At 41.8% G+C, this 53,402-nt stretch carries 53 protein-coding genes, 4 tRNA genes and 1 riboswitch (1 of these 58 running past the window's edge); of the genes, 5 read left to right on the forward strand and 52 right to left on the reverse strand.

Annotation, left to right across the window (positions count from 1 at the left end):
• Positions 1-32 carry the final stretch of a DUF350 domain-containing protein gene (locus K7887_RS21660; protein WP_223491657.1) on the forward strand. 367 nt of this gene lie to the left of the window's left edge, so only the last 32 of its 399 coding nucleotides appear in the window; its start codon lies off the left edge, out of view; the stop codon is at positions 30-32.
• 49 nt (positions 33-81) lie between these two features.
• Here K7887_RS21660 and K7887_RS21665 read toward each other — a convergent pair whose 3' ends face one another.
• From K7887_RS21665 to K7887_RS21700, 8 genes are all read right to left on the reverse strand, one after another.
• Positions 82-1,107, reverse strand: coding sequence for an ion channel (locus K7887_RS21665; protein WP_223491658.1), 1,026 nt, complete (start codon positions 1,105-1,107; stop codon positions 82-84).
• Between the two features lie 17 nt (positions 1,108-1,124).
• Positions 1,125-2,183, reverse strand: a complete 1,059-nt coding sequence (locus K7887_RS21670) for a GGDEF domain-containing protein (protein ID WP_223491659.1) — start codon at positions 2,181-2,183, stop codon at positions 1,125-1,127.
• A 114-nt stretch (positions 2,184-2,297) separates the two neighbouring features.
• Positions 2,298-3,188, reverse strand: coding sequence for an EamA family transporter (locus K7887_RS21675; protein WP_223491660.1), 891 nt, complete (start codon positions 3,186-3,188; stop codon positions 2,298-2,300).
• A gap of 27 nt (positions 3,189-3,215) precedes the next feature.
• The gene (locus K7887_RS21680; RefSeq protein ID WP_223491661.1) at positions 3,216-3,497 is read right to left on the reverse strand and encodes a YkvA family protein; all 282 of its coding nucleotides are present in this window, start codon (positions 3,495-3,497) and stop codon (positions 3,216-3,218) included.
• Between the two features lie 219 nt (positions 3,498-3,716).
• Positions 3,717-4,283, reverse strand: coding sequence for a dihydrofolate reductase family protein (locus K7887_RS21685; protein WP_223491662.1), 567 nt, complete (start codon positions 4,281-4,283; stop codon positions 3,717-3,719).
• Between the two features lie 83 nt (positions 4,284-4,366).
• Positions 4,367-4,843 (reverse strand): peptide-methionine (S)-S-oxide reductase, encoded by a 477-nt coding sequence (locus K7887_RS21690; RefSeq protein WP_223491663.1) that lies wholly within the window; start codon positions 4,841-4,843, stop codon positions 4,367-4,369.
• 60 nt (positions 4,844-4,903) lie between these two features.
• Positions 4,904-5,626, reverse strand: coding sequence for a sulfite exporter TauE/SafE family protein (locus K7887_RS21695; RefSeq protein ID WP_223491664.1), 723 nt, complete (start codon positions 5,624-5,626; stop codon positions 4,904-4,906).
• 169 nt (positions 5,627-5,795) lie between these two features.
• Positions 5,796-6,989, reverse strand: coding sequence for a M14 family zinc carboxypeptidase (locus K7887_RS21700; protein WP_223491665.1), 1,194 nt, complete (start codon positions 6,987-6,989; stop codon positions 5,796-5,798).
• A 355-nt stretch (positions 6,990-7,344) separates the two neighbouring features.
• On the opposite strand from K7887_RS21700, the gene K7887_RS21705 reads away from it, so the two are divergent.
• Entirely contained in the window at positions 7,345-9,744 is a 2,400-nt protein-coding gene (locus tag K7887_RS21705; RefSeq protein ID WP_223491666.1) for a penicillin acylase family protein, read from the forward strand.
• 117 nt (positions 9,745-9,861) lie between these two features.
• Here the strand turns inward: K7887_RS21705 and K7887_RS21710 are convergent, their stop codons facing one another.
• Positions 9,862-10,308, reverse strand: a complete 447-nt coding sequence (locus K7887_RS21710) for a DUF4385 domain-containing protein (RefSeq protein WP_223491667.1) — start codon at positions 10,306-10,308, stop codon at positions 9,862-9,864.
• 169 nt (positions 10,309-10,477) lie between these two features.
• Between K7887_RS21710 and K7887_RS21715 the strand changes: the two genes are divergently transcribed.
• Entirely contained in the window at positions 10,478-10,831 is a 354-nt protein-coding gene (locus tag K7887_RS21715) for a hypothetical protein (protein WP_223491668.1), read from the forward strand.
• A gap of 143 nt (positions 10,832-10,974) precedes the next feature.
• Here K7887_RS21715 and K7887_RS21720 read toward each other — a convergent pair whose 3' ends face one another.
• From K7887_RS21720 to K7887_RS21745, 6 genes are all read right to left on the reverse strand, one after another.
• Positions 10,975-12,084 (reverse strand): alpha-hydroxy-acid oxidizing protein, encoded by a 1,110-nt coding sequence (locus K7887_RS21720; RefSeq protein WP_223491669.1) that lies wholly within the window; start codon positions 12,082-12,084, stop codon positions 10,975-10,977.
• A gap of 9 nt (positions 12,085-12,093) precedes the next feature.
• A complete protein-coding gene (locus K7887_RS21725) occupies positions 12,094-12,759 on the reverse strand; it encodes a methionine ABC transporter permease (RefSeq protein ID WP_223491670.1) in 666 nt (221 codons plus the stop codon).
• On the reverse strand, positions 12,756-13,769 hold the full coding sequence (locus tag K7887_RS21730; RefSeq protein WP_223491671.1) for a methionine ABC transporter ATP-binding protein: 1,014 nt from the start codon (positions 13,767-13,769) through the stop codon (positions 12,756-12,758). The genes K7887_RS21725 and K7887_RS21730 overlap by 4 nt, the downstream gene beginning before the upstream one ends.
• Positions 13,770-13,824: 55 nt before the next feature.
• Positions 13,825-14,637 (reverse strand): MetQ/NlpA family ABC transporter substrate-binding protein, encoded by an 813-nt coding sequence (locus tag K7887_RS21735; protein WP_223491672.1) that lies wholly within the window; start codon positions 14,635-14,637, stop codon positions 13,825-13,827.
• Complete coding sequence (locus K7887_RS21740; RefSeq protein ID WP_223491673.1) at positions 14,634-15,749, reverse strand: iron-containing alcohol dehydrogenase family protein; 1,116 nt, start codon at positions 15,747-15,749, stop codon at positions 14,634-14,636. Before K7887_RS21740 ends, K7887_RS21735 begins: the two co-directional genes overlap by 4 nt.
• A 59-nt stretch (positions 15,750-15,808) precedes the next feature.
• A riboswitch (SAM riboswitch) is annotated at positions 15,809-15,926 on the reverse strand.
• A gap of 319 nt (positions 15,927-16,245) precedes the next feature.
• A complete protein-coding gene (locus K7887_RS21745) occupies positions 16,246-17,118 on the reverse strand; it encodes an EamA family transporter (RefSeq protein ID WP_223491674.1) in 873 nt (290 codons plus the stop codon).
• Positions 17,119-17,299: 181 nt separating this feature from the next.
• On the opposite strand from K7887_RS21745, the gene K7887_RS21750 reads away from it, so the two are divergent.
• On the forward strand, positions 17,300-17,920 hold the full coding sequence (locus K7887_RS21750) for a DUF2238 domain-containing protein (RefSeq protein WP_223491675.1): 621 nt from the start codon (positions 17,300-17,302) through the stop codon (positions 17,918-17,920).
• Positions 17,921-18,197: 277 nt separating this feature from the next.
• On the opposite strand, the gene K7887_RS21755 is transcribed toward K7887_RS21750, so the two are convergent.
• The 26 genes from K7887_RS21755 to K7887_RS21880 form a co-directional block, all read right to left on the reverse strand.
• Positions 18,198-18,626 (reverse strand): ASCH domain-containing protein, encoded by a 429-nt coding sequence (locus K7887_RS21755; protein WP_223491676.1) that lies wholly within the window; start codon positions 18,624-18,626, stop codon positions 18,198-18,200.
• Positions 18,627-18,812: 186 nt separating this feature from the next.
• Positions 18,813-19,292 (reverse strand): 23S rRNA (pseudouridine(1915)-N(3))-methyltransferase RlmH, encoded by a 480-nt coding sequence (gene rlmH / locus K7887_RS21760; protein ID WP_223491677.1) that lies wholly within the window; start codon positions 19,290-19,292, stop codon positions 18,813-18,815.
• Positions 19,293-19,374: 82 nt separating this feature from the next.
• A complete protein-coding gene (locus K7887_RS21765; protein WP_083800967.1) occupies positions 19,375-19,530 on the reverse strand; it encodes a CxxH/CxxC protein in 156 nt (51 codons plus the stop codon).
• 108 nt (positions 19,531-19,638) lie between these two features.
• Entirely contained in the window at positions 19,639-20,892 is a 1,254-nt protein-coding gene (locus K7887_RS21770; protein ID WP_223491678.1) for a S1C family serine protease, read from the reverse strand.
• Between the two features lie 107 nt (positions 20,893-20,999).
• Positions 21,000-21,794 (reverse strand): MBL fold metallo-hydrolase, encoded by a 795-nt coding sequence (locus K7887_RS21775; protein WP_223491679.1) that lies wholly within the window; start codon positions 21,792-21,794, stop codon positions 21,000-21,002.
• Between the two features lie 6 nt (positions 21,795-21,800).
• Complete coding sequence (locus tag K7887_RS21780) at positions 21,801-22,592, reverse strand: two-component system regulatory protein YycI (protein WP_223491680.1); 792 nt, start codon at positions 22,590-22,592, stop codon at positions 21,801-21,803.
• A gap of 1 nt (position 22,593) precedes the next feature.
• Positions 22,594-23,913, reverse strand: coding sequence for a YycH family regulatory protein (locus K7887_RS21785; protein ID WP_223491681.1), 1,320 nt, complete (start codon positions 23,911-23,913; stop codon positions 22,594-22,596).
• Positions 23,910-25,745, reverse strand: a complete 1,836-nt coding sequence (gene walK, locus K7887_RS21790; RefSeq protein ID WP_223491682.1) for a cell wall metabolism sensor histidine kinase WalK — start codon at positions 25,743-25,745, stop codon at positions 23,910-23,912. The genes K7887_RS21785 and walK overlap by 4 nt, the downstream gene beginning before the upstream one ends.
• A 5-nt stretch (positions 25,746-25,750) precedes the next feature.
• Positions 25,751-26,452: a response regulator YycF gene (yycF, locus tag K7887_RS21795; protein WP_223491683.1), complete on the reverse strand. Its 702-nt coding sequence runs from the start codon at positions 26,450-26,452 to the stop codon at positions 25,751-25,753.
• A 243-nt stretch (positions 26,453-26,695) separates the two neighbouring features.
• Entirely contained in the window at positions 26,696-28,192 is a 1,497-nt protein-coding gene (locus K7887_RS21800; protein ID WP_223491684.1) for a peptidoglycan DD-metalloendopeptidase family protein, read from the reverse strand.
• Positions 28,193-28,976: 784 nt separating this feature from the next.
• Positions 28,977-29,049 (reverse strand) — tRNA-Phe (locus K7887_RS21805).
• Positions 29,050-29,080: 31 nt separating this feature from the next.
• Positions 29,081-29,156: transfer RNA gene (locus tag K7887_RS21810), tRNA-Asp, on the reverse strand.
• A gap of 16 nt (positions 29,157-29,172) precedes the next feature.
• Positions 29,173-29,247, reverse strand: a tRNA-Glu gene (locus K7887_RS21815).
• 18 nt (positions 29,248-29,265) lie between these two features.
• Positions 29,266-29,341 (reverse strand) — tRNA-Lys (locus K7887_RS21820).
• A 437-nt stretch (positions 29,342-29,778) separates the two neighbouring features.
• Positions 29,779-31,068, reverse strand: a complete 1,290-nt coding sequence (locus tag K7887_RS21825) for an adenylosuccinate synthase (RefSeq protein ID WP_223491685.1) — start codon at positions 31,066-31,068, stop codon at positions 29,779-29,781.
• Between the two features lie 205 nt (positions 31,069-31,273).
• The gene (gene dnaB, locus K7887_RS21830) at positions 31,274-32,641 is read right to left on the reverse strand and encodes a replicative DNA helicase (protein ID WP_223491686.1); all 1,368 of its coding nucleotides are present in this window, start codon (positions 32,639-32,641) and stop codon (positions 31,274-31,276) included.
• Between the two features lie 257 nt (positions 32,642-32,898).
• Entirely contained in the window at positions 32,899-33,348 is a 450-nt protein-coding gene (gene rplI / locus K7887_RS21835) for a 50S ribosomal protein L9 (protein WP_223491687.1), read from the reverse strand.
• The gene (locus K7887_RS21840; RefSeq protein ID WP_223491688.1) at positions 33,345-35,315 is read right to left on the reverse strand and encodes a DHH family phosphoesterase; all 1,971 of its coding nucleotides are present in this window, start codon (positions 35,313-35,315) and stop codon (positions 33,345-33,347) included. Before K7887_RS21840 ends, rplI begins: the two co-directional genes overlap by 4 nt.
• Positions 35,316-35,348: 33 nt before the next feature.
• Positions 35,349-36,296, reverse strand: a complete 948-nt coding sequence (locus tag K7887_RS21845) for a YybS family protein (RefSeq protein WP_223491689.1) — start codon at positions 36,294-36,296, stop codon at positions 35,349-35,351.
• 148 nt (positions 36,297-36,444) lie between these two features.
• Positions 36,445-36,684 (reverse strand): 30S ribosomal protein S18, encoded by a 240-nt coding sequence (rpsR, locus tag K7887_RS21850; protein ID WP_047969622.1) that lies wholly within the window; start codon positions 36,682-36,684, stop codon positions 36,445-36,447.
• A gap of 70 nt (positions 36,685-36,754) precedes the next feature.
• Positions 36,755-37,270 (reverse strand): single-stranded DNA-binding protein, encoded by a 516-nt coding sequence (gene ssb / locus K7887_RS21855; protein ID WP_223491690.1) that lies wholly within the window; start codon positions 37,268-37,270, stop codon positions 36,755-36,757.
• A 45-nt stretch (positions 37,271-37,315) separates the two neighbouring features.
• A complete protein-coding gene (gene rpsF / locus K7887_RS21860; protein ID WP_060665643.1) occupies positions 37,316-37,606 on the reverse strand; it encodes a 30S ribosomal protein S6 in 291 nt (96 codons plus the stop codon).
• Positions 37,607-37,926: 320 nt separating this feature from the next.
• Positions 37,927-39,027 (reverse strand): redox-regulated ATPase YchF, encoded by a 1,101-nt coding sequence (ychF, locus tag K7887_RS21865; protein WP_223491691.1) that lies wholly within the window; start codon positions 39,025-39,027, stop codon positions 37,927-37,929.
• A 241-nt stretch (positions 39,028-39,268) separates the two neighbouring features.
• On the reverse strand, positions 39,269-39,466 hold the full coding sequence (locus tag K7887_RS21870; RefSeq protein WP_060665641.1) for a DUF951 domain-containing protein: 198 nt from the start codon (positions 39,464-39,466) through the stop codon (positions 39,269-39,271).
• A 26-nt stretch (positions 39,467-39,492) separates the two neighbouring features.
• Positions 39,493-40,377, reverse strand: a complete 885-nt coding sequence (locus tag K7887_RS21875; protein WP_223491692.1) for a mechanosensitive ion channel family protein — start codon at positions 40,375-40,377, stop codon at positions 39,493-39,495.
• A gap of 84 nt (positions 40,378-40,461) precedes the next feature.
• Positions 40,462-41,478 (reverse strand): YkvI family membrane protein, encoded by a 1,017-nt coding sequence (locus K7887_RS21880; RefSeq protein WP_223491693.1) that lies wholly within the window; start codon positions 41,476-41,478, stop codon positions 40,462-40,464.
• A gap of 99 nt (positions 41,479-41,577) precedes the next feature.
• On the opposite strand from K7887_RS21880, the gene yyaC reads away from it, so the two are divergent.
• Positions 41,578-42,213 (forward strand): spore protease YyaC, encoded by a 636-nt coding sequence (gene yyaC, locus K7887_RS21885; protein ID WP_223491694.1) that lies wholly within the window; start codon positions 41,578-41,580, stop codon positions 42,211-42,213.
• Positions 42,214-42,260: 47 nt separating this feature from the next.
• Here the strand turns inward: yyaC and K7887_RS21890 are convergent, their stop codons facing one another.
• The 11 genes from K7887_RS21890 to rpmH all read right to left on the reverse strand — a co-directional run bounded on the left by K7887_RS21890 (position 42,261) and on the right by rpmH (position 53,190).
• Positions 42,261-42,968 carry a DUF554 domain-containing protein gene (locus K7887_RS21890; RefSeq protein WP_223491695.1) on the reverse strand — a complete coding sequence of 236 codons (708 nt, stop codon included), beginning with the start codon at positions 42,966-42,968 and terminating at the stop codon, positions 42,261-42,263.
• Positions 42,969-43,037: 69 nt separating this feature from the next.
• Entirely contained in the window at positions 43,038-43,889 is an 852-nt protein-coding gene (locus K7887_RS21895) for a ParB/RepB/Spo0J family partition protein (RefSeq protein ID WP_223491696.1), read from the reverse strand.
• Positions 43,882-44,643: a ParA family protein gene (locus K7887_RS21900; RefSeq protein ID WP_223491697.1), complete on the reverse strand. Its 762-nt coding sequence runs from the start codon at positions 44,641-44,643 to the stop codon at positions 43,882-43,884. The genes K7887_RS21895 and K7887_RS21900 overlap by 8 nt, the downstream gene beginning before the upstream one ends.
• Positions 44,644-45,398: 755 nt before the next feature.
• Entirely contained in the window at positions 45,399-46,244 is an 846-nt protein-coding gene (gene noc, locus K7887_RS21905) for a nucleoid occlusion protein (RefSeq protein WP_223491698.1), read from the reverse strand.
• A gap of 119 nt (positions 46,245-46,363) precedes the next feature.
• The gene (gene rsmG / locus K7887_RS21910) at positions 46,364-47,080 is read right to left on the reverse strand and encodes a 16S rRNA (guanine(527)-N(7))-methyltransferase RsmG (protein ID WP_223491699.1); all 717 of its coding nucleotides are present in this window, start codon (positions 47,078-47,080) and stop codon (positions 46,364-46,366) included.
• A 27-nt stretch (positions 47,081-47,107) separates the two neighbouring features.
• On the reverse strand, positions 47,108-48,997 hold the full coding sequence (gene mnmG, locus K7887_RS21915) for a tRNA uridine-5-carboxymethylaminomethyl(34) synthesis enzyme MnmG (protein ID WP_223491700.1): 1,890 nt from the start codon (positions 48,995-48,997) through the stop codon (positions 47,108-47,110).
• A 17-nt stretch (positions 48,998-49,014) separates the two neighbouring features.
• The gene (gene mnmE, locus K7887_RS21920) at positions 49,015-50,403 is read right to left on the reverse strand and encodes a tRNA uridine-5-carboxymethylaminomethyl(34) synthesis GTPase MnmE (protein WP_223493733.1); all 1,389 of its coding nucleotides are present in this window, start codon (positions 50,401-50,403) and stop codon (positions 49,015-49,017) included.
• 478 nt (positions 50,404-50,881) lie between these two features.
• Positions 50,882-51,520 (reverse strand): RNA-binding cell elongation regulator Jag/EloR, encoded by a 639-nt coding sequence (gene jag, locus K7887_RS21925; RefSeq protein ID WP_010197885.1) that lies wholly within the window; start codon positions 51,518-51,520, stop codon positions 50,882-50,884.
• Entirely contained in the window at positions 51,517-52,299 is a 783-nt protein-coding gene (spoIIIJ, locus tag K7887_RS21930; protein WP_010197886.1) for a YidC family membrane integrase SpoIIIJ, read from the reverse strand. The genes jag and spoIIIJ overlap by 4 nt, the downstream gene beginning before the upstream one ends.
• 281 nt (positions 52,300-52,580) lie before the next feature.
• Positions 52,581-52,928, reverse strand: a complete 348-nt coding sequence (gene rnpA, locus K7887_RS21935; protein ID WP_223491701.1) for a ribonuclease P protein component — start codon at positions 52,926-52,928, stop codon at positions 52,581-52,583.
• 127 nt (positions 52,929-53,055) lie between these two features.
• Complete coding sequence (gene rpmH, locus K7887_RS21940) at positions 53,056-53,190, reverse strand: 50S ribosomal protein L34 (RefSeq protein ID WP_010197888.1); 135 nt, start codon at positions 53,188-53,190, stop codon at positions 53,056-53,058.
• Between the last annotated feature and the right edge of the window lie 212 nt (positions 53,191-53,402).

The raw sequence follows: 53,402 nt of genomic DNA on the forward strand, positions 1-53,402 counted from the left end.
GTTGGATTATTGCCAGTTCGTTAACGTATTAAAAAAAGAAGAGCACAAAGCAATCTTTACGACGCTTTGTGCTTTTTCTATTTAACCCGCTTTAAACTTTGATTCGTAGGTATCCTTATCACAAATGATATAGAGCTTTGCGCCGCTTGGAATTTTCTCATCCAACCTTCTATTAATATTCAAGTCTTTTCCGTTTGATAAAAGAGTTGCTCCTTTTTCAAGGATTTCATGAAAAGCTTGTTTATATGTGATCCAAGAAGGGTCTGCAGCAATTTCATAAATATTATCTCCATGCATTCTGCTCGTTAATTGGCTAAAAAGATGCGTGGACCCATTATATAAGGTTGCCTTTGCCATTAAGCGAGATGCGGTTTCACCAGAGATAACAAACTCGTCTACATTAGCATGGGAGAAATTCGGGATGCTTTTTTCTTTTCTGATTTCTACGATTGTATAAATATTTTTGTTATGTAATTTTGAAAGCCGTTCTACAGAGGATGCGACCAGCAATGTTTTCCCATCCGAAAGGGAAGCATCTTCTATCATGTCGTCTGAAAATATAGTCACTGATTTTGCTTCAAGAACGTTCGCCTTTAACAAAACAGCGTCCTCACTCGCATCTCCTTGTACGTAATCAACCTCTAAATCACAAGGATTTGTTTTTTTAGAATCTATTAAGACGATCTGGGCGTTCTGATTATCCTCCAAGATTTCTGTCATTGCTCTTTCTGTCTTCTCTGTCCAGCCAACAAAGATAAAATGATTGGTCTTTTTACTAGTCAATTTACCATGCTCCTTCCACTTGCTATACAAAGATAATAGATTAACAACTTTTCCAATTAGAACACCAATTAGCCCAATGCCAAAGATGAATAAAAACATGGCAAAACTCTTTCCTGCAACTGTTACCGGAGACACATCCCCGTATCCGACCGTAGTAACAGTGGTCATCGTCCACCATAAACCTTCAAATACGGTAGGAAAAGTCGCCGGTTCTAAAAGATGCATGATGAGTGAACTTCCCGCAATAACCAGAATGGAAATTAGAACAATAGCAAAATTATTTGTTTTAATGACACTCTTAAATACTCTCTGTAATATCCACACTTCAAATCACCCCTTTATTACCCTACTTCTGCCAAAACAATCCGGTTTCTCCCGCCATTTTTTGCTGTATAAAGCAGTTTATCTACTTTTTCCACTAATAGGTCGGGGCGTTCTCCGTCTTGCTTGCCAGAGCCAAAGCTCATCGTGACGGAGAATGGCTCCCCATTATCATAGAATAGATGGCTTGCTACTGCTTGTTTAATTTCATCAAGAATTTCTTTTACCTCAAATTCATTTTTGTAATAGAGGATGAGCGCAAATTCCTCTCCCCCATAGCGGAAAGCCTTTCCCTGCTTGTTAGATAGAACAGAGGTTAGAATCTCCCCAATCTGCCTCAGCACTTTGTCTCCTGTAACATGTCCATATTGATCATTAATCAATTTAAATTTATCAATGTCAGTCAAAGCTAGGTAAAACTCTTTTTCTTTTTCCAGGTCATTTCGCAGGCATTCTTGAAAGGAACGGTGATTTGCTAGATTGGTAAGGTAATCGCGATTTGCCGCTTCCACCAGCAAGCTATTCTCCCAATGGTGTTTCCGTTCTCTAGAAACAATGATACCTCCTAATCCACCTATCAGGAGTAAAAAGAACACGGCACTATAATAGTCAATCATGCTATGTAATGAAGTTGGGTCTTGCGCCTGAACGAAAAAAATAATGGAGTAAACAAGCGTAAAGAAACCGGCTGCAATCATACCACCGAGAAAACGCCAGTAAACCGCCACATGTAAAATAATTAGGTAAGCTAACGGAAAAAGCGGACTCTCCAAGCCTCCAGTTAATGGGACCAAGGCTGAAAACGCCACAAAATCAAAAAACGGGCCACACTTTGTCATCATGACGTACATCTTTGATCCTTCAGGTGTCTTATGTAAATAGTAATCTGATATTCCCATATATAGAAAACCAAAAATGACTAATAATACAAATAAAAAAATCTTCCATTCAACAGGGTTTTCCATGTTCTGAACCGCAAAAACCACTATCGACAAAACAAGAAAAAACCAACGCAAAGAAGAAAAAATAATCTCCAGTGCATGATGAGACTGGTAAGCATTCTTTAAAAAAGCATTCATAACGTCCACATCCTGTAAAAAACTTATACCTCTTCATTATAAAGGAAAACCGGGCAGAAGGGACAGGCACAGCGACCCATCAAGGAAAGAAATTTTTTAAAGGGAGGCATTTCTTTATGCTGCTCTATTTTCCCCTTTTCTAGCAGAATTCCTTGATGCCCCTATCAACAATCCAATCCCCAGCATCAAGAGAACCATTCCCATCCAAGAAGTAGCATTCAAGTTTTCCCCCAACAGAAACACCCCGAATAAAGCTGCCGTCAACGGCTCTGCCAAAGCCAGGGTTACCGCCGTGGAAGAGGAAACATAAATAAGGCCCTTCCCAAAAAGAAAATAGGCTACCCCTGTTGTCATCACCCCAAGATAGAGAACAATGCTCCAGCCGCGGACATCCGCTATCCATGACATTTCAAATATAAACAAAAACGGCGCTAAAAAGACGGCGCTTAACGTAAATACAACCGCGACAATGGAAAGGGACGGGAATTTCCCCACAAGGTCCCGACTAACGATGGTATATACGGCAAACGAAAGCCCGGCCCCTAATGCCATTAATACCCCCACAGGATCCACCACGACAGAATCCTTATTCAAAAAGAGCATCAGACAGCCTAAGATGGACAAAAAAGTAGAACTCCACCAAATTCTACTCGGACACCTTTTAAGAAAGAGCCATTCGAGAAAACCCGATAACACCGGAGCACTACCTATCGCAACCACCGTACCAATCGCCACCCCTGTAATCGTCACGGCAGTAAAAAACAGCGGCTGAAACAACGCCATGCTTAACGCAGCAAGAATCGTCACCCGGAGTGGCCAGTTCTTCAAGCTCAACCCGCCAGTCAGAAAAACAAGAATCAATAAAAAAACGCCCCCAACCGCTAAGCGGGCAGCCCCAACCGCCACCGGATGCGCTGCTTCAGGCGCAAAAGTCTGCGCCGTCCCGGTAGTCCCCCATAGGACAGCGGCAAATAAAATAAGAAAAGGAGCTAGTTTTTCGTTCAAAGCCCTCACCTCATACCAATTTATTCTCTATTTCTCCAAAAGCTTATACTTCTCCTTCAACGAAGCAGGTGCCATCTTCACGATCCGCTCCAACACAAACGTTACCACCATCACATCATCTAACACACCAAAAACCAGAAGATAATCCGGAATTAAGTCGAAAGGGAAAATCACATAAGCGAGCAGGAGCACCACACCAACTATCTTTTTCGCCCCCGATACTTCTCCTGATCTAAAATAATCTATTAAAAAAGGAATGAACCTCCAAAAGGTAAAGATGAACTTCAAACGCCTGACAAACTTCCACATGCTAGGGACCTCCTTTGGGTGTGGGTTGAAGAGACAGTTTCATGCTCAGGTAAAATACAAATCAAGAAAAATGAAATCATTATTAGGGGTAGAAATAGCGTTCGGGCAGATATTTCCCGTGTATGATAAATCACCACCGGAATATCCGTTTAAGATTAATGAAGTGATAAGCGTATAAACAGCGGGAATCTACATTCGCCGCTGTTTTATATATTGTCCTTAACTACTCCTATGGTAAGTTAATTGTACTACGCCAGAGGAAAATGTTCTTGTTAGAACCAATTTCAAGTTTAATCTTTCTTTGATACTAACAAAAAGCGGTTTTCCTTGTCCCAGAACAACAGGGTGGACAGACAACCTGAATTCATCGACGAGTCCTAAATTTATGAAAGTGGTAATTAGACTTGCTCCTCCATAGAGCCATATGTCTTTACCGGTCTTTTCCTTTAACTTCAATACCTCTTCTCGAATATTTTCATTGATAAATATCGCTTCATTATCTGTTCCTTTTTGTGTCTTGGAAAACACATACTTCTCTTTACTATGGACCAAGTTCCACATTTCTTTATCTATCTCGGAATCTTCGGTTTTGGGGATATATTGACCCCATAAATCGTAACTTTTTCTTCCATACAGGATCGTATCAATTTCATTTAAAAATTTGGTGAACTCCATATCAGGATCCATAATGCACCAGTCTACTTCACCATTGATTCCTTCAATAAAACCATCTAAAGTAACGGCTAAATCTAAAATAATTCTTCTTTGCGTAATGTTTTGGGCCATTGTTTATCCTCCTGTTTGTGGGATAAAAGGTCATTTCAGTCGACATGTGTTGCTTTAAAGTAAACGTGGACGGAATTATCCTTTTAACCCTTCTTATATTTATTTAATAACTCTTCCGGGATATGACAGTAATCATCTGGACATCTCGTTAGCCTATCTTGATGCTCCTCTGCACTTCTCACATAGTTTGTGAGTGGTAGTACTTCCACGACAATACGATCACGATCAGCTCTATTATTGATAAAAGTCCTCGCCTCTTCCAAATGTTCAGGATTCTCACTATACACTCCCGTTCTGTATTTCTCCCCAACATCCTCTCCTTGTTGATTTAAACTATACGGATCAATTATTTCAAAGTAATATTCCATTAATCTTGTTAGAGTTACAACATACGGATCAAACTCCGTTTTTACACATTCCGCATACCCATCATACTCACCCTTAAGCGTATGACCTGTGCCATTCGCTCTTCCCGCTTCCGTAAACGTAACTCCTGGCAACGTTTTAATAAATGCCTGTACACCCCAAAGACATCCACCTGCAAAATATACTACTTCCATGTTGTCACTCCTTTTGGGTTGAGGGGACAGGCACGACGGCCCATCTACACCTTCATTTGTTCACAATAATCCCAAACTCTCGACCAATAAGTAAATTCCTGTAAATATTAAGATTATATATGTAAATATAAGAAAAATCCTTTGATTAATCCATTTAAATAATAGTTGTCCTAAATACAAGCCCACAAATACCAAAGGCAAGCCCCATAAGCTTGATACCCAGACTGTCTTGTTTGTTCCAACAAAGATTATTTGAATGACTAAGCTAACGAGGTAAATAAATAGAAAAAAAGCCAGCGTAGTACCTCTTAATTTTTCTTTTTCGGTATTTGTCCCTGAAAAATATAATAATAAAGGTGGCCCAGGCATCCCTATACTTGTCGTGAACAAACCTGATAGTCCGCCTACAAACAAATCCCTCTTCTTATTTTGTATAATACGAAACTTTAGGACGAGCATTACTGTCAGCACCAAAATAATAAGACTCACTGCTAACTTCAATCTATCTATATCAATTAACAGGAAGATTACTGTTCCGATGGGCAGACCCGTAACGCTTCCTGCCACAAACCTTCCAAGTATCCCAAGATCAATATCATTTCTAATTTTCATTATTAAGGCAATGGATATGATCAAAGACAAAATTAAGTTAATTTGAATGGCTTCACTAGGTTCAAATAGTAAAAGAAGAAACGGAGTAGCCAAAATGGAAAACCCAAAACCTGTACTCGTTTGAAGTACAGAAGCAATAAAAATGATTAAAATAAATGCTATTATCTCCATAGCACACCCGCTTTCCACAGAACAAAAATAAAGATACCGTTAGTAAACAGTATCTCCATTACAATTAGTTTAACATTTCATATGGGTTGTGGGGACAGGTTCCTTGGTCCATCTACCCTTTAAAGCGTAGACGGCCTGAATTACCTTTCCCCTTGTACTTATTAATCTGTTAAAATCCAGGAGTACGCGAACTTAAAGGAATATCCTCATATCTTTCAGGGTCAAGTTCGTTTACAGTACCATCGGCTACTCCGTTAATGATTCCCATCAGGCCTGTTTCCACTGTTTTTACCAGCTGACCTTTTTTCTTTTGCCCAAAATTCTGTGTTTGGCCGCTTACTTCGAAGAGGACGGTTCCGCTTCCGTTTAATGCAAAGGAACCAAGGGCCGTTCCAGGTAGGTCAATATTTTGATCATATAAAGAAATATTGGTAAAGACCGATTCCCCTTTTGCCTGCAGGGCATCATAGAGGGCCAGGTTCAATTGACGGGAGAAGTCGATGTCATAATTATCTGCATAGGCCTCATACTTTTCGCCGCCAGGTCTGTTAGGATCAGTGACAAATTTACCTGAAATCGACATGGTCACCCTATCATCTGTCCCTTCAATATATGGAAATCCTTGGTGATGAAGGTCAACGAAAACATCCACATTCCCATACTCCGCCTTTAATTCTTTGTACACATCTCTTACTGTCTGCGCTTCCGGTGTAATGTACCAACCATAAGCATTGGATGCACCAGGGAAATCCTCTGGCTGTGGAACATAGTCCAGGTCAGGGTTAAAATCACGATTCACGTCAAAGCCTGGGTTCTGGTCATAATTCCAAATTCCAGGATAGGCATAATAGTTCCATGCAGGCGAGACTCCCGCAAGCTGAGGAAATGCTGCCACGACCTCTGTCCATTCCATTTCATTACCACGACGACTCAATTCAGAACCATCCACGTTCAGCATAGGGATTACCACAATCGTAAGCTCTTCCAAAATTCTATTTACTTCTGGAGAATTGCTGGAACCAAGCTTTTGTAAAATGTTGAGGAGCGCGACCGTACCTGTTTTCTCGTTCCCATGAATTTCACTTTGAATCAGAACTACCTTATCGCCATGACCTACAGAAGCCTTATAAATGCCACGACCCTGATTCGTATAACCAGCAGTCTCCACTGTTACTTTTCCTTGGCTTGTTTGTTGAATCTGCTCTAATTTATTTCCAAGTTCCTCATAATTGATATACCCATTAATAGGTAGGGTTTCTCCCGGCTGCGGACTTGGCCCCGGATCAGCAGAACCTATCGTCGGTACAGCCAGTAAGGAAGCTGCCAAAGCTGTTGAACTTAAAATTTTCCAAACCTTATTCATTCTAAATCCCTCCATGCTTTTATGTAGTTGCACTGAATGAATTCTATATTCTTTACTAAATTCCTTTCGGGTTTCGAAAGATGAAACTTAAAGACTAGAGAATTGAGAATAATTATTCATATTTTCTGACTAATTAAAGAATACACCACCTACTGTACTATTTAGATATGCGAAATTTGTCCACATTCCTTAAGGTAAAGTCTATTAAAAATACACAACATTATGGAACTTGGTGATATATGATTCAAATGTACCTAACACTCTGCTTACCGTGATATAATAATTCTAACTATTCAAAAAACTACAAAGATACTTTTGGTTAGTTGCAAACGTTCTCATTATAGGGGGTTATGGTGTGGAAGTTGTAATAAAGAAAAAGTTCCGGATATGGCCTAAAAAAAGAAGATGGCAAGTCACCATTTCGGTAGCATTGGCTATTTTATTACTTGCTATCGTTACAGTTGGTTACTTGTATTGGTTTCTAAATAAGAGCGTACCGCAAACAGAAGGAACGATTGAAGTAAGTGGACTAATAAATATTGTAAGCGTTTACCGAGATGAAGCAGGTATCCCTCATATTGAGGCCGAAAATCAGCATGATCTTTTCTTCGCACAAGGCTATGTAACTGCACAAGATCGTATCTTTCAAATGGATTTAAGTAGAAGACAAGCATCCGGTATGCTAAGTGAGGTTGTAGGAAAGCAAGCGCTTGACCGCGATAAATTTTTTAGAACGCTAGGATTAAGAAGAGCTGCAGAAAAGTCGCTCGATTATTATTCTGAAGAAGCAAGAAAAGCATTAACTTCCTATGCCGAAGGAGTAAATCAATATATTAAACAGGCGAAAGTAGCTAATACCCTACCTATTGAATTTACAATCATGGGATATGAACCAGAAGAATGGACTGACTTGGATTCTATTACGATTGGAAAATATATGGCCTTTGACCTTGGAGGGCATTGGGAAGGGCAAGCGTTTCGTCACCACCTAATACAAAACTTTCCGGAAGACAAGGCGCTAGAACTTTTTCCAAGCTATCCCGAAGATGGTCCTTCCATTATCCAAGCTGTAAAAGATTCTACTATTGATATTGGAAAAAGCTTTGCCGGAGCCGTTATCCCCCACGAATTTAACGGAAGTAATAATTGGGTAGTAAGCGGCGAAAAATCTGAATCAGGCTTTCCATTACTAGCCGATGACCCTCATCTTGGGTTAGCAACTCCTGCAATATGGTATGAAACACACCTTCAATCCCCTGAGATTAACGTTAGTGGTGTTATTTTTGCAGGGATTCCTGGTATTATTCTTGGCCGAAATGAAACAATTTCTTGGGGTGTGACGAACGTTGGACCTGACGTACAGGATCTCTACATAGAAAAGCGCAACCCAGATAACAAGCATGAGTTCCTGTATAACGACAAATGGGAGCAGGCTGAAATAATAGATGAGAAGATATTCATTAAAGACGAGCAACCACTAGATTATGAGGTAGTAGTGACAAGACACGGCCCCATCATGTCTGAGTTCGCACATTATGAAGATACGAATACTGCACTTGCCATGAAATGGACGGCACTAGAACCTTCTACAGAGCTCGAAGCTGTCCTGAAGTTTAGCAAAGCAACAAACTGGGAGGAGTTTAAAGAAGCCTTAACATACTTTCATACACCAGCGCAGAATTTCGTCTTTGCTTCTACAGATGGAACGATTGCGTACCGGGCGAATGGACTTATCCCTATTCGAAAGAAAGGAGATAGCTTACTTCCGGTACCAGGTTGGACGGATGAATATGAATGGCAAGGATATATACCGTGGGATGAGCTTCCAACCGTTGTAAATCCAACGGAAGGCTATATCGCAACCGCAAACTACAAAGTGGCAGAAGAGGAGTATCCATACCATCTCTCGAATATCTGGGCTCAACCCTATCGTCAGCAACGAATTCAAGACGTTTTAGAATCTAAGGAGAAATTAAATGTGGATGACATGATGCAACTCCAATTCGATCATTACAATCTCCAAGCAGAAGAGTTTGTCCCGATCCTATTAAAAAATACAGATGTATCTAACCTTAGAGAGATTGATAGAGAGGCCATAGAGACATTTGAAAACTGGAACTTTACAGACAGTACCGATTTAGCTGCGCCCTTACTCTTCCACTTTTGGATGGAGGAGATTGCTAACTTGTTGTTTAATGATGAGATTAGTGAAGACGTACTAAAACTCTTTTCAGGAAAAGGCAACGTGGTAGATCAACTGCTACGGGAAGCTCATCAGGGAGATGAAGGTATCTGGATTAGTGAAAAAGGTGGTTTACAGAACGTTCTGCAGGAATCTCTTACAAATGCGGTCAACCGAGCGAGTAATTTCCAAGGCGAAAATCCAGCAGATTGGAAGTGGGGAGAAGTGCATGCAGCCGAGTTCTCTCATCCATTGTCAGCTGTTAATCCTTTACACCTTCTTTTCAATAGAAAAGGGGCTATTCCAATGAGAGGAAGCAGGGTGACCGTTGGTGCTGCTGGCTGGAACAGTGAAACAGGAAAAGTAAACCACGGTGCATCCTGGAGAACGATTGTGGACATGAAAAACCCATTAGAGAGCTTTAATATCGTCGGTCCAGGTCAGTCTGGACATGTGATGAGCCCTTGGTACCATGATCAGATGGATGATTGGACAGAAGGAAAATATCATCAGACATTCATGAGTAATGAGTATCGCGAGGAAGCTAAAACGCTAGTTTTACAACCAAAATAAATAGTAATGGATATAGAAAGCGAGTAAACTCAAATCATTTAGATTACTCGCTTTTTTACTTTCTGTTTTAAAGCATATGAGCAAACCCCCTTCCTTTCCTTTCATTGCTACTGTCCTTCATCCATATTTCTTCTGGTGGTCTTTTTTCCGCATAAGATAATTCTTATCCTCCCTGGCAAGCTTCCATTTTTCCATAAAGATGGTCGCTGACTCAGCCTTTACCGGGTCATTCTGCCTATCATTTACCTTGTCATCTTCGTCATATTTCTTCCCGCCTTTATAATTTGTGTAGCGGCGGGCCCGTGTATAGCCCATCTGCAAAAACTTTCTTGCCATATCCATTCCGACAAAATCCTCTTTTTCCTTATAATCAAGAAACATCTGATAGATTTTATCGGATGACTCCGCTGCAATTTCCGGGTTCTTAAAGCGCCAATGCTGCAGGATTTCACTTTTATAAGGTTCCACCAGTAATACACCCTGTTCTCCCCTGCCAACCCTATACATTTCAGGATTCTTACGAAAATCAATCTTCTCAAAGTCTAAGTTATAGTTGAAAGCCATGGTTATCACCCTTTTTATTTGAGGAATACCCTTGGGAGAATATTCGTATGCACAGAAGACATTTGGCAGATATTTGCCCGTTTATTTACAAGAGTAACCCATGCCCTGTCAGATTCTATCAAAGTGCATATCATATCTATGAATCTATGAAAATAAAGGAGGTTAAAAAATGGAAGATAATATCCTAAAGTCTATCAGACATGGCTTGGGGAATATCTGCAATATCCCTCACATTGGCACACATTTAATTACCGTCGTTGATGCAGAAGGCAGAAGTAGAACATCCCTAGCAAGTGAAGAGATTTTAAGACCCGGAGAGATTGGTGTCGTGTTTTGCTTGCCTATATTGGGGGCTCCAACGAGAAGATTACCAGACGTCAACTTAAGAGGAGACCAATATGTTAGAATTTTTTGCGGTCTAACCACACTTGATGTATTTTGCGAAAGAAGAGTAAGTGGCCCGCCAGCACAAACAATATCGATGAGAACAGGGGAATTTGTCGTCGTTACATGTGATCGATGATACTTTCTAAGTTCCAATCACAAACAGGGACGGTTTGCTGCTTTGATAGCAAAAGCCGTCCCTTTTTTAACTTTTTTCTTTTTCAACTCTGCTTCACACTTATAATGGTTATGGTCACCAAGATGACGGCCATACCTGCTGAGTTAAATATAATTTCTATCTATATCCCTCACAACTAAATCACGATTTAATTCAGATACAGCACGCATTCCCGCTGTGGCCACCGTTGCATCAAGGTCATATATGAAGTTATCCAGTACTGTCTTTACTCCTTCTTCGCCATCAATGGCAAGGCCATACACATACGGCCTTCCCAAAAGGACCGCATCTGCCCCGAGTGCCATGGCTTTCACCACATCGGCGCCTTTGCGGATACCACTATCAAAAAGGACGGGAATGCGCCCCCGCACTTCATCGACAATCGCCGGTAAGGCTGCGATGGACGAGATGCATCCATCAAGCTGCCTTCCTCCGTGGTTGGACACAATCAGTCCGTCCACTTTATACTCCATAGCCTTTTTGGCATCTGCTGGATGCAGGATTCCTTTTAGAAGAATCGGAAGGGTGGTTGCTTTACGCAAGGTTGCGACGTCCTCCCATGTGAAACCAGGTGCAAATAGGTGTTTCACTTGTTCACCGATAGCGCTATGGAAATCTTGGCTTGGCGGACAAGCCAATTTGTTTTGGAAAACTGGGTCTGAAAAATAATTACCAGAAGCCGCTCCTAGTCTGAATGGGGCATATTGATTGGTCAGATCTGCTGCTCTATAACCAAGGGCCGGCATATCCACTGTAAGAACGATTGCTTCATATCCTGCCTGCTCCGCTCTTTTAACAAAGCTCAACGTGATTTGCCAGTCACTGCTGCAATATAGCTGAAACCATCTATCCCCTGCCTCCGCAGCAATCTCCTCCATCGAAAAAGACGAAACGGTGCTGGCAATAATGGGGATCCCTACCTGCTTGGCTGCGCGGGAAACAGCAAGTTCCGCTTCTGGATGAACAATGCCCAGATTGCCGATTGGAGCTAAAAAATAAGGTGTTTTGTAGGTTTTACCAAATAGGGAGATGGATAGGTCCCGCTTGGAGACATCCTGAAGAAATCTTGGCCTGATTTTCCACTTCCGCAGGTCTGCCACATTATCCTGCATGGTTTCCTCATCCCCTGATCCACTTCTTACATAGGTGAAAGGATGAGGAGCTAAGATACTCTCGGCCTTTTTTTCCAGGTCTTCAAAATGATAAACATTCATCACACACACCTAATCTTTCTTAAGCTTTGATGCTAACGTATTTCCGAGTGACTGTAGCCCTTGAACGAGGATGATCAGTAATATGACCGTCACATACATAACATCCACTTCATAGCGGAGGTGCCCGTATCTATAAGCTAAATCGCCCAATCCGCCAGCACCGACAAGGCCAGCCATCGCAGTGGCCCCAATTAATCCAATCGTTGCGATCGTCAAGCCTAAGACGATGGAGGATCTTGCTTCCCTGATCATGACACTCCAAATGATGTCCTTTGTCTTGATACCCATCGCTTCATATGCCTCTATGACACCTTTATCCACATCTAATATGGAGGATTCCATCAGCCTTGCAATGTAAGGTGCGGTATATACAACAAGCGGTACAATCACACCCTGCACACCGATCGATGTACCAACAAGGAACTTTGTGAACGGCAGAATGAAGAACAACAGGATGATAAATGGAATAGAGCGGATGATATTGATGATGGTGTTCAAGACACCATGTAGATATTTGTTTTCAAGGCTTTTCCCTGGCCTTGTCAAAACAAGGAAAACTCCAAGGGGCAATCCGATCACAATGGAAATCGATAAAGAAATGGATACCATTTGAAAGGTTTGGATAATTGCCTCCCAAATATCACTTCCCCATGTATCAAAGAATTCGATAATCATCCTGCCACCTCCTCAATGATGATCCCTTGGTCTTTCAAATATTGAATGGATTTCTCTGTCTCTTCCACCGGTCCCCTTAAGTGCACGAGCAGGCTTCCAAAAGGTGTTCCTTTAAGCTCGGTGATATTCCCGGAAAGGATATTTGGATACACATCAAATTTTTTGCTGATGGTCGCGAGTGCGGGATCATTGGAAGAGGATCCTATATATTTGAAAGACACAATTTTCCCTGTGCCTTGAAGAGATTGGAAAACCTCTTCTGTCAGCTGATGGTTAAACAGACTATTGACAAATTTCTTGGTTGTTTTTTCTTTTGGATGGGTAAAAATATCCACGGTTTTTCCCTGCTCAATAATCTTCCCATTTTCCATGACCGCCACCCTGTCGCAGATTCGTTGGATAACGTGCATCTCATGCGTGATGAGCAGGATCGTGATTCCTAGCTCCTCGTTGATCTTTAATAATAGCTCTAAAATGGACTCTGTTGTGTCCGGATCAAGGGCGCTTGTCGCCTCATCACTTAGTAAAATTTCTGGTTCATGTGATAATGCACGTGCAATCGCAACCCTTTGCTTTTGCCCTCCCGAAAGTTGACCGGGAAAGGCGTCCGTCTTATCCTTCAGCCCAACAATAGACAAATACTTCGTTACCCTTTCATCAATTTGGGACTTGGGCAAGCCAGTTAAACGAAGGGGGATGGCGATGTTATCGTAAACAGTCGCTGTTTTTAATAGGTTAAAGCCTTGAAAGATCATGCCAATTTTTCTTCGGGCAAGTAGCAGCTTCTGCGAAGATAAGGAGGTAAGATCAGTTCCGTCTATCAAGACCTTCCCATTAGAAGGCCTCTCAAGGAGATTCACACACCGGATCAAGGTGCTTTTCCCAGCACCGCTATACCCGATCACGCCATAAATCTCTCCTTTTTGTACCTCCAAGGAAACATCTCGCAATGCTTCTACCTTCCCTTTTTTTGTTTTAAAGGTCTTTTCTAAGTGGACTAGATTAATCATTATGTTCCTCCTACTCTAAGAAGTAAGAGCCGCTATAGTAAGCAGCTCCTTTTTTTTACCAAGATGCCAAAACAGAGCCTTCGAACGTTTCTTCAATAAATTGCTTTACTTCGTCTGAATGGTAAGCCTTGATCAGTTTGTCTAAAACCGGATCATCTTTGTTTTCGGTACGAACAGCGAGCAAGTTCACCCAAGGAGAATCACCTGGCTCCATGAAGATCGAATCCTCGGTTGGAACAAGTCCATGTTCCACTGCAAAGTTTGTGTTGATGGCGGCAGCTGCCAACTCATCTAGCTGACGGGGGATTTGAGCTGCCTCAAGCTCCACGAATTCAAGATTTAATTCGTTCTCCTCCACATCCTTTACTGTAGCTCCAACCCCAGCGCCATCTTTAAGCTTGATTAATCCCGCTTGTTCAAAAAGGATAAGTGCACGCGCTCCATTTGTCGGATCATTTGGAAGCCCTACTTTATCTCCATCCTTTAATTCGCTTACGTCGGTAATGGAATCGGAGTACATTCCCATTGGAAAGTTGACGGTATTGGCAATTTCCACAAGATCTAAGCCCCGGTCCTCTTTAAATTGATCTAGGTATGGTTTGTGCTGAAAGCTATTTACGTCTAATTCTCTTTCTGCAAGAGCCACATTAGGCATCACATATTCATTGAACACGACAATTTCAATCTCTAGCCCATCTTCTTCTGCTACTTCCTTCACCTTCTCTAAAACCTGTTCATGCGGGCCAGCGGTCACTCCTATTTTCAACTTATCCTCACTTAACGCCTGTCCCTCCCCTTGCTCTCCTCCACAAGCGGTGACTACCAATGATAAAAGAATGCTCATGCATAATACTGCGAATTTTTTCATGCTTCTCTCTCTCCTTTTTGTAATGTTTCTAGTTTTGCAATGGCAGCAACAATATCCTGCTGCGTAAATTTGTTTTTCATAAAATGGATGGATTCGTGAGGCAAAAGCGCCTTTTCAGCGATTAGATGTATATCATCTCGCCCCTGAATATGTAGGTCCCCACAAGAGGATGGCAATCCTATTTGCCTATAGAAAGGGAGCAGCGAGCTGATTTCTTCCTCGTTCCCCTCCAGTGCAAGTTGTACGAGTATCCCATATGCCACCTTTTCTCCATGAAGCAGCTCCGTTGTGCCAGGTAGATGTGTTAGTGCATTATGGATCGAATGTGCTCCCGCCACTCTTCCATACTCATCTCCAAAGCCACCTACCATTCCCCCCAGCAAAATATTCGCCTCGATAATGGTGAGGACAGAAGGGGAAAGATTACCTGCCTCGCAATCTATCAGCGCTTGATGGCTCTCCTCTAATAATCGATTTCTACTTAATTTTGCTGCATGCAGTGCTACCTCCACAGGCAACGGGATGTAATCCAATCCATGCACAATGGCATTCGCCTCATACCATTTGGCAAGCGTATCCCCAATTCCAGCTTTCAAATATCTTGACGGTGCTCCTAGGATCACCCTCGGTTCTACTAGAACCATATAGGTACTGCGGGGAAAGACTGTGTAGGTTTGGAAGCGTCCCTCGTCATCATATATGACGCTTAACGGTGTCCAAGCCGCACAAGTAGAGGCAAGTGTCGGTATGAGGATGACGTCCTTTTTAGCCTCATGGCCTGCAGCCTTTGCAAGATCCAGGACCTTCCCTCCGCCTATTCCAATGACAGCATCGACGTGTAAGGATTCTGCCAGCTCTTTACATCTTTTTATTTCAGATTCTGAACAGATACCGGAGTAAGCAACATACGTCGCATTAGCCTCCTCACGCTCCGGCCAATACGGTTTAATAGCCTGGAATGACTTCTCTCCATGAATGATCAGCAAGGAACCTATGTCCCTTTCCTTTAAAAGCACGGACAATTCCTGCAGTATATCCTCCTTGCATTTATAAAAGCTTGGTGCTCCTTGAATTCGAATTGAAATGTTCCTCCCCCCCCATATTGTAGACAAAATAAAAAAGCCTCCCTAATAAAAAAGAGAGGCTTACGTATTTAAAAATACTCTGTCCTCTCTCATCTTCCAAAACACTCCACGTGTCTTGCTGGAATTAGCACCTTTCCTTACGAAAAACATAAGAATGGTTGCCGGGCATCATAGGGCCAGTCCCTCCACCTCTCTTGATAAGAGAATTTGCATATTAAATTAGTAAAATTCTAAAATTTAATTGTAAGTATAGTCTGTATTTTTAATGCTGTCAAGAGGTAAAGCAACAAAGAATCAGGAGACGAAAGGCTTGGTATTATTTAATATTATTTTCGATGAACTACATACTGTAACGAAAATAGGAAAATCAGAAACATGAATGGTATTTTTTAAATATATACAGAAGATAATACTCATGCATTTATGAGTGAGGTACAGGTCTAAAAAATCAAATTGAAGGACAGGAACATAAACGCAACTATGCTTTAGTGTATAGACGGGTCGAGGAACCTGTCCTCTTTATTCAAGAGTTACTTTTTCTACTCTGCTTCACACCTAAGATGGTCACTGTCACCAAGATGATTGCCATACCTCCAAGCTGGGTTGCTGTAAGCAGTTCACTCAAAACAATAAATCCAAAAAGGGACGCAGTGACCGGTTCCACCATTGCAATAATGGAAGCTGAAGTCGGCGATGTTCGTTTCAAACCAACTACATACAAGAAGAATGACAAGCCTGCTCCCAATATCCCTAAAAGAATCATCCATAATAAGTCCGGTGAGTTAAAAAGAGAAACTGCTTCACTCCGATCAGTGAAAAACATCGTAATGATAGTAAAGGCAAGAAATGCGATCGTTAAAATTCCTTGCGGTTGCCCGTGGCGCGAGGCATTTTTAAAACCAAAAATGAATAATGCATACGATAACCCCGCGCCTAACCCTGCACCAAGTCCAAGCATCGTGATACTATCGGAGCCAATGCTGTAAACCTCTGTCAGCAATACCACTCCAGCCATCACCAAACCAATAGCCAGCCATTTAAATAATGACCCTTGTTCAAGACGAAGTATAAAAGAGATAAGAAGGACAAAAACTGGCGCAGTATACATCAATGTTGCCGCTACCGCAATACTGGCCTCTGAGATACTGACAAAGTAAAAAATAAAATTCCCTGCTACTCCAACACCTGCCACAATGGACCAGAACAGCAGCGGCTTATTCCACCGGGTAGGCTGGAACAAGAACCAAATAAGAATACATAATAAACCTACTGTTCCCCTATAAAAGGAGATGACCAGGGGGTCCCAACCTTTATCCATTAAAAATCCGCCGAGTCCTCCGGAAATGCCCCATAATATTGCTGCTAAAGTTACTAATCCAAACCCACCTACACGCATACTGTTACCTCCACTTATTCCTCTTAAAACCCGTAAAGATAACAATACCTCTTAGTAAAGGATTTATAACTTAATTTTTGCCTATCTTTTTTCAGAAACCAGCAACCATACCTCTTTCTATATTTTTTTAATTTTAGCAAATACTATATCCATCTTGTTTTCTGATGGAGAGATGATTTGAGTGTTAGGTAAAAAAGCAAGTTCGATACATTTTTTTTTCTCATTTGTGGTTATACTCGTTCTTATTTGGTCCCTAATTAAACCTGTAGAAGGTTATATGATTTTGTTGGTGGAGGTTTTACCTTCAGTATTAGTCTTAATATTTTTAATATCAACATACAATAAGTTTCGCCTTACCACTGTTTCCTATTTCATCATTACCCTTCTAGTCATTTTAACGTTTATAGGAGGGCATTATTCTTATTCCAAAGTCCCTCTCTTTTCATGGATTAGAGACTATTTTGATTTACAAAGAAACCACTATGATCGGTTCGGTCATTTTCTAAAAGGGTCTATTGTGTTAGTTATAATAGAGATATTATTAAGGAAAACAGCTTTATCGAAAAGTAAAACCACAAACTTTATTGCTCTATGTATAACTCTAGCAATCGGGGCTTTCTATGAAATCATTGAGTGGGCAAGTGCAAAAATAGGGAATAAAGGGAAAGTCACAAACGATTTTTTAGGTATGCAAGGAGATATATGGGATGCCCAATGGGATATGGCACTTTTATTAGTAGGTTCTATTCTTTCGCTTCTATTCACAAAGATTCTTTATAAAGAATTAGATAAATTTAAATAATGGGTTGATATTTACTTAAAAGAAGGTAGATGTCAAAAATACCATGTTATAATTTATTCCCTTTATACAAACATCTTTCTTTTCACTTTAAAAAATCCCTTTGGATAAAAATATCTAAAGGGATTTAACGATTTGTTTGTCTATAAAGTTTTTCTTAGTTCTCTCATCCAAGCTGGTCTAATCTTTTAATAGTTTTTCGTCTCTTATTAAACTTTCCGGGATTGCTAAATCCATTATTCCTATATACAAGTGAAATACTGCTTACCGGCATCGCCTTTCATAATAAATCAGTTTCCCATAACCCAAGCTGGCCTTTTGCAGGGATACGTTCATTCAAGATCTTCATGTCTTGAACCTCCCAAGCATATCCTCCCACAGTAAAGTCTCCTAAAAAAAAATCATTTCCTGATACGATTTGTCCATTTTCCAGAACTGCTGATGTCTGGTTTTTTTCAGTTATCTTCAGACAATTTTCCAGCCTGCAGATAGCAATAATCATTCCGGTGGGAAGGGTCTCTTCAGTATATCCATGCTTACAGAGCAGTGAACGGATGGCCACATGCCTGCAGACAGCCTTATCGATTTTTTTACTTGTATGAATAGCCAACGGCCCGCGATAATTTGTTTTCCATGACCTTGTTTCAAATTCATTCTCTCGAAGGACAAAAAGACTTGCCCAGGGCTGAATCATAGATAATACCTTCATTCTCACGGCCACCAATCTATAAAGTTTCGTTTGTCTTATCGTGTCCGTAGAGAAGAATATTATTAGCAAAAAGGATTAGTTGGAATTCGGAAAACACAATTTACAGATTTTTCAATGCTTCTCGTCTATAAAAGAGTTTGTTTCTTTAAACTATTTAAAGCCATTTAACATGCTTGGAGTTTACCATTACTTATGGTACGGTTCCCCCCGATTAATCCTAAACCCCCGATAAACCTGCTCCAACAATATCAACTTCATCAACTGATGCGGAAACGTCATCTTCGAAAAGGACAGCGTATCATTCGCTCTCTTCATCACGTCCCCACTCAAACCTAATGATCCGCCAATAACAAACGCGACCTTACTCTTCCCATAAGTCGCAAGCTTATCCATTTCCTTCGCTAACTCTTGAGAAGAACGCTGCTTTCCTTCAATCGCCAAGGCGATCACATGTGTGTCATCGGAAATTTTCGCCAAAATCCGTTCGCCTTCTTTGTTTTTCACTTGTTCCATTTCGGCTTCGCTTAATTGCTCTGGTGCTTTTTCGTCTGGAAGCTCCACGATTTCAATTTTTGCGTAGGCACTCAAACGCTTCAAGTACTCATTTATTCCTTGTTTCAAATACTTCTCTTTCAGTTTTCCAATTGTGATTATTGAGATATTCACATGTCATACCACCTTGCAAACAGTTTATCCACAAAAGTTATCCACATATCAACAGTTTCTATCCACATTTAGTGGGCGAATATCAGTTCCCCACCATATATACAGCAGGTTCAGAACATAATTCACAGGTTGTTGATAACTTCTCTTCCTCCGGTAACATCTCCAATATTGGTGCTTCTTCGTGCTCATCTATGTACATTTCCATGGCTAATTCAATATGCTCTAAACAACATTTCATTTTATCCACAATCCTTTCCATTCCTTCATTAACTTCACTATAATACCATTTATCCACATGTGTGGAAACAAAAAGAGGAGAGATTTCAATTATCCCTCCCCTTTTCTACTACTCGCCGGTTGTATCTTCCGTTAAATCGACGGTCGTTGTTTTTTGATCTTGGCCACGATAAAATGTTACCTCCATCTTATCGCCGACTTGCTTTTCATTATAGAGATGTTTTCGCAGCTCAATCACATCTCGCACTTGTTCCCCGTCAAGCTCCACAACCACATCATATTCCTGCAATCCCGCATTAGCAGCAGGCGAACCAGGGGCTACCCCGGTAATATAAACTCCCGCACTAACTTCTTTTGGAAGCTTCAATGTCTGCTGCCAGTGATAGCTGGATACATCCGACAAGGATCCGATGCTAACACCGAAGTACGGACGTTTTACTTGTCCATATTGCTCCAAGTCATTAATAATTGGAATCGCCGAGTTGACCGGAATGGCCAAACCGATTCCTTCCACGGCAGACTGGGCAATTTTCATCGAGTTGATGCCGATGACTTTTCCTTGAATATTGATTAATGCGCCTCCGCTGTTTCCAGGGTTGATGGCAGCATCCGTCTGCATGACATCTGCATGCCAGTCAGGTGTGCCGTCCCTGTTCACATCCACTGGAATGCTTCTGTCTGTTCCCGAGATAATTCCTTGTGTAACGGATCCGGAAAATTGTAAACCGAGTGGGTTTCCGATGGCGATAACGGGTTCGCCTGTGCGGACGCTGTCAGAGTTGCCGAAGTCTGCAACCTTTGTGACCATTTCATCTTCCATGGACAACACGGCAAGGTCTGTGAGCGGATCTTCTCCGAGCACCTCTGCCGGCACCCTTGTCCCGTCAATCAGGCTCAATTCCACCTGGGTTGCCCCTTCGATAACATGATAGTTCGTCACCACATAAGCTTTACCGTTCTCTTTTTTATAGATGACTCCAGAGCCTGTTCCTGCTTCGCCTTCTTCGTCTGTTTCCACTTCTGTGTCGTTCCAGAAGGAGGCATTTTGCAGGTTGATGACGCCCACCACTGCTTCTGCGACATTATCGACTGCCTCTGTGACACCTGATGTTACATTAACGGAGACGTTGCGAATTTCCGCTGCCGCCCCGCCGGATTCAGGCTGTTCTGGAAGCTGCTCTCGCTGCTCGACGGCCTGACGCTCGCTTCCATCTGGCATAACCCGGCCTGTTAGTCCAGGGAACGCTACAGCGAGTAGTAATACGCCAAGTGACAATGCTACAATTCCGGGGAGAAAGTACTTCCCTCTGTTTCCTTTTTGTTTAGAGTGATCAGATGGATCTTGTTTGTCGTAATATCCCATGTTGTCCTTCCTTTCTTTCACATCGCATCGAAACCAACAATCGACCGCTTCTTCATGTAAAAGTCCAGAAAAAAGACAAAAAGAAAGGCGCTTTAAGCCTAAGACTTTTACACGAAAGCAAGCGCGGTTGGTTTATTAGGGTCTGTGTCATACAACTCCACTTGTTCTCCCACGATTACACCTTGTGTGGCAAGTGTTTGCTGGACAGACATCCTCGCTAAATCTTTCATGTTATTATCTTTACTTAAATGCGCCAAATAAATACGCTTCGTTTTGTCTCCCATGACGTCTGCCATGGCAAGGGCTGCATCCTCATTAGATACGTGGCCAACATCGCTTAGGATGCGGCGTTTAATGCTCCACGGATAGTGTCCCATCTGCAGCATCTGCACATCGTGATTGCTTTCAAAGACATAGGCGTCGGCATTAGAAATGATACCTTTCATCCTGTCGCTGACATAACCTGTGTCGGTGATGACCACGACCTTTTTATCGCCGTCATGGAAGGAATAAAACATCGGCTCTGCTGCATCATGAGATACACCAAATGACTGGACATCAAGTCCACCGAATGTTTTCACCTGTTCGATTTCAAAATTGAATTTTTGCTCTGTCGGGATGACGCCAACCAGGCCGTCCATCGCCTTCCATGTCTTTTCATTGGCATAGATCGGGAGCTTGTACTTTCTCGCAAGTACGCCAAGCCCCTTAATGTGATCGCTATGCTCATGTGTCACCAAAATTCCGGATAGGTCTTCTATTTTTCTGCCTATCCCATTAAACAGTTCTTGCATTTTTTTGCCGCTCAAACCAGCATCGATTAATAAAGAATGCTCCTCTGTTGCGACATAAATTGCATTTCCTGTGCTGCCGCTAGCTAGCACGCTAAAATGCAGGCTCATGTCACTTCACTCCAATGTTCGTTTATCTTTTTTTATGACAGATCCTTCAAACGCGTTAACGTAAAAATCCTCTTCTTCATTGACGACAATATGCCAAGTCGGGATTAGCACATGGGAATTGGTATAGTCTACAAGGGTATAATATCCAAGCTTGACATTTCCTACTTCGCTCCCCGGCTTCAGATCTCCTGTATTATACAGATTATAAAGTGCATCCAGGACTGAAATAACGTCCTGTTCTACATCCATTTTTTCTGTATCCACAATAAAAGTTTGTTCATAAGATATTAACTCGTTGAGATCATTGAGATACGCTACCACCATCGCACTGTCATTGCTATAAATGTTTTTTCCATCATATTGTTGGAAGAAAATAAGGCTCTTGGTTTGTGGATTAAATCCCCAGAACTCATATTTCTCCCCAAACAATAATTCTTCTTTAAAAATGGTCTCTAATCTGGTGATCATATTCATTTCAGGCAAAGGGATCGGCTCTTCCCAAGTGGAAACTAGCTTGATGTCTTCTACAATCTCCGCCTTTTGCCCTTTTTCCGTCAACTTCTTTGTATCCTCTTCTGTAAATACATAGCTGTTTCCACTTATATAGCTTGCTTTATCCGGCGCCTTTGGCAGTTGGCCATACGATATTTCATCTACATTGAACTGCTCTTCCATAGAAGCTTCCGCCAAGATTTCCAGCTGATTGTTCTTCCTTTTTTCAAGGATTTGAAAAACAAGAAATACATTGAGGATAAGAAAGGTAATGATAAAAATGGTTTTGGTTCTCCTCCAATCCATTCTACATCCCTCCTTCTAACTCATCGCTACCGGTGAAATTTAATTTGTTCCAAGCATTGTTTTCCTTGTACACCCAGATTGGATCGATGATGTATACATCCGATTCCCTCTTCAATTCATATCCGACTCGTATGTCCTGGATATTTCGGAGGTCACTGAAGTTGTCAAGTTCCCGCTTAACTTCTCTTCCTGAAGGAATATTTGTTCCAATCGATTTCCAAGACAGAAATTCAAACATAGGTCTCACGTATTCATAAATCTCGTTATTTCGCCATGATTGCGAAATATCCGCTACTCCTTTTTCTGCAAAATAGTAGATCGGATAATCCCCTATGAACATCCTGTAGACAACATTATGCTCGATTGTGCTGCTTGTCCAATTATCAAGTTTAAACCGCTCCGGTTGTCCTGTCCAACCGCTATGTTCGTTAACGAACTCAATTCCCCGTTCAATCACGTTAAAGTCCATGGAATTCCCAAGTCCTGTATTCCCCGGATTAACGTAGTGTAGATTATTATAGGGACGGGATACACTCATCAGACTGGAATCATCTCGGAAAACAATTCCGTCTGTTACTTGATCTCGTGTCACGATGCTTGGGTTGCTGAATAAGGCATTTTTAAAATCTTCCGGATTCAACTGTTTCGCATAATAATAACCAGTCCGGACTTTTGGCGCCTGTTCTGGAAAAAACACATACCGATTTTCATCAACTTCTTCATAAATGAATGTTGGTAAGATCTTTGCCGTTTGATAAAACGTTCGAGACAACTCATTGGTAGAAAGGTTGCGAACCTTAGCTTGGTACACTTTTCTCTCTTCATATTGAACCAAATAAATAATTGGTTCACCTCCAAATGATTCTCCCGAAAAATCAATCAGTATCCGGTTGACGGAAATATTCGGAGGTTCACTATCACTAAAACCTGTTAAATATCTAAAGGTTTGTAAAGGGATGTTTGTCGGAAAAACAACCTCCATTTTTCCATTGCCATGCATGAAAGAGTAGAAATCTTCCTCAGAGTAATTAGTGATCTCAATATCAAAAAGGCTCCATTTTCCCAGCTCTTCCATAAATAAATTAAGATCTGCTAGTTCCTCTGTTCCATGATGTACCCCATCAAAATGATATAACAGTTTGCTAGGTTGAATAAGCTGGCCTATTTCCTGCTTTTCATTAATTTCCACTTCACTAATGGTGCTATCGCCTTCATCTAAATAATCAAAATCGGGCTGATAGGTCCATAAATTCCAGGTGAGAATCAAGCTTGTCAGGACAAGAATGGTTAATACAATCGATTTAATATTTTCATATTTCATTCCCAGTCACCTTCTTGCTCTTCCTCGGAAATTGGAAGTGTAAAGTAAATAGTTGTGCCTTTTCCTTCCACGCTGGAGGCCCAGATGTCTCCATCATGTGCTTGAATCATTTCTTTAGCTATTGCAAGACCCAGACCGGTCCCACCAAGCATCCTTGTTCTTGCTTTATCCACTCGATAAAAACGTTCAAAGATCTTATTAATATCTGATTTTGGTATTCCTACCCCTTGGTCACTGATACTGACCAGAATCTGATTGGCAGCCTCTTCAATATCCACAGTGAACGTGATAGTGCCACCTTCAGGCGAATACTTCATCGCATTGGAAATAATGTTATCCAACACCTGTGTGATTTTATCTGTGTCAATGGAAACAAAGATTTCTTGGTTAGGCATACTTCTGACAAAATCCACTTTTTGAGATTTAGACATTTCGAAACGCTCAATGATTTTATTGAAAAACTCTACAAAATCGACGCTATTTTTGTAAAAGTTATAATCTCTTGAATCCATTTTGGATAGCTGCAACAAATCATTCACCAATCGAATCATTCGCTCTGTCTCCGTTTGCGTTACATCTAGAAACCTTGGAGCAATCTCATCATCCTGCCATGCACCGTCTGCCAACGCTTCTAAATAGCTCCTCATCGTGGTCAACGGTGTTCTTAGTTCATGCGACACATTCGCGACAAACTCTCTTCGTTCAAGATCTATTTTCTCTTGCTCCGTGATATCGTGTAAAACAGTAATCAGACCATTAATGAAACCTGTTTCCTTTTGAATGATCGAGTTACTGGCACGCAAAATATATGGCTCTTTTTCGGTACTAAAGTCCAGAATAAGTGACTCTTGTTCCGATATAAGTTGATCAAAGGAATGAGTTTCTTCGATTCCAAGCACTTCTACAATCGGTTTATTTAATACTGTTTCACGTGAAACGTTCAGCATCCCGAGGGCAGGCTCATTGATCAAAATTATCCTGCCTTTTCTGTCTGTCGCAAGAACTCCATCCGTCATATGGGACAAGACAGAGCTCAACTTCCTTCTTTCCCCTTCGGTAGTCGCCTGTGCTTCCTGCAGCTTTTTCGTAAGGTTATTAAAGGATAAAGCCAACTGACCTATTTCATCGTTACCGTAAATGTTTACTTTCCTTGAGAAGTTACCTCTTGCCATTTCAAGCGCTTGTTTTCTCATATCAGACATGGGTCTTGTAATGGTTTGGGCAAGCAACACACCCAGCACCGCTGTGACCGCAAGCGCAATGGTTGTCCCAGTTGCAAAGATGCTGTTGATTTGACGCATTTGGGCATAGACCTTTTCCATGGACGCTTCCAAGTAAATAGCGCCAATGATATCTTGATTGTTCGATTTGACGGGTGCTGCAATCAGCCTCAGACGATTCTGAGTTTGCTTTTCGATGACGGTCTTCTTCGACATCTGTCCTACTACCAATGCCCGTTTAACCAGCAATTCTGTCGTCCTTTTCCCTACACTTGACTGATTGTAAGGATTCGACGTTCCGAGGACCTTGCTTTGGTTATTTGTTATGCGAATTTCTTCTATATCTTCCATCGTGACATCCTGTAACACCGTCCGGATATCTTCTTCAATGGTTGGTGTCGTATCATCACGCTGTTTTTTTATTTCCTGCTCAATGCTATAAGCGAGTAAATGAATTCTTTCTTCAAGAGATTCGTTAAAGTTAGTGGTCAGCTGGTTTTCAAGCTTACTGACAAAATAGACCCCAATTATCTGAATCGCAATAAGGATAAGCAATACGTAAATCAACACAAACTTAAGATGAATGGATCGAAAAAAACCTACCTTTTTCATGTAAATTATTCCTGCTCAGTTTGTCGCAGGTAATAGCCAACTCCTCTTCTTGTTACAATCCATGTCGGGTGACTTGGGTTGTCTTCAATTTTCTCACGAAGGCGACGGACCGTTACGTCCACTGTTCGCACATCCCCATAATAATCATAGCCCCATACCGTCTGCAGAAGGTGCTCTCGTGTCATTACCTGGCCGATATGCTTTGCAAGATAATGCAACAATTCAAATTCACGGTGAGTAAGTTCGATCATATCTCCCCTTTTGGTTACCATATAAGCATCAGGGTGGATCACAAGGGAACCTATCGTAATCTCAGAAGGTTCTTCCGTATCTGCCGCTTTCTGTTGGTGACGTCGCAAGTTAGCCTTTACCCTTGCAATCAATTCACGCGTGCTAAAAGGCTTGGTTACATAATCATCTGCTCCTAGTTCTAATCCAAGCACTTTATCTATCTCCGAATCCTTGGCAGTCAGCATGATGATCGGCATTTCATACTTCTTACGTACTTCCCTGCACACTTCCATGCCGTCTCGCTGAGGCAACATAATGTCTAAAAGAATTAGATCAGGGCGCACTTCCTCCACCTTATTGACCGCCTCTTCGCCGTCATAGGCACAATACACCTCGTACCCTTCTTTTTGGAGGTTGAATTTTAATATATCTGCAATTGGTTTTTCATCGTCTACTACAAGTATTTTCTTTTCCATATGGTTTCGCTCCTTCTCAGCATCTATCTATTCTTATCTGTTAGTATGGCTCTTTTCCAAAGATTGTTGCCATTTTGCTAGAAAAAAACGGCTCCTAACCGTATTTATAATCAAAACACTCTACTTCTTACTTTACCATGTAGAGCGGGGGAGCGCATCTATTAAGAGAAAGCTCATAAAAGTACTTCGAAACATAAAAACCTCTAGCTCACTTTTCATTTGCTAGAGGTTTCATGTATGTGTTTAGTTATTTAGATACTGCATTGGATCTTTTAACTTGCCATCTTGGTACACTTCAAAGTGTAAATGAACGCCTGTAGATTGTCCTGTCGTACCCATGACACCGATCTTTCCGCCGCGAGAAACAGTTTGTCCTACTGAAACGCTAATAGAATCAAGGTGGGCATAAGTTGTTTTCATACCATTTTGGTGATTGATGACAACCTTGTTTCCATAACCGCCGTCCCAACCAGCAGATTCAACAACTCCATTGTCCGCTGCCTTAATCGTACGGTCGCTTGGACGGGCGATGTCGATACCTTTATGCATCTTACCCCAACGGTGACCCATTTTACTGGAAATATAACCGCCAACTGCAGGCCAAGCAAGGGATCCGCTTCCACGAGAAGGAATCACTTTCGTTCCTTTTACTACGATATGTTTCACTGGCTCTTTCAACGTTTCTTCATGTGTTACTTCTGTTTTGATGGTCATGCCGTTTTCTTTCGTAGTGATAGTACGAACGTTTTTCTCTCCGTTTTCACCTTGTTGCTTTACTTTCGTTTCTCCCTTAGGAAGCTCTTTATCTTCCACTACTTCCTGCTCGTAAGGAACTTCTTCATTTTTAGAAACTTCTTGCTTTACCACAATATTTAAGTAAGGTTTTTTCGCTGAAACATTTAACACCTTGCCAACCTTCAGTAAAGTATCCATCGCGATATCAGGATTCATTTCCAAAAGTTCTTCTGAAGATAGATCATGTTTCTCCGCGATGTCTCCTAGGGAATCTCCCGCTTGTACTTCATACTTATCAGCTTGCTTTTTGCCTTTTTTAATCAATTCCACTGCTTCTTTTACAGAAACAACATTTTTAGGATCCACATTTTTATCACTGTATGAAACTTTTTCTTTAATAGTTAGGTCTAACACGCGAGACTCATTTTCTTTCAGCTCAGGAAGTTTGGACTCTTGGTTTTCTTGTCTTTCTTCTAAAGCTTTTAGGTCTTTTTCAGATACAAACTCTAACTTCAGCAGTTCCATAACTTTTTCCGCTTCTTCTTCATTTTTCAGGAGTGCCACTTCTTCTCCCTCAATGGTCAATACAGAAGCGCTGGCCTTCACTTCAACTTGCTCGATTACTGTGTCAATTGTCTCTTTATTCTCAGCAGAAGGTCTAAAAACTTTTTCAGGGACAACTGTTACTTGTTCTCCTACGGAAAGCTCTAGATCTTTATGATCTTTCTGAACAGACTCCACTTTAGCCTCTAACGCCTTGTCTAACTGTTCCTTATCATCAACTGCACCAACACGCTCACCATTCAAGTACACGTGATATACCGTTCCAAGTAGTGAATTTTCACTAGCATGAACAGCAACTGCGCCAAGTGTAATAGTAGAAGCCGCAATAGTGGTGACCATTACTCTTTTTGTAAAAGTAGAAAGGCGGTTTTTTTGAAATTTATGTTTACTATTTTGTTTTTCGGTGTAATTACTATATATACGCTTTAATCGGTTCATCATGGTCTTTCTTTCCCCCTGATTTCTTCCCGTTCTATAAACAGTTTTATTTAGGTAATCTAGATTCCTCGTCTTAGGACTAATGATACCCATTTAAATTTTTCGACTATTTTACCATACCATAGGTTTATAAACAAATAGAATACTAGAACAAAAGATGTAATATAACTGTATTATTGTTGTCATATTTAGGCGATTTATAGGGGTTTTTCCTTATTTAGGTATAAAACATGGGTAATTTTACATAGTTTTGACGTATTGAGTAGAATTGGAGGATATATTACCCTGTTTTGTTACAGGTGGGTAACAAATGGCGGTTGGGTTTGTGGTTGTGGAGCGTGTTTAGCGGCCTTTTGAGGGCGTTTTTTGTTGTTTGGGGGGTTTTTAGTTTTCCTATTAGACATTTGATTGGTTTTTGCTATCGCTTCGGGCGTATAGAACGCTTCTATTTGACATTTGGTGCGGTTTTGCTATCGCTTCGGGCGTATAGAATGCTTCTATTTGACATTTGGTGCGGTTTTGCTATCGCTTCGGGCGTTTAGAATGCTTCTATTAGACATTTGGTGCGGTTTTGCTATCGCTTCGGGCGTATAGAACGCTTCTATTTGACATTTGGTGCAGTTTTGCTACCGCTTCGGGCGTATAGAACGCTTCTATTTGACCGTTCTGTTTGTTTGAACGGAGCTTCGGGCGTATAGAAACTGAATAAAGTAAAAAAAACCAGCAAATTATTAAATACAACAAAAAAGCAGCACGTCCACTAAAAAATGAACGTGCTGCTTTGAGATGGCTCGGGACGGAATCGAACCGCCGACACATGGATTTTCAGTCCATTGCTCTACCAACTGAGCTACCGAGCCTAACACTCTAAAAGAGTTATAAATATGTAAATGGCGGTCCCGACCGGGATCGAACCGGCGATCTCCTGCGTGACAGGCAGGCATGTTAACCGCTACACCACGGGACCTAAGTTAAAAGAAAAATGGTGACCCATACGGGATTCGAACCCGTGTTACCGCCGTGAAAGGGCGGTGTCTTAACCGCTTGACCAATGGGCCTTACTTTTTAAAAGAAAATGGTGTGCCATGAAGGACTCGAACCTTCGACCCTCTGATTAAAAGTCAGATGCTCTACCGACTGAGCTAATGGCACCTAAGAACAACTTCGCCTTATGTAACTTTGAATCTCTTTTGACGACGTTTTTAATAATATCATACTATCAACAAATCTTGCAATAACTTTTTTAAAAAAATATTAACTTCTATAAAACTTACTAAAACCCGTCCAGTAAAAAAGAAAAAAGGGGATCTACTGAGTGTAATGAAGACACTTTGAAGCAGAAAATCACCTTGAAAGTGTCTTCATCTGAAGCATGATGACACTTTGGTGAGAATTTTTTTGTCACAAGTGTCTTCATACTCTCCATGAAGACACTTTGGCAATAATTTCTCCTATAAAAGTGTCTTCATAAAGCAATCTCCATGGGGCACGGCAATCAAAAGCTCAACATGCACCTTCCACCACCAAACCAAATAAAAAGCCCCTTCATCCTAACCAAGGAGAAGAGGCTATCCTAACACTTTTATATATTACTTCGCATACACACTGCGTACCACATTCGTCTGAGAGCGATCTGGCCCTACAGAGAAGATGGACAATGGAATGCCTGTAAGCTGAGATACGCGCTCAATGTAATGACGAGCATTCTCAGGAAGCTCACTTAAGCTTCTAACGCCAGTGATGTCTTCTGTCCAGCCTGGCATTTCTTCATAGACCGGCTCACATTCAGCAAGTACTTTCAAGCTTGCAGGGAATGCTTCCATTACTTCGCCTTTGTATTTGTAAGCTACGCAAATTTTCAGCGTTTCAATGCCTGTTAAAACGTCGATAGAGTTCAATGAAAGGTCAGTCATACCACTTACGCGGCGTGCGTGGCGTACGACTACACTGTCAAACCAACCTACACGGCGAGGGCGTCCAGTTGTTGTACCATACTCTCTTCCCACTTCACGGATTTGGTGACCTATTTCATTGTCTAGTTCTGTTGGGAATGGACCGTCACCAACACGAGTAGTGTAAGCTTTCGCAACACCTACAACGTGGTCGATTTTTGAAGGACCAACACCAGAACCGATTGTAACTCCACCCGCTACTGGGTTGGAAGATGTTACGAATGGATAGGTTCCTTGGTCGATATCAAGCATAACCCCTTGAGCACCTTCAAAAAGAACGCGGCGGCCATCATCAAGCGCATCGTTTAACACAACAGAAGTATCTGTTACGTACTTTGCAAATTGTTGTCCATACTCGTAGTACTCATCAAGAATATCTTCTAGCTTGAAGCCTTCTGTTTCATACATTCTTTCAAGCAAACGATTTTTCTCCGCTAAGTTGTGTGCAAGTTTAGCTTCGAAAAGTTCACGGTCAAGTAAGTCAGCAATACGGATACCAACACGAGCAGCTTTGTCCATGTAAGCTGGTCCGATTCCTTTTTTCGTTGTACCAATCTTGTTTGCGCCTTTGCGCTCTTCTTCCACTTCGTCAAGCTTCAAGTGGTAAGGAAGAATAACATGTGCACGGTCTGAAATGCGCAGGTTATCTGTGCTTACACCGCGGTCATGCAGATATTTTAATTCTTGGATTAATGCTTTAGGATCTACAACCATTCCGTTACCAATAACACAAGTTTTGTCGTTATAAAAAATTCCAGAAGGTATTAAGTGTAATTTATATGTTTCACCGTTAAATTTAATTGTGTGTCCTGCGTTGTTACCGCCTTGGTAACGTGCAATAAGCTCTGCATTCTCAGAAAGAAAATCGGTAATTTTCCCTTTTCCTTCGTCTCCCCATTGTGTTCCTACTACGACTACTGATGCCATAGAGCGTACACCTCCACTAAATATGTAACTTTTTTTAAATTCATTTTTCAACAAAAGTAAGTTTATCAGCTGCACACTAGAAAGTCAACCAAAACACGAACGTTACATAATTTTAATATTGAATTTGTTCGTAAATAAGACAGATTACTTAAAATTATGGTCCAGAAAGTTTAAAAAGGCACCTACATAACGTAGATGCCTTTTATTATGCCCCTGGAGGGACGGATTCATCATCAAATCGCCGCTCCAAATTAACAAATTTATTATATTCTTTTACGAAAGCCAAGGAAACCGTACCAACAGGACCGTTACGCTGTTTCGCCAGGATGATCTCAATGATGTTCTTGTTTTCACTTTCTTTGTCGTAATAGTCATCACGATATAAGAAACCAACAATATCGGCATCCTGCTCGATACTTCCGGATTCACGGATATCAGACATCATGGGACGCTTGTCTTGACGTTGCTCCACTCCACGGGACAGCTGAGACAAGGCGATAACGGGGACTTCCAGTTCCCTTGCCAACGCTTTTAGGGAACGGGAAATCTCGGAAACTTCCTGCTGACGGTTCTCTCCGCCGCCGCGTCCACTACCTTGAATTAATTGCAGGTAGTCAATCAGAATCATTCCAAGGCCGCTCTCCTGTCTTAGACGACGGCATTTAGAACGGATCTCGCTGACTCGGATACCCGGCGTATCATCAATGTAGATACCCGCATTGGACAAGCTACCCATTGCCATCGTCAGCTTGCTCCAATCATCAGCGGTCAATTGGCCTGTTCTAAGGTTTTGTGCATTGATGTTTCCTTCTGCACAAAGCATCCTCATAACCAGCTGCTCAGCGCCCATCTCCAGACTGAAGATCGCGACATTTTCACGAGCCTTTGTTGCGACGTTTTGTGCGATGTTCAAGGCGAATGCCGTTTTACCAACAGAAGGACGCGCAGCGATGATAATCAAATCATTTCGTTGGAAACCTGCGGTCATTTTGTCCAATTCGGTAAAGCCTGTCTCTATCCCCGTCACTTCCCCTTTACGGTTATGAAGGGTTTCGATGTTATCATAGGTTTTAACCAGCACGTCCTTGATGTTTTGGAACACACCGGAGTTTTTCCGTTGTGAAACTTCCAGGATTTGCTTTTCCGCTTCATTCAATAATCCTGCTACTTCATCTTCCCTGCTGTAGCCTTCTTGGGCGATGTTGGTTGCGGTACGAATCAGGCGGCGAAGAATAGACTTTTCTTCTACAATCTTTGCGTAATACTCTATATTAGCTGCAGTTGGCACTGAACCTGCTATATCACTTAGGTACGATACCCCTCCAACTTCTTCTAAAAGCTTCAAGTTTGCAAGCTCGGATGTGACTGTGACCAGATCGACCGGTTCGCCCCGGTCGGAAAGATTCAGCATGCAGTCATATATCTTTTGATGGGCAGCGCGGTAAAAGTCATCTGGCATGACAAGCTCAGATGCCAATGTCAGTGCAGACGGTTCTAAGAAAATAGCCCCGATGACCGCCTGTTCCGCTTCAATATTTTGCGGTGGTATTCTATCTTCAAAAATATCACTCATCCCTGTTCCTCCTCCCAGAAAGCGAATCCTCTAAAAAACAACTTTCGTAAAATGGATTGCTCTTACGTATTTTTGTAACAACTGTATTAATTGTTGCTGTCGTGCTCTTTTCTTGTTAATCAGTATAAAGGCCGTGCTAATATCTAGACTAGAAAGACGGTAAAAAGTCCAAATGCCGACTTTTTACTGGTTTTTATACAATCTATTAGAAAAGAGCTCTCATAAAGAAAACTCGGCGAGATTGCCGAGCACGTTTGTTACTTTTGTTCTGTTACGTGAACCTTCAAGGTTGCTGTAACATCTGTATGCAGCTTTACAGGTACATTTGTATAGCCTAATGCGCGGATGGCATCATTTAGCTCCATTTTGCGCTTATCGATCTTTATTTTATGCTCCTTTTGAAGCTCTTCTGCGATTTGTTTTGTTGTGATGCTACCGAATAAACGGCCGCCTTCACCTGATTTAGTTTGGAATTCAAGCGTAAGCTTTTCCAACGTCTCTTTTAGTTTCTTTGCGTTTTCTAGCTCTTGTTCCGCTTCTTTGGCTTCTTTGTTCTTTTGAGCTTCCAATGATTTAAGGTTACCATTTGAAGCCTCCATAGCCAACCCTTGTTTTAGTAGAAAATTATGGGCATAACCATCTGCCACGTTTTTCACTTCGCCTTTTTTTCCTTTACCTTTTACATCTTTTAAAAATATTACCCTCATTCCTTGGAACCTCCTTCTAAGTATTCTGTTATTGCTTGTTTCAATTGTTCTTCTGCTTCATCAATGGTCGTATTCATCTGTGTGGCTGCATTTGTCAGGTGACCGCCGCCGCCTAGATTCTCCATGACCACCTGTACGTTGACATCCCCAAGTGACCTCGCACTGATGCTTACCTGCTCGCCGTTTCGATGGGCGATGACAAAAGAAGTATTGATGTCGCTCATCGCAAGCAGCGTGTCTGCAGCCTGTGCGATCATCACCTGATCAAAGGATTCTTCAGGAACTCCTTTGGCAATAACAATGCCTTCTTGGAACAAATAGGCACTTTCTATCAATTTGGCGCGTTTCACAAAGCGGTCTAGATTTTCTTTTAATAGCTTTTGCACAAGAATGGTATCGGCCCCTTGTGAACGCAGATAGGATGCCGCATCAAATGTACGGGAACCGGTACGGACCGTGAAGCTTTTCGTATCTACTATTATACCAGCTAACAGGGCGGTCGCTTCAAGCATTGTGATTTTGATGCGTTTTGGCTGGTATTGCAGGAGCTCTGTAACAAGTTCCGCAGTGGAGGAAGCATAAGGCTCCATATAAACAAGCAACGGATCCTCGATAAAGTCCTCTCCACGTCTGTGGTGATCGATTACGACCACATTATCGATTTTACTTAACAGCTTTTCCTCAATGACGAGGGAAGGCTTATGTGTATCGACCACAACCAGCAACGTATCGCCTGTCGCTATCTCAAAGGCATCTTCCGGTGAGATGAACTTTTCCCAAAGCTCACTATGACCTTTCAGTTCTTCCAACAGGCGGTGAATGCCGGCATCAATTTCTTGGTTATTTAAAACGATATACGCATCCTTATGATTGAGCTCCGCTACTTTGGCAATCCCGATAGCCGCTCCAAGTGCGTCCATGTCCGGGTAGCGATGCCCCATGATGATCACTTTGTCACTTTCGTGAATCAGTTCCTTCAATGCATGGGAAATGACGCGTGCACGTACACGTGTCCGTTTCTCCATCGGATTTGTTTTGCCTCCATAAAAGCGAACCTTTCCATTGGTCTGCTTGATGGCTACCTGGTCGCCTCCACGTCCCAATGCAAGGTCCAGACTTGATTGGGCAAGGTGTCCCAGCTCAGGAAGAGAAGGGACTCCTGTACCAATGCCAACGCTTAATGTAAGTGGCATGCTTTGCTTGGATGTCTGTTCACGAACCTCGTCCAAAATGGAAAACTTATTCTTTTCCAATTGCACAAGGATATGTTCGTTTAATACAACAATAAACCGTTCCATGGACGTTCTTTTCAAAAATACACCGTTTTCCATGGACCATTTATTAATAATGGAGGTCACCTGGCTATTGATCGCGCTTTTCGTTTGATCATCCATCCCCTGTGTCACTTCATCATAATTGTCTAAGAAAATGATACCAAGTACCGTGCGCTCGTCTTCATATAATTTCTCAATATGCGTCTGTTCGGTAATGTCAAAAAAGTAGATAAGCCGCTCTGCTTTTTTGATTACCACTTTATATTTCCTGTCGTGCAGGGGAATCGTTTCTGTTTCGAGATCCTGCTTTAATAGAGGAATCAAGTTTTCTCCTACGTCATATAACGATCTGCCTACAAGTGTTTCTTCATGAAAACAGGAAGCGAGAAAAGGATTCGTCCATTCGATTTGATAATCGTCGTTATAAAGCATGATACCTATAGGCATTTCCATTAGCGCTTCTTCCCCAACCTTTTTTAACCGGTAGGAAAGCGTGGAAATGTACGTTTCCATTTCTTTTTTAGCCTTTTGTTCCACTTTGATGTAAAGATATACAACCAAGCCCAGGAGCAGAAAGCTGACAATCCCTATTTGCCATTGGAAAAACACAATTATCCCAAGTTGAATCAGAGCGATGACAAACAATAAATAGACGGGATAACGCAGATTCAGTTTTTCGAAATAATTAGGCATGTATGTTCAGCTCCTAATTAATAGTTTAGCTCATTATTTTCCTTGATTCTTTCCCTGTATTCTCTCTCTAAGTTGAAAACCGATATCTATTATTCCTATCATTCTTATTATATAGACCAAAGGAGTGATTAGGAAGGATAAAATGACCAGCGTAATCGGTATAGCTTTGGAGATCCTTTTTATATGACAGAAGTAGAAAATAAATGAGAATCCTTGCATCGTCATTAATAGCATTAAAATGAAGGAAAGGTTAAGGACTACCATAAATAAAGTTGTCCCTTCTTCTGGTGCCATAAGCGATAATATGAGGACAATCAAGTAATACCACAACAAGCTTTTCGGAAGCATTAATTCCCGGAATGGAGGAAAAGGACTGACCTTCATTTTCAACCTTTTTATAATAAAAAAAGTGATGAGCTGCGAGAAATAGGCATGTACAAAAGAGGTTAATACCAGCATGGTCGGTAATAGATAACTTGTATAGCCGAGGGACTCCTCTAATATTGCCACCGCTTCTTTTGCATTTTCTTGACCGAGGGAAGTAGCTATTGCTTCTGATGCCTGTACGGACTCCCTGATCATCTCTTGCATGACTTCTATAAAATCAATATTAAAAAGGACGATTGCCACCACATACGCCAGGATATAGTTGAGCAAGAACACCCCTGTAGCAGCGCCTAAAATGGCATAGCGGCTAGCATTCTTCTGGATCAGATGCCCCATGACCACCCCGGCAGTACTGGCTGGTATGCTCAGGGCAAGAGCAACCGGTGACCCGATTAGAACACTAAGCACCCCGGCAACCACAATTAGCCAAATCCCTGATTTCCACCCGTTTCTTGCTGTATAGACGACAAATGGGACAACGAGGGCGAGAAAGGTGATGAGCCCTATAAAAGGAATGAAGAGTGTCATGAGAAGGAGCAGGATATAGATACCGAGCAATGCTGCACCTTCTGTGATATGTTTTGTTTCCTTCATAAGTATAAACCTCCAAGAACGCTTAGTTACACAATATGTATAGTTTATCCTTAAGATTCTATTACAATCAAATGTTATGTAGAGACTAGCAAAAAGGAAGGCAGCAAGATATTCTCTCACTGCCTTCCTTTTTACTTATTCGGCTGTATTACTCACCAGAAACGTATGGTAGTAATGCCATTTGACGAGCGCGTTTGATCGCGATCGTTAATTTACGTTGGTATTTAGCGCTAGTTCCTGTTACACGACGAGGTAAAATTTTACCACGCTCAGAAACGAACTTTTTCAATACATCGATTTCTTTGTAGTCGATGTGAGTGATACCGTTAGCTGTGAAATAACAAACCTTACGACGTTTGTTACGTCCACCTCTGCGTCCTCCTGCCATTTTATTCACCTCTTCTTTTTTAGATTTTTCGGCTTATACAGCCATTTTTATAAAACGATTCCTTCTAGAATTAGAACGGCAAATCGTCATCGGATATATCAATTGGTTGGCCATCATTCTTAAATGGGTCGTCATCAACACGAGTATAACCTTGGTTGTTGTTATTGCTACGCTGTTGGTTCTGATCGTACCCAAACGAAGGTGATGAACCATAGCCTTGATTTTGATTTGGATTAGGACGAGATGTATTTCCAGAACCACCGGATCCCTTAGGCTCCAAGAACTGAACACCTTCTGCCACTACTTCCGTTACGTACACACGTTTTCCATCTTGGCCTTCATAATTGCGTGTCTGCAACCTGCCGTCTACACCAGCGAGGCTTCCTTTTTTCAGGAAGTTTGCTGCGTTTTCAGCTTGTTTTCTCCAGACAACACAGTTAATAAAATCAGCTTCGCGTTCGCCCTGCTGATTCTGGAACGTACGATTGACTGCCAATGTAAAAGTAGCAACCGCCACTCCACTTGGGGTATAGCGCAATTCAGGGTCTTTGGTCAAGCGACCGACCAATACTACGCGATTTAACATCAGAACCACTCCTCCTTGAGACGACGTCCATAAAGAGGACAACTATTATTTTTCTTCTTTTTTAACAACGATATGACGGATGATGTCTTCGCTGATTTTAGCAAGACGATCAAACTCTTGAACTGCAGCTGGCTCAGCAGCTACGTTTACTAGCATATAGTAGCCGTCACGGAAATCATTGATTTCGTAAGCTAAGCGGCGTTTGCCCCACTCTTTAGCTTCAGAAAGATCTGCACCGTTGTCAGTTAGGATCGTATTGAAACGTTCTGTAAGAGCTTTTTTAGCGTCTTCCTCAATGTTTGGACGGATGATATACATGATTTCGTACTTGTTCATCACAGTCACCTCCTTTTGGTCTAAGCGGCCCTTGTTGGGCAAGGAGCAATCAATTATAAATAATCATTACTCACAAATTAAGATTATACCAGAGGGGCCGATTTTTTGCAACATGTCCTAGTTGTTTCATAATACAGTTGATCTTCGTTGCAGGCGCTTCGCTTTTCGCGGGCGGTCCGGAAGCCTCCTCACTTCGTTGCGGGGTCTTCCCTGTCCCTTCCTCCCGCAGAAGTCTGCGCGCCTTCCACTACGATCAACTTGGATACTGCATTACTCATAAATAAAAAAGAGAGGAAAGCTCCTCTCTCATTAAACAAATTTTAAACGTTAAAGCGGAAGTGGATAACGTCTCCGTCTTTTACGATGTATTCTTTTCCTTCTAGGCGGACTTTGCCTGCTTCTTTGGCAGCTGTGTGAGAGCCTGCTGCAAGTAAGTCTTCATAGGATACTGTTTCTGCACGGATGAATCCGCGTTCGAAGTCGGTATGGATGACACCCGCACATTGAGGGGCTTTCATGCCTGTACGGAATGTCCATGCGCGAACTTCCTGTACACCTGCAGTAAAGTAAGTTGCAAGGCCAAGTAAGTTGTAAGCAGCACGGATCAGCTGATCTAGACCAGATTCTTTAATGCCAAGCTCCTCAAGGAACATCGCTTTTTCGTCTGCATCTAATTCTACTATTTCAGACTCGATTTTCGCACAAACTGTGATAACTTCTGCATTGTCTTTTGCAGCAAATTCACGTACTTGTTGCACGTATTCGTTGTCGGAAGTGTCGGCTACATCGTCTTCGCCAACATTTGCTACATAAAGGACAGGCTTGCTAGTTAATAGGTGCATGCCTTTTAGGTATTTCACCTGCTCGTCCGTTACTTCTACTGTACGTGCCGGAAGCTCATTTTCAAGCGCTTCTTTTACTAGTAAAAGCACTTCATGCTCATATACCGCTTCTTTATCTTTTTGCTTCGCCAATTTGGCTACACGCTCAAGACGCTTATCTACTGATTCTAAATCAGCTAAAATAAGCTCAAGGTTGATAGTTTCAATGTCATCGATCGGGTTCACGCCACCAGAAACGTGGGTGATGTTGTCATCAGCAAAGCAACGAACCACGTGGCAGATTGCATCTACTTGACGGATGTGAGATAAGAACTTGTTTCCAAGACCTTCCCCTTTGCTGGCACCTTTTACGATTCCGGCAATGTCGGTAAATTCGAAGTGTGTTGGTACTGTTTTCTTCGGATTTACAAGTTCTGTTAATTTTTGCAGACGCTCATCTGGAACATCTACGATACCTACGTTCGGATCTATGGTACAGAACGGGTAGTTGGCAGATTCCGCCCCCGCTTGTGTGATTGCATTAAAAAGCGTTGATTTCCCTACGTTTGGAAGACCAACGATACCTGCTGTTAAAGCCATTTTATCCACTCCTAACTTCCGTTAACACATATTTAAACCTCCCACAATTATAGATAGAATGGGAGGAAAAGACAAGTTTATTTGAATTCCAGTTGCTTTGACAGCCGCTGTTGATTTCCGCAAATGGCTTCGCTTTCCGCGGGGCGACCTTGAACCTCCTCACTTCGTTGCGGGGTCTCAACATTGTCGCTTCTCCCCCGCTGGAGTCTACGCCATTTGCTCCAATCCACAGCTAGATACTTTATTCTTCACTTCTTACTAGTATCTTTTTTATCTTCCTTGTAAATTCTTTTCGTGGCATGAGGACGGTGTGGTCGCAGCCTTCGCATTTGATGCGGATGTCCATTCCCATTCGTACTACTTTCCATCTGTTTGTTCCGCATGGGTGTGCTTTTTTCATTTCTACTACATCATTTAAACCGAATTCTTTATCTGTCATGTTTCTACACTCCCTACTTTTCTATCTCAATTGGAAGCATGCCCGTCTTGCTTTGGTTCCCGGTTATAGAGCACCAGGCGTGGAAATGGAATTTCAATTCCCGCTTCATCCAGACGATTTTTGACTTCCTTCCTGATCGAACGCCCGATATACCAATGCTTCATTGGCACTGTTTCACATGTGATCCTGAGTACAACCTCGGAGTTGCCCAACGTTTGAATGCCAAGCAGTTCTGGTGGTTCTGTCATTTCCACATATCTTGCCGGCATTTCTGCAAGCAATTCTTGAATTACTCGCTCCGCTTCTTCTATTTTCCCTTCATATGCAATGCTTACATCCACCACTGCAACGCTGTTATGAATGGAGAAATTCGTTAGTTCTACAATACTGCCATTGGGCAATATATGCAATTCCCCTGTCCAACTTTTTATTTTCGTGGTCCGAAGGCCAATCTCCTCCACATACCCTTCAAATGTGCCCGTTCTGATATAATCCCCGACCGAAAATTGGTCTTCGAATATAATAAAAAAACCTGTAATGATATCCCTTACCAAGTTTTGTGCCCCAAAGCCGACAGCAAGGCCAACAATCCCCGCTCCGGCTAAAAGTGCCCTAACATCAATATGAACAATTTCTAAAATCATAATGAAGGCGACAAAATAGACCACGTAGGTTAACACATTTTGCAACAGTTTCAGAAGTGTGTTCTCTCTTCGTTCTGATATACGGATAGGCCCTTTTTCTCTTAGTTTCACAAAGTTTTGAATGAGGTTTTTTCCTATTTTTATGATCATGGCGGCTACAAGGATGATCAGAATGATTTTGAGTAATCCTTCCCCGATAGAAACCCATAGATCCTCATTCAGGAAGGAATCTTTCATTTGTATTAGCACTCGGTTTGTCCATTCCATATTCATTTTACCTCGATATCTTCATTTATTTACTCCTAGATTCCCCACAATTTGCTATTTTACTAAAACAAAAGAAGCGTCTCCTTACTGGTTTTCTCGGTTTTTAATCGGATACAGCAGAATACAAACGAGCAGATAGAGATTGATTAAGCCAAATAGCGGGTAAAGTATTGCTACGAGGACGGAAAAGCCCACTGCGGTGAAGGGAATCATTAATAAAATGAATAATGAACACATGAGCCAAAGCGGAATTGGAATGACATTTCGAAATCTCGTAACTAATCCGAGCAACCCGGAGGCCGCCGTGGTATAGATCGCCACCCAAAGCAGGATGGTCATGAAGAATAGCATATAAAACGGATAACTCTGAATGATCGCAAAGAGTGGGATTTCGAATAACCCAAGCTTACTTTGTACCAAAATAAGCGTTTGGTTATAAAAAAGCGAGATGACTCCCAAAATGACCCCGCTCCCTACACTGGCAATGATAATTTCTCCTTTTCCTTTAACTTCTTTTCCTATCGCAGATAAAACGGCAACAAGTGGAAGGATATTCAAAGCTGTAAAGGTAAATCCAGCGGGCCAGTTGCTCTGTTCAAGCACGGACGTAGGAACGGCATCCGGGCTGTTGAGCACTGCATCTATCAGCACATAGGCTAAGGTCAACACAATGATCGGGATAATCACAACATTTACCGTAACCATTCCTTTGACGTCGTACACGAACAACAGAATTAATAAGAAACATATAATCGCTATTCCGCCCCAATAAGGGATGGAAAAGACCTGTAACGCCGCTCCGCCACCTGCAAGCATCACGACTGTCGTGGTAAATAAATAAACGACCATTACTATATTGTATAAATACGATGCTCTCTCTCCGACAAGCTTTCTTAGAACGGGGGAGAAATGCTCAGTTTGTTCCTTGCTGCTGATTTGCAGGATCACATAGCACGAAATGATAAAGAACAGGGTGAATAATAGAATGGCTAGTCCGCTTTCCGAACCGAAAAATTGCCATAGTTCCCGGCCGGATGCATACCCTGCGCCAATCACTGTACCCAATATTAAAAACATCCAGCGAAACCCGCTTTTCCACATACATGCAACCCCCTAAAATATCTGAAAATAAAAAAGTGGACGTATAGTTTCCCATAAATAGTCGTATACTGTTACTACTATTAAGAAGGAGTGGAACCTATGAATCTTAAATCTAATTTTTTTGAGAAGAAGGGAGGCAATATTCGTATTGCTCATGATGAAGTAAATGCATATAAGGAACTTGCACTTACTTTACAATCCAACCTTCCAACAGGCCTTGTGTACCGCCCCATCGTCATTGTTTGCATTGGCACAGACCGGTCAACAGGAGATTCTCTGGGACCACTAGTCGGTACAAAGCTTCATGATATAAAGCTTGACAATGTTCATGTATATGGAACTTTGGACGATCCTATTCATGCCGTTAACCTTGAAGAAAAGCTTGCATATATACAGAATAAACATCTTACTCCTTTTATCATTGCGATTGATGCCTGCCTTGGCAGGTTGAAAAGTGTAGGACAAATTACCATAGGGGATGGCCCTGTGATGCCGGGTGCTGGAGTGAAGAAAGACTTGCCGCCAGTAGGAGATATGCATATTACAGGAATTGTGAATGTTAGTGGTTTCATGGAGTTCTTCGTTTTACAGAATACGAGATTGAGTCTGGTCATGAAAATGGCGACTGTCGTGGCACAATCCATTCAAGAACTAGATAGATCCATTGAACGGAAAAATTTCCTTGCATCTGCTGCCAGGGACTCAGAACCACCGTTCATTCAAACGCAAGAATAGAAAAAAGGCCGACCAATAGAGGGTCGACCTTGCAAGAAAAGCTTATTTTATAAGATAAAAAAGTATCGAATAAGCACAAGCGCAGCTGCTACTAAGATTCCCGGAAGTAGATTGGCCACTCGAATAGCGGTTACACCTATGATATTCATTCCAATCGCCATAATCATGACCCCGCCGGTAGCGGTGATCTCGAATATGAGTAACTCCAATAAATCTGATGGGACAAACCGGTCAATTTGAGTAGCAAATAAAGCGATACTCCCCTGATAAATCATGACCGGAACGGCAGAAAACAGGACACCGATTCCTAAAGTCGTGGTCAGCACAATACTTGTGAAGCCGTCAATGATAGACTTGGTGTACAGCACTTGATGATCGCCCCTAAGTCCACTATCCAATGAACCAACAACCGACATTGCTCCGATAACAAAGATGAGCGTTGCCGTTACAAACCCCTTTGATACGGAGCCCTGCTGTTTTGACCCCATCTTACGTTCGAGCCAATTGCCGACATTGTTCAGTTTGCGGTCCAAATTAATCCATTCACCCAGAACGGCACCTACTACCAAACTGATGATGACAATCAGAAATTCATTACTTTTAAAACCCATCTGTGCCCCAAGTAAAAATACAGCAAGACCAATGATTTTCATCACCGTTTCTTTCGTATTTTCTGGAATACGGGTGAAAATTTTTCCTATTAATGTACCAAGCACAATACATATACCATTCACAATGGTTCCTAATAAAACCACTCTAAAGCCCCATTTCTATTAAAATAACGCCTATCCAAAAAAGCAAACCACCATGAAGTGATCTGCTCTTTATTCTTCTGTTTGAGCTAATAACTCTAACAATCTGTTCAGGTCATCATCAGAGAAGAATTCAATTTCTATTTTACCCTTGTTTTTCGTACGCTTGATAAAAACAGAAGTACCAAAACGCTCCCGTAATACTGATTCGTGGTCCTTAAGGAAAATATCCTTTTCCTCAGGGTCCTTTTTCGTTTCACGTGGAACACTTTCATTCAACTGCTGAATCAACTGTTCTAATTGACGCACATTTAAGTGCTCTTGCAGTACTTTGTCAATGACCGCTTTTAATTTTTCTTTCCTTTTGAGTCCCAATAATGCACGGCCGTGTCCCATGGATAGTTTTCCATCATTCATCAGCTCTTGCACAGATTTGGGGAGGGATAGTAGACGAATATGATTCGCGATATGTGGTCTACTTTTTCCAAGCCTGCTTGCTAACTGTTCCTGTGTCAGCTCCAGTTTCACCATTAAGGATTGATAGGCAGCGGCTTCTTCAATCGGTGTAAGGTCCTCACGCTGCAAATTCTCCAAAAGAGCAAGTTCCATCATTTGCTGCTCCGTTAATGAGCGGACCACTACAGGAACTTTGGACAGTTTTGCCTCTTTCGCAGCCCGAAAACGGCGTTCCCCAACGACAATTTCGTATCCTTTAATGCTTTTGCGAACAATAATCGGTTGAAGGATTCCGTGCTGCAGAATGGATTCTTTCAATTCTTGTATTGCTTCTGGCTCAAAGTATTTACGAGGCTGGTAGGGGTTCGGTCGCACTTCCTTGATACTGATTTCTTGAACGGCTTCTTCCTTAGAAGCTTCAATGGAAGGAAACAGCGCATTTATGCCTTTACCTAATCCTTTACCCATGTGTCACCACTTCCTTTGCTAGATCTAAGTAAACTTCCGCTCCACGTGACTTCGGATCATAAATAATGATGGGTTCTCCATGGCTTGGCGCTTCACTCAAACGAACATTACGAGGAATAATGGTTCGATACACTTTATCTTGGAAATACTTTTTCACTTCTTCAATTACTTGAATACCCAAATTCGTTCTGGCATCGAGCATTGTAAGCAAGACACCATCAATCATAAGTTCTTTATTTAAATGTTTCTGTACGAGCCTTACCGTATTTAATAGCTGACTTAATCCTTCGAGTGCATAATATTCGCATTGTACCGGAATCACAACTGCATCAGAAGCTGTTAAAGCATTGATGGTCAATAAGCCCAAAGATGGGGGACAATCGATGATTATGTAGTCAAAAAGATGCTTCACATCATCTAATGCTCTCTTTAAACGCACTTCTCTTGAAATAGTAGGAACTAGTTCAATTTCAGCACCTGCGAGTTGTATGGTTGCTGGGATGATGGAAAGGTTCTCTACCTTTGTTGGGAGGATTGCCTTTTTTGCTTCCACATCTTCTACTAAAATATCATAAATGCACTGATGGACTTCTGCTTTTTCAATTCCCACTCCACTTGTGGCGTTTCCTTGTGGGTCCACATCTACTAAAAGCACTCTTTTACCAATGTAGGCTAAACAAGCACCTAAGTTAACAGATGTAGTCGTTTTTCCAACTCCACCTTTTTGGTTAGCAATAGCAATAATTCTGCCCATGCTGTCACCTGCCTTCAGAAAAGAACATACTTTTTATTCGTTGGTACTGGGTAACACCGCTGTTGATTTCCGCACTGGGCTTCGCTTTCCTAGGGGCGGTGCTTGAGCCTCCTCGGCTGCGCCTGCGGGGTCTCAACCTACCACTATCTCCCTCAGGAGTCTTCGCCCTGTGCTCCAATCAACAGCTAGAAACTATTCTATTGTTGAAGATTCGATTAAACGGGATATAAGTTACTCATTTATTTTATCATGAATTGACAGAAATTTAACTTGTTTTTGAGAATAAATATCGGGGAGGGGGTGATGGGGAAATTGTCGAACAATGTTTCTCGGGAAATAATCCATCATGGCTCAATAAATATTTGGTTAACCACCGCTGTTCCTTTCCGCAAATGGCTGCGCTTTCCGCGGGGCGACCTTGAGCCTCCTCGCATTCGCTGCGGGGTCTCAACATTGCCGCTACTCCCCCGCAGGAGTCTTCGCCATTTGCTCCAATCCACAGCTAGAAAATAACGAAAACAAAATGTTAGTGCTTTTTCAGTTAATAAAGTCATCTTGTTGATTGAAGTGTAAGGCGCGCAGACGCCCGCAGGCAAGCGAAGCGCCTGAAACGGAAATCAACAGTTTTTTATACTACCTTATTTTTATAAAAAAAAGATGGCTTCGCTTATTACTTATCTAGACGTAGCTATTAGTAAAATTACTAGATTGCTAGGTTTTTGATAAATAACGGCGAGGGCCATCTTATAGTGGAATTATTTTTTCGGTATGCGAATGGTGAATTGGTAATATTCTTCGGTTTCTTCTTCTTGGGAATCGAGCTTGATGCCGCTATCGTTTACCATGGTAAGTGATTGGCGGATCGTGTTCATCGCAATACGCATATCTTTACTGAAGGCTTTTCGTTTAGCCTTTGGTTTTGGATTTGCAGCTTCAAGAAGTTTTACCACGCGTTCCTCTGTTTGCTTGACATTCAAATGCTTTTCAAGAATTTCAGCAAGAACAGCCACTTGTTTTTCCGGTTGCTTTAACGGAATAAGGGCACGTGCATGACGTTCCGTGATTTTTTTCTGAAGAAGGGCATCTTGGATTTCAGAAGGCAACTTTAATAGACGCAGCTTGTTTGCCACAGTGGATTGCCCTTTTCCTAAGCGCTGGGCAAGAGCTTCTTGTGTCAAACTATGCAATTCCAACAGCTTGGAATAAGCGATTGCTTCTTCAATTGCCGATAACTCTTCACGTTGGAGGTTCTCAATAAGAGCCACAGAGGCTGTTTCTGCATCGTTAAATTCTTTCACAATGGCAGGAATGGTTTCCCATCCTAGCTTCTGAACTGCTCTCCACCGGCGTTCTCCAGCAATGATCTCAAATTTACCCTCATCAAATTGACGGACGACGATAGGTTGGATAATTCCATGCGTCCGGATGGTCAGAGATAACTCTTCTATTCTTTCATCTACAAAAACAGTACGTGGTTGGTATCTATTCGGAACAATGTCCTTTACAGCTACCTGCATAATTTTTTCATGATCAGTCTTTTCTACTATTTCCTGTTCTTCTTTTTCGCCAATTCCAAAAAAACGAGAGAACGGAGACTTCATAGTTCCACCACCTTATGGATAGAATCCCTATTAACGTAATTCGCTTTTCACGTTAATAAGTCCTGTTTTTCCGATCAAAATGTTTCACATGAAACACGTTTTGCATGCAAAGGGTAACCCTATTCTAATGGTTGTTTATTAGGTGTACCTGGTTTACGAGGGTACTTCTTAGGTGTCGATTTAATCTTTTTGATGATAAGGATATTTCTTTCACTTTCCTCTAATGGCAAGGAAAAAGAATGCACCTTTTCTAGTTTTCCTCCTAATATTTGCAAGGCTTTTTTCCCTTTTTCAAGCTCCTCGCTTGCAGCCGCAGCTTTCATCGGCACAAACATACCGCCTTCTTTTACTAACGGCAGGCATAGTTCGCTTAATACAGATAAACGGGCAACAGCTCTTGCCGTAACAAGATCAAATTTCTCGCGATAGTCCGCATTTTTTCCGAATGTTTCCGCTCTGTCATGAACGAAATGGACATTTTTCAAATCAAGCTCATTAGCAAGGTTCTGTAAAAATGTAATTCGCTTATTCAAAGAGTCCACAATGGTAACCTTTAGGTTTGGAAAACATATTTTCAGAGGAATGCTCGGGAAACCAGCACCCGCTCCCACATCACATAGAGATAATTCTTGGTTAAGATCGACATAGAACGATGCGGTAATGGAATCATAGAAATGTTTAAGGTAGACCTCTTCTTCATCCGTGATGGCAGTAAGATTCATCTTCTCATTCCATTCCACCAGCAGCTTGTAATATGTATCGAACTGAGAAAGCTGTTGAGAAGAAAGGGAAATCCCCTTCTCCTCCAACAGGGAAATAAATTGTTCTTTATTCATGTGTTCGTATCCTTTCTATCGTTGGATTTACTCGTTGGATACTTTGGCGATACGACCTTGTTCCAAATAGACAAGCAAAATGGAAACGTCCGCTGGATTTACCCCAGATATTCTGGAAGCCTGGGCAACAGATAAAGGACGTACTTCTTTTAACTTCTGCCTTGCTTCGTTTGCAAGTCCGTGAATGTCATCATAATCGATGTTTTCTGGTATTTTCTTATTCTCCATCTTCTTCAAGCGATCCACTTGTTGAAGGGATTTTTGAATATACCCTTCATATTTCACCTGAATTTCCACCTGTTCTGCTACATCAGGAGAAATCTCCTTGTTTGCAGGCACCATCTGGTGAATATGATCATAGGTCATTTCAGGACGCTTCAAAAGGTCTGCTGCCCTGATGCCATCTTTCAGCTCGCTTCCGCCAGCTTCCCTGATGATGGTCTGAACCTGTTCATTCGGTTTAATGATGATAGATTGCAGGCGTTCTTTTTCTGCTTCGATCTCTTGTTTCTTCGCTTCAAACTTTGCATATCGTTCCGGGGAAATAAGCCCGATTTTACGCCCGATTTCCGTTAAACGCAGGTCTGCATTGTCATGACGCAAGAGCAAGCGATATTCCGCACGAGAAGTAAGCAATCGATATGGTTCATTTGTTCCTTTTGTCACCAGGTCATCGATCAGTACCCCGATATAAGCATCAGAACGGCTTAAGATAAGGTCTTCCTCACCCAGGGCACGTCTTCCGGCATTGATACCTGCCATGATTCCTTGCCCGGCCGCTTCCTCATACCCCGAGGTCCCGTTGATTTGCCCTGCTGTATAAAGGTTTTGAATTCTTTTTGTTTCAAGTGTCGGCCATAATTGCGTTGGGACGATGGCATCATATTCGATGGCATACCCCGCTCGCATCATGCGGACATTTTCAAGACCTGGAATAGTAGAAAGAATCTTACGCTGCACATCTTCCGGTAGGCTTGTGGAAAGTCCCTGTACATAGACCTCTTGCGTATTTCTTCCTTCTGGCTCTAGGAAAATTTGGTGTCTAGGCTTGTCGTTGAAGCGCACCACTTTATCCTCGATAGACGGGCAATACCTAGGCCCGGTCCCCTTAATCATCCCAGAGTACATCGGGGAACGGTGAAGGTTGTCATCAATAAGTTGGTGTGTTTCTGCACTAGTATAGGTCAACCAGCAAGGTAGCTGATCGGTAATGTATTCGGTTGTTTCATAGGAAAACGCACGTGGCACATCATCGCCTGGTTGTATTTCCGTTTTGCTGTAGTCGATGGATGCACTATTTACACGTGGTGGTGTTCCTGTTTTGAAACGTACCAAGTCAAACCCAAGTTCCTCTAAATGCTCGGAAAGCGTGATAGAAGGCTGTTGGTTATTTGGTCCGCTTAAATACTGAAGTTCTCCCAGTATAATTTTTCCGCGAAGGAAGGTCCCTGTGGTGATAACGACCGTCTTGGATTCATAGATGGCACCTGTTTGCGTGATAACACCCTTGCAAACACCGTCCTCGACGATTAACTTCTCGACCATTCCTTGCAGCAAGGTGATATTTTCTTCGTTTTCGATAGTTTTTTTCATTTCATGCTGATAAAGGAATTTATCGGCCTGTGCACGCAATGCACGTACCGCAGGACCTTTACCCGTATTCAACATACGCATTTGAATATGCGTTTTATCGATATTTCTTCCCATTTCTCCACCAAGCGCATCAATTTCACGCACGACGATTCCTTTAGCAGGACCGCCTACAGATGGATTACATGGCATAAAAGCGACCATATCCAGGTTGATGGTCACCATTAACGTTTTCGCTCCCTGACGAGCTGCTGCCAGTCCTGCTTCTACACCCGCATGACCAGCACCAATTACTATTACATCATAGGAACCTGCATGATATTCCATGTTTGTTCCCTCCTATTCTATTTACCTAAGCAAAATTGTGAGAACAGCTGATCAATCAGGCTTTCATGTACCGCATCGCCGATAATTTCACCAAGTATTTCCCACGTTCTCGTTAAATCTATTTGTACTATATCTATTGGCACGCCGCTTTCCATTCCTACTATCGCATCTTCCAGTGCTTGTTGGGCTTGCGTGATCAACCCAATATGACGGGAGTTAGAGACATAGGTCATATCTCCTGCTTCTAAATCCCCTTGGAAGAACATAGAAGAAATGCCCTCTTCTAGTTCATCAATTCCTTGTTCCTCTTTTAAAGAGGTGGAAATGACCGTGTGTTTGTTGGCAAGCTCTTTCACTTGCTCTATATCAATTTTCGTCGGCAAGTCCGTTTTATTGACAATAACAATGACATCCATGCCTTTTACCGCTTCAAACAACTGCTTGTCCTCATCTGTGAGGTCATCGTTATTATTTAAAACAAGCAAAATCAGATCCGCTTTTTTCAACACTTCTCTTGATCTCTCGACACCAATACGCTCTACGATATCTTCTGTTTCCCGGATACCTGCAGTATCCACCAGACGTAATGGCACACCTCGGACACTTACATATTCCTCAATGACATCACGGGTTGTTCCTGGAATATCGGTTACAATTGCCTTATTTTCATGTACTAGACTGTTAAGCAAAGATGATTTTCCGACATTCGGCCGTCCAATAATAACAGTAGAAAGACCTTCTCTTAATATCTTACCCTGTTGGGAAGTTTGTAACAGCTTTTCCAGTTCTTCTTTTACATAAGTGGACTTTTCAAGCAATAACTGATGCGTCATTTCTTCGACATCATCATACTCTGGATAATCGATATTTACTTCGACATGTGCCAGCGTTTCTAAAATTTCCTGACGAAGTTTCTGAATCAGTTTGGATAGTCGACCTTCCATCTGTCCCAGAGCTACATTCATCGCGCGATCTGTTTTGGCACGGATCAAATCCATCACCGCTTCTGCTTGTGAAAGGTCAATACGTCCATTTAAAAACGCTCGCTTCGTGAATTCTCCAGGTTCCGCAAGTCTTGCTCCCCTGCTTAGTACTAGTTGAAGCAATTTATTGACGGAAACCAGTCCGCCATGGCAGTTTATTTCTACCACATCTTCTCTTGTAAAAGTTTTAGGTCCTCGCATAACTGAAACCATTACTTCTTCTATTATCTTTTCCGTTTTTGGATCTACGATATGTCCGTAGTGAATGGTATGAGAGGCAACATCTTTCATTTTCTTGGAGGATGGGGTGACAAAGATTTCATCAATGATCCGGAACGCTTCTTCTCCGCTCAGGCGGACAATGGCAATCGCACCTTCTCCCATTGGAGTCGAAATAGCTGCTATCGTGTCAAACTCATACATATCATTCACCTCATTTCTTTTTCTTTTTGTTTCTTCTATATCAATGTAAAATAGTTCGTCCTTTAACTTACTAAGGTTAGCATAATTTTTGTGTCTTTTAAAGTATTCCTGTTCGACAGTTATCCACAAAAATTTCCCGAACGGTTCTTTTGTCATCAATCATTTTAACTTATCCACATGTGAATAACAATAAACAAATCTCGCACAGTTGTTTCATCAGTTTTGCCGAAGTTTCTGTTCGCTAAAACAAATCTAAAGATTTTAGATCTTGCTGTTCCTTTTATCCGTTTTTTCCAGTGAAGACCTATCTCCTCCTTTTTTCTCGTCACTAAGGTCTTCATAACGGCGATGAGGACTTCTCTTCTCCTTTTTCCTCGTCACCAAGGTCTTCATCACAACGTTGAAATGAAGCATTACCCTGACGACCATAAAAAAACGGCTGGCCCTTATTTGTAGGGTCAGCCGTTTTAGGTTTGGATTATCTTTTTGCGACTTTGTTCTTTTTTGTTGTGATCACAAGGGAGCGGTTCGGTTCTTTTCCTACGGAGTAGGTTTCTACTTCCGGGTAGGCAGAGATGATCGAGTGCATCACTTTGCGTTCAAAAGAAGGCATCGGTTCAAGATGGACATCCTGTTTTGTTTTTAATGCTTTTTGTGCAAGCCGCTCTGCAAGCTGTTCCAAGGTTTCCCGGCGTTTCTCGCGGTATCCTTCTGCGTCGATGACGACATTTAGATATTGATTGGAATAGCGGTTTGCGACAATTTGCGTTAAATATTGAAGGGAATTAAGGGTTTGTCCCCTTTTTCCGATAATTAAAGCTGTTTTTTCGCCACTGATGCTGATGGAGATATTCCTACCTTCTACTTTTACATCAAGTTCTGCGACAATATTCATTTCAGTAAGAACTTTTTTCAAGAAATTCGTTGATTCTTCGATCGGGTCTTGCTTCAATTTGACGGTTACAACACTAGGTTTTGAGCCAAACAATCCGAAGAGACCTTTCTTGCCTTCGTCAACGATAGTAATTTCTGCACGGTCTTTTGATGTGTTTAGTTGAGCTAAAGCAGATTGGACAGCTTCCTCGACTGTTGGACCAGTTGCAGTTATTTCTTTCACTTTTTCGTTCCTCCTGCAGTTCCAGCAGCTGTTTCTTTTGCTTTTCTCAGCTCCGGTCCTTTAATAAAGTAAGTTTGAACAATCATAAAGATGTTACCCACTACCCAGTATAGGGAAAGTGCCGCAGGGAAGTTGATCGCAAATACAACGATCATAATCGGCATGATCCAAAGCATCATCACCATCTGCGGGTTGTTGTCCATACCAGCCATCATGATTTTTTGCTGGATGAATGTTGTGATACCAGCAACGACAGGAAGGATGAAGTATGGATCCGGATCTCCCAAGTCAAACCACATGAAATTATGGTTGGCAATTTCCGTCGTACGAGTAATCGCATGGAAAAATCCGATAAGGATCGGCATTTGAACCAATAATGGGAAACATCCGGCAAGCGGGTTTACACCATGCTTTTGGAAAAGACCCATTGTTTCTTGCTGTAATTTTTGTTGTGTTTTTTGATCTTTAGAACTATATTTTTCACGAAGTGCTTTCATTTCCGGTTGTAAGGCTTGCATCGCCTTTGCATTCTTCGTTTGTTTAATCATTAACGGTAAGATAGCAAATCGGATTAATAACGTTACAATAATGATGGATAAACCGTAGTCATTGTTCATTAGTTCAGCAAAATAAGTGATCAACCAAGACAATGGATAAACTACATATTCGTTCCAGAAGCCTTCGCTTTCATTGGTGATTGGCTGGTTGATTTCTGTACAGCCTGATAGTAAAGCTACAAGTCCAATAAGGGCCATTAGTAGCCATATTCGATTTTTCAACCTCTTTTTCCTCCTTTTTACACAAAAAAAATGATTCCTTTTACATCCTATCATTTTTATCTGACAAATTGAATATATGTCACACTTCCAACACATTTTTTCCTATCTTCTATATAACACCGCTGTTGATTTCCGCACCGGGCTTCGCTTTCCGTGGGGCGACCTTGAGCCTCCTCACTTCGTTGCGGGGTCTCAACATTGTCGCTTCTCCCCCACTGGAGTCTTCGCCCTGTGCTCCAATCACCAGCTATAAACTTAGTAATTTTTTTTGTTAACTTACATTATTTCTTAGCAGAAAGTGTCGGGAGTTTTCTTATTACGTGTTGTAGGCTTTTCTTTACTTCTTCAAATGACATGTCTGCAGCTGGCTTTCGAGCGATCACGACAATGTCGACGCCGCCAGGAAGATGTTCCTTCATTTCGTGGACTGCTTGTCTGACTAGCCGCTTTATTCGATTCCTTGTTACAGCGTTTCCAATTTTCTTGCTGACAGATAAACCAATCCGGAATATGGGCTGGTCCGCTTTCTGCACAGCATATATCACAAATTGCCGATTGGCCATCGACTTTCCTTTTTGGAACACATGTTGGAACTCTTTATTTTTTTTGATTCTTTGTTCTTTCCTCAATGTGTCTCCTCCTGCCTTACACAAATCCTCTAATTCGGTCCTATTTCAACATTCTTTCTCAATTCTCGTGAAAAAATAACCGGAATATGCCCGAAATAGTAAAAAAGACCACTGACAGTCAGTGGCCTTATGCTGATAATACTTTTCTTCCTTTGCGACGACGACGTGCAAGAACTTTACGTCCATTTGCAGAACTCATGCGCTCACGGAAACCGTGTACTTTACTACGTTTACGATTATTTGGTTGAAACGTTCTTTTCATTACTATGACACCTCCCTGAGGATACTTCAAAATCTAAGTGGAAAAACACCTCTATATGATCGATAGACATTTATAAGCCGTTTTTCAACACCACTGGAAAGTCTTGCTTTCCTATAATATAAAATTTCTTTACAGACAGTCTTAATAATTATAGAGAATATACCATCGAAATGTCAACTTCCCAAATGTAAGTATAAATTCCCCGGCCTCAC

Origin of the sequence: Sutcliffiella horikoshii (assembly GCF_019931755.1) — a bacterium.
GTDB lineage: Bacteria > Bacillota > Bacilli > Bacillales > Bacillaceae_I > Sutcliffiella_A > Sutcliffiella_A horikoshii_E.

Coding starts and splice junctions, on each gene's coding strand:
- K7887_RS21700 (WP_223491665.1), bottom strand. CDS start 6,989: ATGAATAAGGTTTGGAAAATTTTAAGTTCAACAGCTTTGGCAGCTTCC.
- K7887_RS21875 (WP_223491692.1), bottom strand. CDS start 40,377: ATGGAATGGACAAACCGAGTGCTAATACAAATGAAAGATTCCTTCCTG.
- yycF (WP_223491683.1), bottom strand. CDS start 26,452: ATGGAAAAGAAAATACTTGTAGTAGACGATGAAAAACCAATTGCAGAT.
- rpsR (WP_047969622.1), bottom strand. CDS start 36,684: ATGGCAGGAGGACGCAGAGGTGGACGTAACAAACGTCGTAAGGTTTGT.
- dnaB (WP_223491686.1), bottom strand. CDS start 32,641: ATGAGTGATATTTTTGAAGATAGAATACCACCGCAAAATATTGAAGCG.
- K7887_RS21710 (WP_223491667.1), bottom strand. CDS start 10,308: ATGGCTTTCAACTATAACTTAGACTTTGAGAAGATTGATTTTCGTAAG.
- ychF (WP_223491691.1), bottom strand. CDS start 39,027: ATGGCTTTAACAGCAGGTATCGTTGGTCTTCCAAACGTAGGGAAATCA.
- noc (WP_223491698.1), bottom strand. CDS start 46,244: ATGAAGTCTCCGTTCTCTCGTTTTTTTGGAATTGGCGAAAAAGAAGAA.
- K7887_RS21720 (WP_223491669.1), bottom strand. CDS start 12,084: ATGAATGTTTATCATTTTGAAGACCTGGAAAAAAAGGCCGAGAGTATC.
- K7887_RS21685 (WP_223491662.1), bottom strand. CDS start 4,283: ATGGCCCAAAACATTACGCAAAGAAGAATTATTTTAGATTTAGCCGTT.
- K7887_RS21670 (WP_223491659.1), bottom strand. CDS start 2,183: ATGAATGCTTTTTTAAAGAATGCTTACCAGTCTCATCATGCACTGGAG.
- K7887_RS21745 (WP_223491674.1), bottom strand. CDS start 17,118: ATGCGTGTAGGTGGGTTTGGATTAGTAACTTTAGCAGCAATATTATGG.
- rplI (WP_223491687.1), bottom strand. CDS start 33,348: ATGAGGGTAATATTTTTAAAAGATGTAAAAGGTAAAGGAAAAAAAGGC.
- K7887_RS21845 (WP_223491689.1), bottom strand. CDS start 36,296: ATGAAGGAAACAAAACATATCACAGAAGGTGCAGCATTGCTCGGTATC.
- ssb (WP_223491690.1), bottom strand. CDS start 37,270: ATGTTAAATCGCGTAGTATTGGTCGGTCGCTTGACCAAAGACCCTGAA.
- K7887_RS21840 (WP_223491688.1), bottom strand. CDS start 35,315: ATGCCTAATTATTTCGAAAAACTGAATCTGCGTTATCCCGTCTATTTA.
- K7887_RS21690 (WP_223491663.1), bottom strand. CDS start 4,843: ATGGAAGTAGTATATTTTGCAGGTGGATGTCTTTGGGGTGTACAGGCA.
- K7887_RS21725 (WP_223491670.1), bottom strand. CDS start 12,759: ATGATTATCGAATTCTTTGATACATGGGGAAGTGATATTTGGGAGGCA.
- mnmE (WP_223493733.1), bottom strand. CDS start 50,403: ATGTATGAGTTTGACACGATAGCAGCTATTTCGACTCCAATGGGAGAA.
- K7887_RS21735 (WP_223491672.1), bottom strand. CDS start 14,637: ATGAAAAAATTCGCAGTATTATGCATGAGCATTCTTTTATCATTGGTA.
- K7887_RS21785 (WP_223491681.1), bottom strand. CDS start 23,913: ATGAAATATGAAAATATTAAATCGATTGTATTAACCATTCTTGTCCTG.
- K7887_RS21730 (WP_223491671.1), bottom strand. CDS start 13,769: ATGATTAATCTAGTCCACTTAGAAAAGACCTTTAAAACAAAAAAAGGG.
- K7887_RS21800 (WP_223491684.1), bottom strand. CDS start 28,192: ATGATGAACCGATTAAAGCGTATATATAGTAATTACACCGAAAAACAA.
- mnmG (WP_223491700.1), bottom strand. CDS start 48,997: ATGGAATATCATGCAGGTTCCTATGATGTAATAGTAATTGGTGCTGGT.
- K7887_RS21695 (WP_223491664.1), bottom strand. CDS start 5,626: ATGGAGATAATAGCATTTATTTTAATCATTTTTATTGCTTCTGTACTT.
- rpsF (WP_060665643.1), bottom strand. CDS start 37,606: ATGAACAAGTACGAAATCATGTATATCATCCGTCCAAACATTGAGGAA.
- yyaC (WP_223491694.1), top strand. CDS start 41,578: ATGAATCTTAAATCTAATTTTTTTGAGAAGAAGGGAGGCAATATTCGT.
- K7887_RS21895 (WP_223491696.1), bottom strand. CDS start 43,889: ATGGGTAAAGGATTAGGTAAAGGCATAAATGCGCTGTTTCCTTCCATT.
- rsmG (WP_223491699.1), bottom strand. CDS start 47,080: ATGAATAAAGAACAATTTATTTCCCTGTTGGAGGAGAAGGGGATTTCC.
- K7887_RS21755 (WP_223491676.1), bottom strand. CDS start 18,626: ATGAAGGTATTATCTATGATTCAGCCCTGGGCAAGTCTTTTTGTCCTT.
- K7887_RS21900 (WP_223491697.1), bottom strand. CDS start 44,643: ATGGGCAGAATTATTGCTATTGCTAACCAAAAAGGTGGAGTTGGAAAA.
- K7887_RS21765 (WP_083800967.1), bottom strand. CDS start 19,530: ATGAAATGTTGTTTAGAGCATATTGAATTAGCCATGGAAATGTACATA.
- K7887_RS21680 (WP_223491661.1), bottom strand. CDS start 3,497: ATGTGGAAGTTTGTCAGGCGTTTGAAGTTCATCTTTACCTTTTGGAGG.
- K7887_RS21880 (WP_223491693.1), bottom strand. CDS start 41,478: ATGTGGAAAAGCGGGTTTCGCTGGATGTTTTTAATATTGGGTACAGTG.
- K7887_RS21870 (WP_060665641.1), bottom strand. CDS start 39,466: ATGACAGATAAAGAATTCGGTTTAAATGATGTAGTAGAAATGAAAAAA.
- K7887_RS21715 (WP_223491668.1), top strand. CDS start 10,478: ATGGAAGATAATATCCTAAAGTCTATCAGACATGGCTTGGGGAATATC.
- walK (WP_223491682.1), bottom strand. CDS start 25,745: ATGAAAAAGGTAGGTTTTTTTCGATCCATTCATCTTAAGTTTGTGTTG.
- K7887_RS21775 (WP_223491679.1), bottom strand. CDS start 21,794: ATGAGCCTGCATTTTAGCGTGCTAGCTAGCGGCAGCACAGGAAATGCA.
- K7887_RS21825 (WP_223491685.1), bottom strand. CDS start 31,068: ATGGCATCAGTAGTCGTAGTAGGAACACAATGGGGAGACGAAGGAAAA.
- rpmH (WP_010197888.1), bottom strand. CDS start 53,190: ATGAAAAGAACGTTTCAACCAAATAATCGTAAACGTAGTAAAGTACAC.
- K7887_RS21770 (WP_223491678.1), bottom strand. CDS start 20,892: ATGGGATATTACGACAAACAAGATCCATCTGATCACTCTAAACAAAAA.
- K7887_RS21780 (WP_223491680.1), bottom strand. CDS start 22,592: ATGGATTGGAGGAGAACCAAAACCATTTTTATCATTACCTTTCTTATC.